The sequence below is a fragment of the Polynucleobacter sp. AP-Melu-500A-A1 genome, assembly GCF_018882125.1.
Classification (GTDB): domain Bacteria; phylum Pseudomonadota; class Gammaproteobacteria; order Burkholderiales; family Burkholderiaceae; genus Polynucleobacter.
This window is the reverse complement of sequence record NZ_JACVOZ010000001.1, coordinates 57378-113158: the sequence shown is the minus strand read 5'-3', so window position 1 is coordinate 113158 and position 55781 is coordinate 57378. Positions and strand designations below refer to the sequence as shown.

General features: G+C 45.3%; 59 protein-coding genes and 1 tRNA gene (2 of these 60 cut by a window edge). 33 read left to right on the top strand and 27 right to left on the bottom strand.

The features are described from left to right. The 6 genes from ICN38_RS00595 to ptsP form a co-directional block, all read left to right on the top strand. Nucleotides 1-1260 carry the 3' portion of an ammonium transporter gene (locus tag ICN38_RS00595; RefSeq protein WP_216253807.1) on the top strand. The gene continues 204 nt to the left of window position 1, outside the view, so only the last 1260 of its 1464 coding nucleotides appear in the window; the start codon falls outside the window, past its left edge; it ends in the stop codon at nt 1258-1260. 104 nt (nt 1261-1364) lie between these two features. Then, on the top strand, nt 1365-2663 hold the full coding sequence (gene gshA, locus ICN38_RS00590; RefSeq protein ID WP_216253805.1) for a glutamate--cysteine ligase: 1299 nt from the start codon (nt 1365-1367) through the stop codon (nt 2661-2663). Nucleotides 2664-2691: 28 nt separating this feature from the next. Then, on the top strand, nt 2692-3633 hold the full coding sequence (gshB, locus tag ICN38_RS00585; RefSeq protein ID WP_216253802.1) for a glutathione synthase: 942 nt from the start codon (nt 2692-2694) through the stop codon (nt 3631-3633). Nucleotide 3634: 1 nt separating this feature from the next. Further along, nucleotides 3635-4057: a PTS sugar transporter subunit IIA gene (locus tag ICN38_RS00580; RefSeq protein WP_216253799.1), complete on the top strand. Its 423-nt coding sequence runs from the start codon at nt 3635-3637 to the stop codon at nt 4055-4057. An 8-nt stretch (nt 4058-4065) separates the two neighbouring features. Then, nucleotides 4066-4335: an HPr family phosphocarrier protein gene (locus tag ICN38_RS00575; protein WP_216253797.1), complete on the top strand. Its 270-nt coding sequence runs from the start codon at nt 4066-4068 to the stop codon at nt 4333-4335. Between the two features lie 2 nt (nt 4336-4337). Beyond that, complete coding sequence (ptsP, locus tag ICN38_RS00570) at nt 4338-6089, top strand: phosphoenolpyruvate--protein phosphotransferase (RefSeq protein WP_216253794.1); 1752 nt, start codon at nt 4338-4340, stop codon at nt 6087-6089. A gap of 4 nt (nt 6090-6093) precedes the next feature. On the opposite strand, the gene ICN38_RS00565 is transcribed toward ptsP, so the two are convergent. Genes ICN38_RS00565 through gpmA form a run of 3 tightly spaced genes read right to left on the bottom strand, consistent with a single transcriptional unit; the run spans nt 6094 to nt 9007 of the window. Then, on the bottom strand, nt 6094-6846 hold the full coding sequence (locus ICN38_RS00565) for a HesA/MoeB/ThiF family protein (RefSeq protein ID WP_216253791.1): 753 nt from the start codon (nt 6844-6846) through the stop codon (nt 6094-6096). Between the two features lie 25 nt (nt 6847-6871). Next, entirely contained in the window at nt 6872-8305 is a 1434-nt protein-coding gene (locus ICN38_RS00560) for a S41 family peptidase (protein WP_216253787.1), read from the bottom strand. A 12-nt stretch (nt 8306-8317) separates the two neighbouring features. Beyond that, on the bottom strand, nt 8318-9007 hold the full coding sequence (gene gpmA / locus ICN38_RS00555; RefSeq protein WP_216253784.1) for a 2,3-diphosphoglycerate-dependent phosphoglycerate mutase: 690 nt from the start codon (nt 9005-9007) through the stop codon (nt 8318-8320). Between the two features lie 22 nt (nt 9008-9029). Between gpmA and ICN38_RS00550 the strand changes: the two genes are divergently transcribed. The 4 genes from ICN38_RS00550 to ICN38_RS00535 are packed head-to-tail and all read left to right on the top strand — an operon-like array spanning nt 9030 to nt 11279. After that, nucleotides 9030-9443, top strand: a complete 414-nt coding sequence (locus ICN38_RS00550; RefSeq protein WP_216253781.1) for a rhodanese-like domain-containing protein — start codon at nt 9030-9032, stop codon at nt 9441-9443. Between the two features lie 8 nt (nt 9444-9451). Continuing rightward, complete coding sequence (gene grxC, locus ICN38_RS00545; protein WP_216253779.1) at nt 9452-9709, top strand: glutaredoxin 3; 258 nt, start codon at nt 9452-9454, stop codon at nt 9707-9709. Nucleotides 9710-9730: 21 nt separating this feature from the next. Further along, a complete protein-coding gene (gene secB, locus ICN38_RS00540; protein WP_216253777.1) occupies nt 9731-10234 on the top strand; it encodes a protein-export chaperone SecB in 504 nt (167 codons plus the stop codon). Nucleotides 10235-10256: 22 nt separating this feature from the next. Continuing rightward, nucleotides 10257-11279: an NAD(P)H-dependent glycerol-3-phosphate dehydrogenase gene (locus ICN38_RS00535; RefSeq protein ID WP_216253774.1), complete on the top strand. Its 1023-nt coding sequence runs from the start codon at nt 10257-10259 to the stop codon at nt 11277-11279. Nucleotides 11280-11282: 3 nt separating this feature from the next. Here ICN38_RS00535 and trmL read toward each other — a convergent pair whose 3' ends face one another. After that, nucleotides 11283-11753, bottom strand: a complete 471-nt coding sequence (gene trmL / locus ICN38_RS00530) for a tRNA (uridine(34)/cytosine(34)/5-carboxymethylaminomethyluridine(34)-2'-O)-methyltransferase TrmL (protein WP_216253772.1) — start codon at nt 11751-11753, stop codon at nt 11283-11285. Then, nucleotides 11746-12516: a ComF family protein gene (locus tag ICN38_RS00525; protein WP_216253768.1), complete on the bottom strand. Its 771-nt coding sequence runs from the start codon at nt 12514-12516 to the stop codon at nt 11746-11748. The genes trmL and ICN38_RS00525 overlap by 8 nt, the downstream gene beginning before the upstream one ends. A 23-nt stretch (nt 12517-12539) precedes the next feature. On the opposite strand from ICN38_RS00525, the gene ICN38_RS00520 reads away from it, so the two are divergent. The 7 genes from ICN38_RS00520 to ICN38_RS00490 all read left to right on the top strand — a co-directional run bounded on the left by ICN38_RS00520 (nt 12540) and on the right by ICN38_RS00490 (nt 18129). Further along, on the top strand, nt 12540-13328 hold the full coding sequence (locus ICN38_RS00520) for a class I SAM-dependent methyltransferase (protein ID WP_255562655.1): 789 nt from the start codon (nt 12540-12542) through the stop codon (nt 13326-13328). 193 nt (nt 13329-13521) lie between these two features. Next, nucleotides 13522-14679 carry a cytochrome c oxidase subunit II gene (gene coxB / locus ICN38_RS00515; RefSeq protein ID WP_216253766.1) on the top strand — a complete coding sequence of 386 codons (1158 nt, stop codon included), beginning with the start codon at nt 13522-13524 and terminating at the stop codon, nt 14677-14679. Between the two features lie 40 nt (nt 14680-14719). Next, nucleotides 14720-16339, top strand: coding sequence for a cytochrome c oxidase subunit I (gene ctaD / locus ICN38_RS00510; protein ID WP_216253761.1), 1620 nt, complete (start codon nt 14720-14722; stop codon nt 16337-16339). After that, nucleotides 16323-16454, top strand: coding sequence for a cytochrome oxidase small assembly protein (locus ICN38_RS11500; protein WP_370624341.1), 132 nt, complete (start codon nt 16323-16325; stop codon nt 16452-16454). The genes ctaD and ICN38_RS11500 overlap by 17 nt, the downstream gene beginning before the upstream one ends. 15 nt (nt 16455-16469) lie before the next feature. Then, a complete protein-coding gene (locus ICN38_RS00500) occupies nt 16470-17054 on the top strand; it encodes a cytochrome c oxidase assembly protein (RefSeq protein ID WP_216255103.1) in 585 nt (194 codons plus the stop codon). Continuing rightward, nucleotides 17051-17245, top strand: a complete 195-nt coding sequence (locus tag ICN38_RS00495) for a DUF2970 domain-containing protein (RefSeq protein WP_216253755.1) — start codon at nt 17051-17053, stop codon at nt 17243-17245. The genes ICN38_RS00500 and ICN38_RS00495 overlap by 4 nt, the downstream gene beginning before the upstream one ends. Before the next feature lie 29 nt (nt 17246-17274). Beyond that, nucleotides 17275-18129, top strand: a complete 855-nt coding sequence (locus ICN38_RS00490) for a cytochrome c oxidase subunit 3 (RefSeq protein WP_216253753.1) — start codon at nt 17275-17277, stop codon at nt 18127-18129. A gap of 67 nt (nt 18130-18196) precedes the next feature. Here the strand turns inward: ICN38_RS00490 and ICN38_RS00485 are convergent, their stop codons facing one another. Further along, nucleotides 18197-18409: a twin transmembrane helix small protein gene (locus ICN38_RS00485; protein ID WP_216253751.1), complete on the bottom strand. Its 213-nt coding sequence runs from the start codon at nt 18407-18409 to the stop codon at nt 18197-18199. 14 nt (nt 18410-18423) lie between these two features. Between ICN38_RS00485 and ICN38_RS00480 the strand changes: the two genes are divergently transcribed. From ICN38_RS00480 to ICN38_RS00460, 5 genes are read left to right on the top strand one after another with little or no spacing between them, the layout of a single operon-like run. Next, entirely contained in the window at nt 18424-19209 is a 786-nt protein-coding gene (locus ICN38_RS00480; RefSeq protein WP_255562654.1) for an SURF1 family protein, read from the top strand. A 2-nt stretch (nt 19210-19211) separates the two neighbouring features. Further along, nucleotides 19212-19868, top strand: a complete 657-nt coding sequence (locus tag ICN38_RS00475; RefSeq protein WP_216253748.1) for a hypothetical protein — start codon at nt 19212-19214, stop codon at nt 19866-19868. After that, nucleotides 19868-20998 carry a heme A synthase gene (locus ICN38_RS00470; RefSeq protein WP_216253745.1) on the top strand — a complete coding sequence of 377 codons (1131 nt, stop codon included), beginning with the start codon at nt 19868-19870 and terminating at the stop codon, nt 20996-20998. The genes ICN38_RS00475 and ICN38_RS00470 overlap by 1 nt, the downstream gene beginning before the upstream one ends. Continuing rightward, complete coding sequence (cyoE, locus tag ICN38_RS00465) at nt 20995-21888, top strand: heme o synthase (RefSeq protein ID WP_216255097.1); 894 nt, start codon at nt 20995-20997, stop codon at nt 21886-21888. The genes ICN38_RS00470 and cyoE overlap by 4 nt, the downstream gene beginning before the upstream one ends. Nucleotide 21889: 1 nt before the next feature. Then, nucleotides 21890-22480 (top strand): SCO family protein, encoded by a 591-nt coding sequence (locus tag ICN38_RS00460; RefSeq protein WP_216253743.1) that lies wholly within the window; start codon nt 21890-21892, stop codon nt 22478-22480. Between the two features lie 19 nt (nt 22481-22499). Here the strand turns inward: ICN38_RS00460 and rpoH are convergent, their stop codons facing one another. Beyond that, a complete protein-coding gene (gene rpoH / locus ICN38_RS00455; protein WP_216253741.1) occupies nt 22500-23426 on the bottom strand; it encodes an RNA polymerase sigma factor RpoH in 927 nt (308 codons plus the stop codon). A gap of 90 nt (nt 23427-23516) precedes the next feature. Continuing rightward, nucleotides 23517-24407 (bottom strand): signal recognition particle-docking protein FtsY, encoded by an 891-nt coding sequence (gene ftsY / locus ICN38_RS00450; protein ID WP_216253738.1) that lies wholly within the window; start codon nt 24405-24407, stop codon nt 23517-23519. A 63-nt stretch (nt 24408-24470) separates the two neighbouring features. Between ftsY and ICN38_RS00445 the strand changes: the two genes are divergently transcribed. Genes ICN38_RS00445 through ICN38_RS00425 form a run of 5 tightly spaced genes read left to right on the top strand, consistent with a single transcriptional unit; the run spans nt 24471 to nt 28631 of the window. Continuing rightward, nucleotides 24471-25838, top strand: a complete 1368-nt coding sequence (locus tag ICN38_RS00445) for a pitrilysin family protein (protein WP_216253735.1) — start codon at nt 24471-24473, stop codon at nt 25836-25838. After that, complete coding sequence (locus tag ICN38_RS00440) at nt 25838-27184, top strand: pitrilysin family protein (RefSeq protein ID WP_216253732.1); 1347 nt, start codon at nt 25838-25840, stop codon at nt 27182-27184. The genes ICN38_RS00445 and ICN38_RS00440 overlap by 1 nt, the downstream gene beginning before the upstream one ends. A gap of 6 nt (nt 27185-27190) precedes the next feature. Next, complete coding sequence (gene rsmD / locus ICN38_RS00435) at nt 27191-27814, top strand: 16S rRNA (guanine(966)-N(2))-methyltransferase RsmD (RefSeq protein ID WP_216253728.1); 624 nt, start codon at nt 27191-27193, stop codon at nt 27812-27814. 36 nt (nt 27815-27850) lie between these two features. After that, nucleotides 27851-28357 carry a pantetheine-phosphate adenylyltransferase gene (gene coaD / locus ICN38_RS00430; RefSeq protein ID WP_216253725.1) on the top strand — a complete coding sequence of 169 codons (507 nt, stop codon included), beginning with the start codon at nt 27851-27853 and terminating at the stop codon, nt 28355-28357. A gap of 7 nt (nt 28358-28364) precedes the next feature. Then, nucleotides 28365-28631 carry a YfhL family 4Fe-4S dicluster ferredoxin gene (locus tag ICN38_RS00425; RefSeq protein ID WP_216253721.1) on the top strand — a complete coding sequence of 89 codons (267 nt, stop codon included), beginning with the start codon at nt 28365-28367 and terminating at the stop codon, nt 28629-28631. Here the strand turns inward: ICN38_RS00425 and pth are convergent. The 6 genes from pth to ICN38_RS00395 all read right to left on the bottom strand — a co-directional run bounded on the left by pth (nt 28628) and on the right by ICN38_RS00395 (nt 33585). Beyond that, the gene (gene pth / locus ICN38_RS00420) at nt 28628-29218 is read right to left on the bottom strand and encodes an aminoacyl-tRNA hydrolase (RefSeq protein WP_216253718.1); all 591 of its coding nucleotides are present in this window, start codon (nt 29216-29218) and stop codon (nt 28628-28630) included. The genes ICN38_RS00425 and pth overlap by 4 nt on opposite strands. A gap of 114 nt (nt 29219-29332) precedes the next feature. Continuing rightward, entirely contained in the window at nt 29333-29986 is a 654-nt protein-coding gene (locus tag ICN38_RS00415) for a 50S ribosomal protein L25/general stress protein Ctc (protein WP_216253715.1), read from the bottom strand. Between the two features lie 136 nt (nt 29987-30122). Then, on the bottom strand, nt 30123-31079 hold the full coding sequence (locus ICN38_RS00410; RefSeq protein ID WP_216253713.1) for a ribose-phosphate pyrophosphokinase: 957 nt from the start codon (nt 31077-31079) through the stop codon (nt 30123-30125). Nucleotides 31080-31144: 65 nt separating this feature from the next. Then, a tRNA-Gln gene (locus ICN38_RS00405) sits at nt 31145-31221 on the bottom strand. 5 nt (nt 31222-31226) lie between these two features. Beyond that, nucleotides 31227-32111, bottom strand: coding sequence for a 4-(cytidine 5'-diphospho)-2-C-methyl-D-erythritol kinase (ispE, locus tag ICN38_RS00400; RefSeq protein ID WP_216253710.1), 885 nt, complete (start codon nt 32109-32111; stop codon nt 31227-31229). After that, nucleotides 32104-33585 (bottom strand): outer membrane lipoprotein LolB, encoded by a 1482-nt coding sequence (locus ICN38_RS00395; protein ID WP_216253707.1) that lies wholly within the window; start codon nt 33583-33585, stop codon nt 32104-32106. Before ICN38_RS00395 ends, ispE begins: the two co-directional genes overlap by 8 nt. A 35-nt stretch (nt 33586-33620) precedes the next feature. Here ICN38_RS00395 and mutM point away from each other — a divergent pair, with 35 nt between their 5' ends. Both mutM and mutY read left to right on the top strand, forming a co-directional pair. Next, nucleotides 33621-34457, top strand: a complete 837-nt coding sequence (gene mutM / locus ICN38_RS00390; protein ID WP_216253704.1) for a bifunctional DNA-formamidopyrimidine glycosylase/DNA-(apurinic or apyrimidinic site) lyase — start codon at nt 33621-33623, stop codon at nt 34455-34457. Further along, on the top strand, nt 34442-35584 hold the full coding sequence (mutY, locus tag ICN38_RS00385) for an A/G-specific adenine glycosylase (protein WP_216253701.1): 1143 nt from the start codon (nt 34442-34444) through the stop codon (nt 35582-35584). Before mutM ends, mutY begins: the two co-directional genes overlap by 16 nt. Here the strand turns inward: mutY and rapZ are convergent. From rapZ to ICN38_RS00340, 9 genes are all read right to left on the bottom strand, one after another. Further along, entirely contained in the window at nt 35529-36419 is an 891-nt protein-coding gene (rapZ, locus tag ICN38_RS00380; protein WP_216253698.1) for an RNase adapter RapZ, read from the bottom strand. The genes mutY and rapZ overlap by 56 nt on opposite strands. A 3-nt stretch (nt 36420-36422) precedes the next feature. Continuing rightward, nucleotides 36423-37409, bottom strand: a complete 987-nt coding sequence (gene hprK, locus ICN38_RS00375; RefSeq protein ID WP_216253695.1) for an HPr(Ser) kinase/phosphatase — start codon at nt 37407-37409, stop codon at nt 36423-36425. Continuing rightward, nucleotides 37406-37867, bottom strand: coding sequence for a PTS sugar transporter subunit IIA (locus ICN38_RS00370; RefSeq protein WP_216253693.1), 462 nt, complete (start codon nt 37865-37867; stop codon nt 37406-37408). Before ICN38_RS00370 ends, hprK begins: the two co-directional genes overlap by 4 nt. 33 nt (nt 37868-37900) lie before the next feature. After that, a complete protein-coding gene (hpf, locus tag ICN38_RS00365) occupies nt 37901-38224 on the bottom strand; it encodes a ribosome hibernation-promoting factor, HPF/YfiA family (protein ID WP_216253690.1) in 324 nt (107 codons plus the stop codon). Between the two features lie 183 nt (nt 38225-38407). Beyond that, the gene (gene lptB / locus ICN38_RS00360; RefSeq protein ID WP_216253686.1) at nt 38408-39175 is read right to left on the bottom strand and encodes an LPS export ABC transporter ATP-binding protein; all 768 of its coding nucleotides are present in this window, start codon (nt 39173-39175) and stop codon (nt 38408-38410) included. Then, a complete protein-coding gene (locus ICN38_RS00355; protein ID WP_216253683.1) occupies nt 39172-39741 on the bottom strand; it encodes an LptA/OstA family protein in 570 nt (189 codons plus the stop codon). Before ICN38_RS00355 ends, lptB begins: the two co-directional genes overlap by 4 nt. Nucleotide 39742: 1 nt before the next feature. Beyond that, nucleotides 39743-40384: an LPS export ABC transporter periplasmic protein LptC gene (gene lptC, locus ICN38_RS00350; RefSeq protein WP_216253680.1), complete on the bottom strand. Its 642-nt coding sequence runs from the start codon at nt 40382-40384 to the stop codon at nt 39743-39745. A 3-nt stretch (nt 40385-40387) separates the two neighbouring features. Further along, nucleotides 40388-40960 (bottom strand): HAD family hydrolase, encoded by a 573-nt coding sequence (locus tag ICN38_RS00345; protein ID WP_216253677.1) that lies wholly within the window; start codon nt 40958-40960, stop codon nt 40388-40390. A gap of 3 nt (nt 40961-40963) precedes the next feature. Then, on the bottom strand, nt 40964-41956 hold the full coding sequence (locus ICN38_RS00340) for an SIS domain-containing protein (RefSeq protein WP_216253674.1): 993 nt from the start codon (nt 41954-41956) through the stop codon (nt 40964-40966). 11 nt (nt 41957-41967) lie between these two features. On the opposite strand from ICN38_RS00340, the gene ICN38_RS00335 reads away from it, so the two are divergent. Further along, a complete protein-coding gene (locus ICN38_RS00335) occupies nt 41968-43950 on the top strand; it encodes a monovalent cation:proton antiporter family protein (RefSeq protein ID WP_216253671.1) in 1983 nt (660 codons plus the stop codon). A gap of 27 nt (nt 43951-43977) precedes the next feature. On the opposite strand, the gene uvrA is transcribed toward ICN38_RS00335, so the two are convergent. Beyond that, a complete protein-coding gene (gene uvrA, locus ICN38_RS00330) occupies nt 43978-46866 on the bottom strand; it encodes an excinuclease ABC subunit UvrA (protein ID WP_216253668.1) in 2889 nt (962 codons plus the stop codon). Between the two features lie 37 nt (nt 46867-46903). Between uvrA and ICN38_RS00325 the strand changes: the two genes are divergently transcribed. After that, the gene (locus ICN38_RS00325) at nt 46904-48088 is read left to right on the top strand and encodes an MFS transporter (protein WP_216253665.1); all 1185 of its coding nucleotides are present in this window, start codon (nt 46904-46906) and stop codon (nt 48086-48088) included. A gap of 80 nt (nt 48089-48168) precedes the next feature. After that, a complete protein-coding gene (ssb, locus tag ICN38_RS00320; RefSeq protein ID WP_216253662.1) occupies nt 48169-48624 on the top strand; it encodes a single-stranded DNA-binding protein in 456 nt (151 codons plus the stop codon). Nucleotides 48625-48711: 87 nt separating this feature from the next. Here ssb and queF read toward each other — a convergent pair whose 3' ends face one another. From queF to ilvA, 3 genes are read right to left on the bottom strand one after another with little or no spacing between them, the layout of a single operon-like run. Beyond that, nucleotides 48712-49539, bottom strand: coding sequence for an NADPH-dependent 7-cyano-7-deazaguanine reductase QueF (queF, locus tag ICN38_RS00315; protein WP_216253659.1), 828 nt, complete (start codon nt 49537-49539; stop codon nt 48712-48714). A 10-nt stretch (nt 49540-49549) separates the two neighbouring features. Further along, nucleotides 49550-50461 (bottom strand): 5'-nucleotidase, encoded by a 912-nt coding sequence (locus ICN38_RS00310; protein WP_216253656.1) that lies wholly within the window; start codon nt 50459-50461, stop codon nt 49550-49552. Between the two features lie 15 nt (nt 50462-50476). Continuing rightward, complete coding sequence (gene ilvA / locus ICN38_RS00305; RefSeq protein WP_216253653.1) at nt 50477-51997, bottom strand: threonine ammonia-lyase, biosynthetic; 1521 nt, start codon at nt 51995-51997, stop codon at nt 50477-50479. 134 nt (nt 51998-52131) lie between these two features. On the opposite strand from ilvA, the gene ICN38_RS00300 reads away from it, so the two are divergent. Further along, on the top strand, nt 52132-55781 hold the 5' portion of the coding sequence (locus ICN38_RS00300; RefSeq protein WP_216253650.1) for an FAD/FMN-binding oxidoreductase. The gene runs 190 nt beyond the window's last position; the window shows 3650 of its 3840 coding nt (coding positions 1-3650); it begins with the start codon at nt 52132-52134; its stop codon lies off the right edge, out of view.

Genomic DNA, 55781 nt, shown 5'->3' with positions numbered 1-55781 from the left:
TTGTTGATGACACTTCCTGGCCTGGCATTGTTCTACGGTGGTCTAACACGTAGCAAAAATATCTTGTCAATCTGCATGCAATGTTTCATGGTCTTCTCCTTGATTACAGTGCTATGGGCTATTTACGGCTATAGCTTTGCCTTTACGGAAGGTGGGCCATTCATTGGTGGACTTGATCGATTGTTCTTGGCGGGCATGACTCCAGATTCAGTTGCGGCAACCTTTAGTAAAGGTGTTGTTATCCCTGAGTACGTATTTATGGCTTTCCAAGCAGTGTTTGCAACAATTACTTGCTGCTTGATCATCGGCTCATTTGCTGAGCGCGCCAAGTTCTCTGCAATTTTAGTGTTCATGATTATCTGGTTCACATTCAGCTACGTGCCAATCGCTCATATGGTTTGGTTCTGGCCTGGTCCTGATGACATCAAAGATGCTGCATCCCTCGAGGCGATTACTGCTCGTGCTGGTTGGTTGTGGCAAAAAGGTGTTCTCGACTTTGCTGGCGGTACTGTTGTGCATATCAATGCTGCGATCGCTGGTTTAGTTGGTTCATACGTCATCGGTAAGCGTGTTGGTTACGGCAAAGAAGCCATGAAGCCACATAACTTGGTTTACGTAATGGCTGGCGCAGCACTCTTGTGGTTTGGCTGGTTTGGTTTCAATGCTGGCTCCGCTCTTGAGGCTAACGGTAGCGCTGCGTTGGCATTCGTGAATACTTATCTGGCTACTGCTGCTGCTGTATTGGGTTGGTCAGTTGCTGAGTGGGTTCTCAAAGGTAAGCCATCTATGTTGGGCGCTGCTTCTGGTTGCGTAGCAGGCTTGGTTGCGATTACTCCTGCAGCTGGTTTTGTTGGTCCAATGGGCGCACTCATCATCGGCGTCTTTGCTGGTGTAGTTTGCCTGTGGGGTGTTACTGGCCTGAAGAAAATTTTAGGTTCAGATGACAGCTTGGACGTATTCGGTGTGCATGGTGTTGGTGGTATCTCTGGTGCCTTGTTGACTGGGGTATTTGCTGATCCAGCCCTAGGTGGAACTGGTATTTGGGACTATGTTGCAAATGCTGCAGCCGCTGATTACTCGATTGCTAGCCAATTATGGATCCAGGCTCAAGGTGTTCTAACTACCTTGATCTGGTCTGGCGTAGTTTCATTCATCGCCTTCAAATTGATCGATATGGTGATTGGTTTGCGCGTTAAGGAAGATGAAGAGCGCGAAGGCTTGGACATCAGCTCTCATGGCGAGGCTGCATACGAGTCTTAATTAGTCGATTTACCCCTCACCCGGCGGCCTTTATGAGTTGCCTGGTTTTAAGCGCGGGATCCTAGGATCCCGCGTCTTTCTTTTAATAATCTTACAATGGTGGAATGGTTCCACATCTGATTACTGCCCTTAGCGGCCCTTTGCTCGAATTAGAGTCAAAGGTACTTGAAGCAACCCCAACAATTGAGCGCTGGTTTAGATTGGAGTGGCAAGAGCACACGCCACCCTTTTATTGTTCAGTTGATCTCCGAAACTCTGGCTTTAAATTAGCCCCAGTAGATACCAATTTATTTCCTGGCGGGTTTAACAATTTATCTCCTCAAATGCTGCCTTTGGCTGTTCAGGCAGCCATGGCTGCGATCGAGAAGATCTGTCCCGAAGCTAAAAACTTATTGCTCATACCCGAGCGCCATACTCGCAATACTTTTTACTTACAAAATATTGCCCGCTTATCTTCGATCTTGCGTCAGGCAGGCTTGAATGTCAGACTAGGCACTTTCTCTGAAGAAATTAAAAAGCCAACTTGGATTGAATTGCCCGATGGTAATCGACTATTGATGGAGCCTTTGTCCCGCCTAGGACTCAAGAAGCAACGCTTGGGCTTAAAAGATTTTGATCCTTGCTCTATTTTGTTAAATAACGATTTATCAGCTGGCATTCCTCCAATTTTGGAAAATATTCATGAGCAATATTTATTGCCAGGATTGCATGCAGGCTGGCATATGCGCCGTAAATCGAATCATTTTGCTGCTTATGATGAAGTTGCTAAGAAGTTTGCAAAGGTGGTAGATATAGATCCATGGATGATTAATCCTTATTTTTCAAGTTGCTCTAATGTGAACTTTCATGAGCGTAAAGGTGAGGAAGAGCTTCAGGTTGCGGTTGAGCAGGTCTTGAAAAAGACAGCAAAGAAATATCGTGAATATGGCATTAAAGAAAAGCCTTATGTAGTTGTGAAAGCTGACGCTGGTACTTATGGTATGGGTGTGATGGTGGTCAACGACCCTTCACAGGTAAAGGACCTGAACCGCAAAGACCGCAATAAGATGAGCGTAGTGAAAGAAGGTCTTGAGGTTAGTAATGTCTTAATTCAGGAGGGTGTTTATACCTTCGAAAAAGTCAATGAGGCGGTAGCAGAGCCCGTGGTTTATATGATTGATCGCTATGTCATCGGAGGTTTCTATCGAGTACACACCGATCGTGGGCCTGATGAGAATCTTAATGCTCCAGGTATGCACTTTGTACCCTTAGCCTTTGAGCAAAATTCAATGCCGGATATGAGTGCTAAGCCGGGTAGTGCTGCTCCAAATCGTTTCTATTTGTATGGTGTCGTTGCACGTTTGGCATTACTGGCCGCATCCTTAGAGCTAGAACGCACCGATCCTGATGCTGAACCCGCCTAATCTAAAGCACATTAATTAATAGGTCTTCATGGATTTTTTATTCATTGCCGATCCACTGGAATCATTCAAGATTCAAAAAGATTCAACTTTAGCAATGATGCGCGTTGCCCAGGAGGCGGGGCATCATTTGTGGTTTTGTCAGAGCCGCAATTTATTGTGGAAAGACGGTGCAGTTGTCGCAGATTGCCAATCTTTAGTAGTCAAGCCCAGCTCACACTCATGGTTTGAGCTGGGGGAGATAGAGAGCCGAGCATTAAATAATTTTGCTGCGGTAATGATGCGTACTGACCCACCGTTTGACATTGAATATCTCAATAGCACTTGGTTGCTCTCTGCTGCTGTTCGCCAAGGCGTTAAAGTATTTAATCATCCAGCTGCAGTGCGTGATCATTCTGAAAAAATCTCCATCACGGAGTTTCCTGAGTTGATACCACCTACTTTGATCACACGTGAATTAGATGTGGTTGCAAAATTTCATGAAACACATCGTGACATCGTCATTAAACCCTTGGATGGTATGGGAGGTATGGGCGTATTTAGAGTGGGTCCCGATGGCTTGAACTTAGCCAGTATTGTTGAAACTTTAGGTGAAAATGGTGCTAGAACACTGATGGTACAACGTTTTCTGCCGGAGATTACCCAGGGTGATAAACGTGCCTTATTAATTGGGGGTGAAGTTGTGCCTTATGCTTTAGCTCGAATTCCACAGGGTAGTGAAATTAGGGGAAATTTGGCTGCTGGTGGTAAAGGGGTTGCGATGCCTTTAAGCGATACAGAAAAGAGAATCGCGCAATATCTTGCTCCAATATTGTATGAGCGAGGTTTATTTTTAGTTGGGCTAGACTTGATTGGTGGGTATCTTACTGAAATCAATGTTACGAGTCCTACTTGTTTTGTTGAAATTACCGAACAAAGCGGATTTGATGTCCCGCAATTTTGGCTAACCAATCTTGAGAAGGCGTTGTCATAAGATGGCTGGAATCGTCATAGTTGCTCATACCCCTGTTGCGACAGCAATGTTGGGTTTTGCAGAGCATGCTTTCGGTGTTGTCCCTGAGCGAGTGAGGGCCGTAGATATTCCTCCGTATGAGGATATTAAAGTGAGTTATGACCGCGTACTTGAGGCTGCTAGAGGCGTTAATCGGGGTAATGGAATATTAATTTTGACTGACGTTATGGGTGCGACACCCGCAAACGTAGCCTCAAAATTGGATATGCCTGACCTCAGCACTGAATTGGGTAATGTGGTTGTACTGGCTGGATTAAATTTACCCATGTTGATGCGTTGTATTACCCATCGTGGCGATTCGCTCGAAGAGCTGGCCCATAAAGCCCTGCAAGGTGGACACCATGGGATCTTGCGCCTTGGCGTCAAAATAAACGAAGAAGACTAAAGCAAAATATGCCGATTGCTGAAATAGAAATTATTAATAAGCTGGGTTTACATGCCCGTGCATCAGCCAAACTCTCCCAATTGGCGGCCCAGTTTCCTTGTGAAATACTGTTGTCACGCAATGGGCGTCAAATTAACGCGAAGAGCATTATGGGTGTAATGATGCTTGCTGCTGGCATTGGTAGCAAGGTCACACTTGAGACAGTTGGCGATCAGGCAGATGAAGCGATGGCCGCCCTAACGGAGTTGATTAATAACCGGTTCGGTGAAGGCGAGTAGGAATGACTTTTTCTTTGCACGGAACTCCGGTATCGAAAGGCATTGCCATTGGCAAGGCGGTACTGATTTCGCGTGCAGCTTTAGAGGTCAGTCATTATTTAGTTGAGCCTGGAAAAGAAGAGGCAGAGGCACAGAAGTTATTGGATGCTTTTGATCAAGTTCGTCGGGAGCTTGAGCAGCTTCGACTTGGTTTGCCAAAAGATGCTCCTCAAGAAATGGCTGCCTTTTTGGATGTACACGGCATGATTTTGGCTGACCCTGCGTTAACTGAAAAGCCGATGAAGTTGATTCGTGCGCAGCGCATGAATGCTGCATGGGCATTAACTACAGAATTAAATGATTTGCTAGAGCAATTTTCTGAAATCGAAGATCTCTATCTTAAAGAGCGAGCCAATGATATTCGACAAGTGGCTGAGAGAGTCATTAAAGCTTTAAATGCACAAAAGAAGGACGTCTTAGAAGACGTAGCACTATTATCTCCAAGCGATATTGGAGTGGAGTCCATTGTTGTTGCCCACGATATAGCTCCGCACGATATGCTGCGCTTCAAAGATCATGCCTTCACGGGATTTGTGACTGATTTAGGTGGCAAGACATCTCATACTGCTATTGTGGCGCGTAGCATGGAAATTCCTGCTCTTGTAGGTGTTCGCCATGCCAGCGAAATGATTCGACATGGCGACTGGTTGGTTTTAGATGGAGAGCGCGGCGTTGTCATCGTGGCCCCAGATGACCAACTACTTGCTGAGTACCGCAAGCTCCAAACCCAAGGTTTAAGAGAGGCTCGCAAACTTCAGCAGTTAAAGCATTCTCGGACAGCTACAGCTGATAATGTCGAGATTGAATTATTTGCCAATATCGAGTTACCAGAAGATGCGGTTCAGGCGCTAGCCCTAGGCGCGGTAGGAGTTGGTTTATTTCGTTCTGAATTCTTATTCATGGATCGCAATCAAGCGATGCCAGATGAAGACCAACAGTATCGGGAATACCGTCGAGTAGTTGATTTAATGCATGGTCTTCCCGTTAATATCAGAACGATTGACGTTGGTGCTGATAAGGCGCTTGGTGCTGGCGGGGATGTTTCTCAGACGGGCACTTCCCCTCTAGGTTTGAGAGCCATTCGTTGGTCGCTGACAGAGCCAGAAATTTTCTTGACTCAGCTAAGAGCGATTTTGCGTGCATCAGCACATGGCCAAGCAAGGATCATGATTCCTATGCTGGCGCATGCCAAAGAAATAGATGAGACCTTTCGCTTAATCGAAAAAGCAAAACAGCAGTTGCATCAGCGTGGTCTAGCCTTTAATCCCAAAATTCAGGTGGGAGCTATGATTGAGATTCCAGCTGCGGCTTTGGTACTACCTTTGTTTATTAATCGCTTTGATTTTCTATCTATTGGCACTAATGATTTAATTCAGTACACCTTGGCGATTGATCGTGCAGATCATGCGGTTGCTCATCTCTATGATCCTTTGCATCCAGCAATTTTATATCTATTAGATAGCATTATTAGTCAGGCCAATCGTGCCAATGTACCTATTGCAGTTTGCGGTGAAATGGCCGGTGATCCTGGATTAACTAAACTTTTGCTTGCTTTAGGTTTAACGGATTTTTCTATGCACTTTAGTCAGCTCTTATTAGTAAAGCGTGAAATCTTAAAAGCAAATGTAGGCTTGTTAAAGGCGCGTATTTCTAGGGTTCTAAAGGCGTATGAACCAGAGGCTCAAGCAAAAGCCTTGGAGCGCTTGCTCTCTTAATTAATTAAGAGGATTTTCCGCACACCTGACAGTCGGGGTTGCGAGCTATAAGAATTTCATCTATCTGGGTATTGCGCCCATTCCAAAGTAGCATGCGGCCTACTAGAGGTTCGCCAAAGCCAATCAGTACTTGCAGCGCTTGAGCGGCTTGCATCGCACCAATAATGCCAACTAGTGGAGAAAAGATACCCATACTGGCGCAATTCACCTCTTCAAAGGATTCATCTGGAGAAAAGATGCAGGCGTAGCATGGTGATGTGGAGTTTTTCGGATCGAAGACACTAATTTGTCCATCAAATCGCAAAGCAGATCCCGATACCAATGGTGTTTGATGTGCTACACAACTTGCGTTAATTAAATGGCGGGTTGAAAAATTATCAGTGCAATCTAAAACGACGTCTACGCTAGGTAAAAGTTCATCAAGGAGTGCTGCTGTGGCTTTGGCTTCTATAGTTTCTATTTCAATACCAGAATTTAGGCTTTGCAAGAATTGTTTGCTAGAAACAACTTTGCTTATGCCAACCCTATCTTCGGTGTGCATGATTTGACGCTGCAGATTGGTAAGTTCTACACAGTCATGATCAATTAGGGTGATATGCCCAACGCCAGCAGCAGCTAAGTAAGGGGCGGCAGCACTCCCTAAGCCACCCACCCCTATAACTAGGATGTGTGACTGCAAAAGCTTTTCTTGTCCTGCCACATCAATCTCTTCAAGAAGTAAGTGCCTTGAGTAGCGGAGTAACTGCTCGTCATTCATGTGCAGGTTCGAGAACTATTAGGTCTTACTCAAGCTTAGATGAAGAGCGTATCACCGGCTGACCATTAATAAAGGCAACTGCTTGAGTAAGCATGAAGTCATCGGCACTGCCCAGCTCAGTAGGCTTCTTATTCTTTTCCTTCTCTTTTTCCTCGGGAGTCTTCTTAGCATTTTTTTCTTCAATGCGTTGTAATTCCTCAAGGCGACGTTGCTCACGATCTTTAATCAGCTTATCTTCTGCTGATTGTTTATTGCGTAAGTGCTTCTCACTATCAATCTCGCGCGTAATGAGCACATCATCTGGATCCCCATCTTTATTTTGATCTACTGGGATATCAGGCTTAACACCATAAGCTTGAATCGACTTACCGCTTGGCGTGTAGTAATAAGCGGTAGTGATTTTCAAAGCAGAATCATTAGTGAGGGGGCGCACGGTTTGAACTGAGCCCTTACCAAAGGTGGTTTTACCAATAATGGTTGCTCGTTTGTAATCTTGTAAAGCGCCCGCAACAATCTCAGAGGCAGATGCTGAGTAGGCATTGACCAATACCACCATGGGTAATTTTTTAAACATTGCTGGCACGCCAGCTAGAGGATCTCCGGGCTCATTCAAGCGATACATTGCTGGTGTGCCATTAAATACTTGCTTGGAATCTGGGGCTTGACCTTTTGTGCTCACAATGACTGAGTCAGGTGGTAGGAAGGCTGCTGCTACTCCCACGGCACCTTGCAAGAGGCCACCACCATTATTCCTGAGATCCAAGATGATGCCTTTTAACTTAGGATCCTGGTTCGCAATCTCAGTAAGTTTTTTAGCAAGATCGGGAACAGTGCGTTCTTGAAAGCTCGTTACACGTACCCAGGCGATATCGTTATCCAGAATTTTGGTTTTAACGGACTGCACTTTAATTTCTGCACGTGTGATGGTCACAGGAAAGCTGCGCTCTTCACTTTTCCGAAATACCGTTAAGGTGATTTTGGTGCCAGGCGCACCACGCATCGTACGCACTGCTTTATCCAGAGACATGCCGCGTACAGGTTTGTCATCTAAGCGAGTGATGAGGTCGCCTGCTTGTAAGCCAGCACGCGCAGCAGGGCTATCTTCAATTGGGTTGAGAACTTTAACAACGCCATCTTCAGAGGTGATTTCAATTCCCAGGCCAGCAAATTTTCCAGAGGTCTGTTCTTGCATCTCAGAGAAATCTTTTTTATCCAAATAGGTGGAGTGGGGATCGAGACTGCTCACCATGCCTTTAACAGCATCTGTAAGGAGTTGTTTATCTTCAATGGGTTCGACATATTCACGTTTAATCTGCGCAAACACATTAGACAGAGTCCGTAGTTCATCAAGTGGTAGCGTAGAACCCTGTTGGGCTGTGGCGGACAGTTGAATGGTGGCTGCAACGCCGGCAATTAAGCCTACGGCGATCAGGGCAAAGCTCTTGAAAAATTGACGCATAGTTTTTATTGCCTAGTCCAAATAGAAATGTTGAATGGGTTTAAGGTTGTCATCTAATTCATAAACAAGTGGTGCGCCGTTTGGAACGTTAACTTCCATAATGGCTTCGTCTGACATTTGATCCAAATACTTAATCAAAGAACGAATGCTATTGCCATGTGCAACTAATAAAACACGTTTATTGGCTTTCAGCGCTGGAGCAATAGATTCATTCCAAAGTGGTAGAACGCGCTGGACATTATCTTTAAGACATTCGCCAAGAGGAACATCAGCAGCAGTCAGCTTTGAATAGCGAGAGTCCTTTTGTGGGTTGCGCTCATCATCTGCTTCTAATAATGGTGGACGCACGTCATAAGAGCGGCGCCAAATATGGACTTGCTCGTCACCATACTGTTTTGCAGTTTCCGCTTTATTTAAACCGGTTAGGGCGCCGTAATGACGCTCATTTAATCTCCAGCTATGAACCACTGGAATCCACATGAGATCCATGGCTTCTTGAACATGCCAAAGCGTGCGAATAGCACGTCTTAAAACAGAGGTATAGGCAATATCGAATTCGTAACCTGCTTTTCGGAGACTCTCTCCTGCAGCAATGGCCTGCTGAGCCCCCTTAGGGGTTAAGTCGACATCCGCCCAGCCAGTAAAGCGGTTTTCAAGGTTCCAGGAGGATTCGCCATGACGAATAAGGACAAGTTGTTTCATAGAGGCATTCTATAATCTGACGATGAACTTTCTTACGCAAATTGATAATTTAGCGCTTATTGCCCTTTTGGCTGTTTCAGGCATAGCACTTTTCTTACCCACATTATCTACGCTTATTGGCGGGAAAGGCTTGTCGCCTACCGAAGCCACTATTTGGATCAATCGACGGAAGGCAGCCGTCCTTGATCTGCGTCCTGCTGATGCGTTCAAAGCGGGGCATTTGCCTGGGGCAAAGCATCTCGATGCTGCCGGCATTACTGCTGGAATTGAAAAGCTAAAGATAGATCGCAAAAATCCAGTGATTTTGGTTTGTGAAACCGGTACTCAGTCCCGTAAGGCGTTGTCAGAAGTCCAAAAATTGGGCTTTGCAGAGGTTGGCGCCCTAGATGGTGGAGTTCAAGCATGGAAGGCCGCCGCACTTCCATTGATTAAATAGGAATAGTGATGCCATTAGTGACCATGTATAGCACTCAGGTTTGCCCATATTGTGTGATGGCTGAAAAGTTGCTCCACAAAAAAGGGGTAGCAAATTTAGAAAAAATTTTGATTGATCGCGATCCTGCACAACGTGAATTAATGATGACTAGAACAGGGCGTCGTACTGTCCCACAAATTTACATTGGTGAGACGCATGTTGGTGGCTATGATGAATTAGTAGCCTTGGATCGCGCTGGAAATTTAGACCCGCTTTTGGCTCAATAGACATATAAAAGAAAGTTAGCAATGACTGAACAATCTTCTGCACCTCAAGCGGGAAACGATAACTCGAATGAGCCTGGATTTAGGATTCAGAGAATTTACCTCAAGGATTTGTCATTAGAGCAGCCCAATGCTCCTCAAATTCTGATGATTGCTTCTGAGCCACAAATACAAGTGGAAATTGATATTGCCGTTGGGCCCTTAAGTGAAGGTATTTTTGAGGTTGCTTTAAGCGCCACCATCACTGCAAAAGTAGAAGCTAAAGTGTTGTTCTTAATCGAGGCTAAGCAAGCCGGTATTTTTGAATTCAGTAACATCCCAGCTGAGCAAATTGATCCAATGTTAGGCATTGCTTGCCCTACGATTTTGTACCCTTATCTCCGTTCTAATGTCGCCGACATTATTAGTCGTGCAGGCTTCCAGCCAATCCATTTGAACGAGATTAATTTCCATGGCATGTATGAGCATCGCATAATGCAAGCTCAGCAGGCGGCCGCCGAGGAAAGCAAGGGCGCTGTTTCTAACTGAGTCTGAGACAGGCCCACAGATCATGAAAGTGACGCTGCTCGGTGCTGGAGCTTGGGGAACGGCGATAGCTGCTCAAGCAGCGCGCTACCTGCCAGACGATAGTGTTTGCCTATGGACTCGGAACGCTACTCAATTAGCGCAAATGCAATCAAGTGGCTTCAATCAAACCTACTTACCCGCTATACAACTACCCAAAGGTTTGCAATTAGAGACTGATTTCTCTCGTGCAATTAAAAGACTCTCAACAAAAGATTTGTTAGTAGTAGCTACGCCGATGTCTGGTCTTTCAGAAACAATAGCTAAGGCTCTACAAGAAGCAGACCATCCACTCAATATTATTTGGTTGTGCAAAGGCTTGGAGCCTCAAACTGCTTTTTTACCCCATCAAGTTGTAGAGCGTGAAAATAAATTACACAGCCATGGCTTAAGCCATTCCTTTGGCGCTTTATCTGGTCCTAGCTTTGCACGTGAAGTTGCCGCAGGAATGCCTTGCGCATTAACTGTTGCCAGTTCCTCTCAAGGTTTATGCGCCATTGTGCAAGCTGCTTTTCATCACGGCAATATGCGGATTTATTCAAGCGATGATTTGATTGGTGTGGAATTGGGTGGCGCCGTAAAGAATGTTTTAGCTATCGCAGCTGGTATTGGCGACGGCTTGGACCTAGGTCTGAATGCGCGTGCTGCAGTGTTAACTCGTGGTCTGGCTGAGATGATGCGTTTAGTCAAAGCTGCCGGCGGACGATCTGAAACCTGTATGGGTTTAACGGGCGTAGGTGACTTAGTTCTAACGGCCACAGGCGATCTTTCTCGTAATCGTCGCGTGGGTCTTGAGCTTGCTGCTGGTAAGCCATTGCCGGAGATATTGAGCGGCCTAGGACATGTGGCTGAAGGGGTGCTTTGTGCCTCAGCAATTGGCGACCTAGCAAGAAGTCTCAAGGTTGAAATGCCGATTACGGAGATGATGGGCGAGGTTTTGGCTGGAAAGCTTGCGGCACAAGAGGCCGTTAAGAAACTCATGGGTCGCGATCCGAAGATAGAAACTTAAGTCCTAGTGGCCGCCTGCTAAGTCATTTTGACGCCAGGCTTCATAAACCACAATCGCTACCGTATTCGATAAATTTAGGCTGCGACTACTATCTTGCATAGTCAAACGCATCCGATTACCAATGGGAATGGAGTCTCGAACTTCGTCGCTAATACCTTTTGTTTCAGATCCAAAAACAAAATAATCATGAGGCGCATATTTGCCCTCATGAAATTTCCCACTGCCTTTAGTGGTTAAAGCAAACAGATGATGAGGGTCAGGTTGCTCTTCGGCCAAGAACTGGGCCCAATTGGGATGTACTTTAACTCTTGCAAATTCATGATAATCAAGACCAGCTCTACGTAACTTCGCATCTTCCATTGGAAAGCCTAGAGGTTCGATTAAATGCAAGTTTGCACCGGTGTTTGCACACAAACGAATGATGTTGCCAGTATTCGGCGGAATTTCAGGTTCAAACAAAACGATATTAAACATGGGGTGTTTGCATTCTACTTTCAGGAATGGGTTTAGTAGTTCTCAGTAAAACCCAATTGATGACACGCGATACGCCATTGTCCTTCAGAATGCGTGCAATTTCATCCAGAGTAGATCCACTCGTCATCACATCATCAAAAACAATCACCGACTTATTTTGTAAGAAGCCAATAGCATTTTGATCAAGATAGAAAGTATTACGTACTTTGGTTTGGCGCATATTCAATGAACTTCCTGCTTGCTGCTCATTATGATGATGCCGCTTTAAGGCAAAGGGAAGTTTTTGTATCCCTGCGCAAGGTATTCGTCTTGCTAGTTCCCAGCTTTGATTGAATCCGCGCATACAGAGTTTTTCAGTGCTGAGTGGCACGGGGATTAAGTAATTTGCCTGGGGATTTTTTAGCTCTTCAAACATGATGCTATTCCATGCATTGGCTAAGCCATGAGCAAAGGCAATGCGTTTTTGATACTTGAGTTGATGTAAGGCATTTTGCAAAACGCCATCATAGCGATCTAGACAAATTGTTTCATCAAAATATGGTGGGTTTTGAATGCAGGCATCACATCGCCTTTCAAGCATTTCAAATTGTTGAAGAGGGAGCCCGCATTGATGGCAGCATTCGTAATTACAAAGTGCATTTTCTTGGAGAGACTGCATGCAGTTTTGGCACACAGGGTCTTTCTGAAACTCATCACAAATAATGCAGGCTGTTGGTAGTAGGCGTGCACAAATGGATTGAAAGATATTCTCTAGAAATTGCATGGGGCGCTGAGTATACTGAGCCAATGACCCAATCAATCAAATGGCTACAGGATGAAATTGCAGAGCGTATGCTGCAAAAGTTAGACATTGTGAAGTTGGAAGTAAAAGATGTCTTACTCATTCCAGAGTTTCCTGGGCGGTATTTTTCTGCATTCAAAAAGCGATTTCCAGGCGCTCGAATTTATGGTGTTTATGAAGGCGATCTCACTGGTCTTGATGTATTGAGTTTTGAAGCACTGCAAGTATGGCGTCGCTTATTTCAAGGTAGTCATAGCAGTCCTTTAAGTGCCTATCTAAAATCTGGAAAGCTGGATCTGCCAGATAATTCAGTGGATTTAATTTTTTGTAATCTTTTATTGCAGGATTTGGCTGATCCAGCTCATTTTCTTCAAGAGTGCTGGCGGACCTTAAAAGAGGGTGGCCTCTTGACCTTTAGCTATCTGGGGCCAGATACCGGCAAAGAATTACGTAGCTTGGATGCCAGCGTATTGAAATTGAAGAATCTCCTTAGTCCCTGGGATATGCACGATATGGGCGACGCTTTAGTGGGTAAACGTTTTTCAGACCCTGTAATGGATATGGAGTTCCTTCACTTGAACTATGTGTCCGATGTACTTTTATTGGCGGATGCGCAGGCGTTAAAACTACTTCAAACTGCCCCAACCAAAATGCCTGAAAAAGGCCTATTGCCACAAAAGATGACCTTAGAAGTGGTCTATGGACATGCTTGGGCAATTGGAAAGCACCTTGCGAAAGCGCAGGACAATGTTGCTTATATTGATATAAATCAAATTGGACACAAGACTAGGTGAGATCCTGCTTAAGTGTAAGTGCTTACTATCATTATAAGCTTTGTCAAGATTGGATGAAGCTGGGTTAGGCCAGTTTGTTCTTGTATCTAATTGACCCTATAATCACGGCTAGAAGTATTGGCTTGATACCGCATTTTTGGGCATTTAGATTGCGTTTTTACTACCTTGCTCGCGACCATAAACAGAGAATAAGATGAATTTATTTGGAAAAGTCACTAGGGCTTCGCTCTATTTAATAGCTGCCTTTGGCTCTGCTTGGGCATATGCAGCTGAAAATATGCCTGGCGGCCCTGCTGTTAACCAGCTCAATTTTGCTACCCCAGCAACCAAAATCATGCAAGAAATTCACTGGCTCCATTGGATGATGCTAGCCATTTGTGCAGTGATTTTTGTCGGTGTTTTCGGGGTGATGTTCTATGCCATTTTGAAGCATCGCAAATCATTGGGTCACAAATCAGCATCCTTTCATGAGAGCACAACAGTTGAAATTATTTGGACCGTGATTCCATTGCTTATCGTGATTGGCATGGCTTTACCAGCAACGAAAACAGTTGTTGCAATGAAAGATACGACTAATTCAGACATCACCATTAAAACAACTGGTTATCAGTGGAAATGGGGATACGACTACATTAAAGGTGAGGGTGAAGGAATTAGCTTTTTGTCTACTTTGTCAACATCACGTGAAGCCATTAATAACTTAGCGCCTAAATCAAATACCTATTTGATGGAAGTTGATAACGAAATGGTTGTTCCAGTCGGCAAGAAAATTCGTTTAATTACTACTGCTAATGACGTTATTCACGCTTGGACCATTCCAGCATTCGGCGTTAAGCAAGATGCGATTCCTGGGTTTGTGCGTGACACTTGGTTTAGAGCAGATACTATCGGCACTTTCCGTGGCCAATGCTCTGAGTTATGTGGTGCTGAGCATGCTTTCATGCCTATCGTGGTAAAGGTAGTGTCACAAGAGGACTACACCCAGTGGGTTGAAGGTAAGAAAAAAGAAATGTCTTCTGCCACTGATGATCCAACTAAGGTATATACCTTAGATGAACAAAAAGAGCGCGGTGCAAAAGTGTATGCATCGAACTGTGCAGCTTGCCATCAGCCAAATGGCAAAGGTGCCGGCGCATTCCCAGCGCTCGATGGTAGCAAAGTAGTGCTTGGTCCGAAGGAAGGCCAGTACAACATTTTGATCAACGGTAAAAATGCAATGCCGAAATGGGCTGGTGTGATTTCTGATGGCGATATTGCTGCAGTGATGACCTATACCCGTAATTCATGGGGCAATAAAACGGGTGAAATAATTCAGACCCAAGAAATTTTTACCGCACGTGGCGGCAAGTAATTCATTCACAAATACAGATAAAACGAAACCGGAGTAATCCATGAGTACAGTCTCTACTACCATCGATCACGCACACGATCACGCACACGACGATCACACGCCACACGGTTGGCGCCGTTGGTTGTTCGCGACTAACCACAAAGACATCGGTACGATGTATTTGATTTTCTCATTCGTTAGCTTGTTAGCTGGCGGTGTGATGGCTTTGGGAATTCGTTTGGAATTATTCCAGCCTGGCTTGCAATTTTTCCGTCCTGAGTTCTTCAATCAACTCACTACCATGCACGGATTGGTGATGGTGTTCGGCGCGATCATGCCGGCCTTCGTTGGCTTTGCTAACTGGATGGTGCCTTTGCAAATTGGTGCCTCTGATATGGCATTCGCTCGTATGAATAACTTTAGCTTCTGGATTCTTCCAGTCGCTGCAACTTTATTATTTACTTCCTTCCTTGTTCCTGGTGGCGCACCTGCAGGTGGTTGGACAATTTACGCTCCCTTAACTTCACAGATGGGCCCTGGAATGGACATGGCCATTTTTGCCCTCCATTTATTGGGCGCCTCCTCCATCATGGGCTCAATTAACATCATTGTGACTATTTTGAATATGCGCGCTCCTGGCATGACTTTGATGAAGATGCCAATGTTCTGTTGGACTTGGCTAATTACTGCCTACTTGTTGATAGCTGTAATGCCTGTTTTGGCTGGCGCAATCACGATGGTTCTGACTGACCGTCACTTTGGTACTTCATTTTTCTCTGCTGTGGGTGGTGGCGATCCAATCATGTTCCAGCATATTTTCTGGTTCTTTGGTCACCCCGAGGTTTACATCATGATTCTTCCAGCATTCGGAATTGTGAGTGAAATCGTTCCAACGTTCTCGAGAAAAACATTGTTTGGTTACAGCTCCATGGTTTATGCAACATCGTCTATTGCGATCTTGTCATTTATCGTTTGGGCTCACCATATGTTTGCAACTGGTATGCCGGTAACAGGCCAGTTATTCTTTATGTATGCCACGATGTTGATTGCTGTTCCAACAGGCGTGAAGATTTTTAACTGGGTTGCAACAATGTGGAAAGGCTCAATGACCTTTGAGACTCCGATGTTGTGGGCCATTGGTTTTATCTTCGTATTTACGATGGGTGGATTTACTGGCCTCATCTTGGCCTTGGCACCAATTGATATTGGCCTGCAAGATACATACTACGTAGTAGCACATTTCCACTATGTCTTGGTTGCAGGTTCATTGTTTGCAATGTTTGCTGGCTTTTATTACTGGTGTCCAAAGTGGACAGGTTATATGGCTAATGAAACCCGTGGCAAGATCCATTTTTGGACCTCCATGATTTTCTTTAACATTACCTTCTTCCCAATGCACTTCCTTGGCTTAGCAGGTATGCCACGTCGCTATGCTGACTACCCAACCCAGTTCGCCGATTTTAATTCGATCGCTTCGATTGGCGCCTTAGGCTTTGGTCTATCACAGGTTTATTTCTTGCTCTTCGTTGTAATGCCAGCGTATCGTGGTCAAGGTGTCAAAGCTCCTATGAAGCCATGGGATGGTGCAAAAGGTTTGGAATGGACTATTCCATCACCAGCTCCGCACCATACTTTTGAAACGCCGCCTAGTAAAGAGCAGATGCGTGAAGCAGGAATTTAATACGTCCTCTAAACAAGCGCTAGCGGCGAATAATCGTCGTTTAGGGCTAATTCTTTTGAGCATAGCTGCGGTGTTCTTTATCGGGATTGTGATGAAGTGGAGCTTTTTAGGTTAACCCCCGCAGATTATGATGGTTTCTACTCAAACACTGAATCGACAAATTTTATTAAAGCTCTTAATTGCAGCTGTAATGATGTTTGGCTTTGGATATGCCTTGGTGCCAATGTACAAGGCTTTGTGTGAAGTCACTGGAATTAATGTTGTCACCAATAAGAATGATTATGGGGTCAGGGCATTTAGTCCAAATAAGGTTGGCAATACTCAGGTCAACTATGCTCGTACAGTGACTATTGAGTTTGATTCCAATAGTCGTGGACCTTTTACCTTTAAGCCAGTGAAAAACTTCTTGGAAGTTCATCCTGGCGAGATGACTGAAATTGTTTACGAAGTAACTAATAACCTTACTCGTACTGTGCGTGCACAAGCTATTCCGAGTTATGCACCTAAGAGTGCAACAGAATTTTTTACCAAATTAGAGTGTTTTTGTTTTCAGGAGCAAACCCTAGCGGCTAAGGAAACTAAGAAGATGCCGGTAGTCTTTGTGATTGATGCAGGATTGCCTGATGATGTGAAAACCATTACCTTGTCGTATACCTTTTTTGAGTTGGGTTTGGGTGGCACACCTCCTGCCCCTAAATCAAAGATCGTTTCATGAAAAAGAAAAGTAGTTTTATACAGTCTATGAAAGCCGTGATGTGGGGTTTTCTGGGAGTGCGTAAACAATCAGGTTTACAAGAAGATGTAGCTTCACTGAGTTTTGTTCACATCATCATTGCAGGAGTGGTTGGTGCCTTGATCTTCATGGCCATCCTGCTGTTGATAGTAAAAGCAGTTGTTTCCAATTGATTATTTTTTGATTGAATAGAGAGAATAAGATGTCATCCAATTCAACCCCATACTATTACGTCCCAGCGCTATCTAGGCATCCAGCCATGGCGGCAATTGGCTTAATTGCTTTTGGTTTCGGTATGACCGGATGGGTTAACCACACTTCTTGGGGCGGTCCTCTAAGTTTAGTTGGTGTGGCATGGATTTTATTCGTGCTGTACAACTGGTTTGGCGATACGATTGCTGAATCAAATGCTGGCATGAATGGTGTCAATGTAGACGTCTCTTATCGCTGGTCGATGGCATGGTTCATCTTCTCTGAGATTATGTTCTTTGGTGCTTTCTTTGCTGCTCTGTTCTATGCTCGCAATATTGCTATGCCTTGGATGGGTGATGTTGAAAGCAAACTCATTTGGCCTAATTTCACTGCCGTTTGGCCAAATGATGGCCCAGCTGGTTTGGTTGAGAAATTCACAACCATGGGTCCATGGCCAATTCCAACAGTGAATACTTTGTTGTTGCTTAGCTCTGGCGTAACGATTACTTATGCTCACCATGCTTTGGTTGAGAACCACATGAAGAAAGCCATTATTGGCTTAGCGGTTACCGTTGGATTGGGATTCATCTTCTTGTGCTTCCAGGGTTATGAGTACTACCATGCTTACCATGAGCTCAACTTGAAATTGACCTCTGGTATCTACGGCTCCACCTTCTTCATGTTGACTGGTTTCCACGGCTTTCACGTTTTCCTTGGTGGCACGATGTTAGCAATTGTGTTGCGTCGTATGATTCGTGGTGACTTTACTTCTAAGCATCATTTTGCTTTTGAGGGCGCTGCTTGGTACTGGCACTTTGTTGACGTTGTTTGGCTTGGTCTGTACATCGCTGTTTATTGGATGTAAGTTGAAAAAAAATCGGGGCGTAAAGCCCCGATTCGTTTTTAGGTGTACTGTAGCTTATTGAATGCGCTTAGTTCGTCCCAACTTTAATACCAGTTGCTTCTATGAAGCCAAAGTAGTGGGCAATCAGAATTCCAAGAAAAAGAGCAATTGATAAGCCAATTCGCAACATCAGTGAGTGAACCATTTTGGAGCTGTTGCCCTTGTCTTTCATCATGTAATAGAGTGCTGAGCCCAAGCTTGCAAAAATCATTAGCAGCACAATTGATATAACCCACTTCATCTCAGATCCTTATTTTGAATAGCCTTTTTAATGCCCTCGTTGCCAAGCGCATAGTTGCTACTGTATCAGCCCTGCTAGTCATGGCAATTGGTTGTGCGGCAGGGTATTGGCAGTTGAGTAGGGCAAGCACGAAGATTGCTTTGGCTACTAATTTATTGGCCCGCCAGCAAATGCCGATTCTGAATGCGAATGACCGAGCATGGACCTTAACGGAGGCTAGTGAGCGCCGCATGACTGCTCGAGGGCATTACCTGCCAGATGCTGCAGTTTGGCTAGATAACCGTCCTAGGCCTTTTCCAGCAGGCGCATCAGGAAATAGTGCTCAAGCAGGTTTTTATCTCATGATGCCTTTTCGATTAGAGGGTGGAGATGAGGTCCTCTGGGTTAATCGAGGATGGGCGCCACGAAATCAAGATAACCGAGAAACCTTACCGCCAGTTGAGACCCCAGTGGGTGCTTTGAACATTGAGGGAATCGTTTTTGCTCATCCTGGGAAGGTCTATGAGTTGGGGTCTGGCAATGCCTCTCCTGTGCTTAATAGACCGCGTATTGAACAAAACCTGAATTTAGATGGCGAGGCGAAGTTACATGGTTGGACGCAAAGCCCATTTATTTTGCGTTTAGAGGAATCTGGTATTCAAGATGGCCTACTCCGAGAGTGGCCACCTCTGACGACGGGAGTGGATCGCCATTATGCTTATGCATTCCAGTGGTTTGCTTTAGCTTTTGCTGGCTTTGTATTCTGGTTGGTGAGTGGTCTACGGCAATATAAGCGTCAGGGTTTTGTGAATGAGGATTAAGGGTGATTGATAAAGAGTTGTTAATTCCAGCGTCTCAGATGGATTCTTCTGCCATCAATGCACGTACTCGTCGTGGCCGTATTCAGATGCTGTTGTTATTGCTGGCTTGCGCATCCCCAGTGATCGCCTCCTATTTTGCTTACTACGTGATTAAGCCTGCAGGCGGTAAAACAAATCTGGGAACGCTTGTTTATCCTGCTCAAGAATTTAATCCTGCTTGGTCTACAGTTCCCGTGCAGGGTAAATGGACCTTATTGATCGCTCGTCCAGCGGGTGAATGTCAGATTAAAGATGAAAAATGTATTGAGGCCTTATTTTTAATGCGCCAGACTCGAACTGCTATGGGCAGAGAAAGTAAGCGTGTGCAATTGCTATGGGTCAATACCGACAGTAAGCCAGTCGATCCAGAAGTGCAGAAGGCATATGATGAGATAAACGCTGGCTTACAGGTCATCACAATGCCTGTAGATCCTCAGCTGAGAGCAGACTTTGAGGGATGGCTAAATAAAGAAGGTGCCGGGCAGCAGATTCAGTTGATTGATCCCAGTCCTGCAAAGATGATGTACTTTCCTGTCACAAATTCTCCAAAAGAATTTGCTGCGATGAAGAAAGATTTAGAGAAGCTCTTGAAATTAAATCACAAGGGCGAAAGTTTGTAATGCCGAGTTTTATTGTCATCTTGGAGTTGGCAGCCATTGCCATTATTTTTGCGGGCCTTCCTTTAGCTTATCTGTGGACGAGACCGAGCTATAGTTTTTTTCAAAAACTCAATTGGGTTTTGGTCTTTATGACTTTTGATTTAATAGTCTTTGGCGCATTTACTCGCCTGACAGATTCAGGCTTAGGTTGTCCTGATTGGCCGGGATGTTATGGCACCTCAAATCCGATATATGCTTCGAGCGATATCAAGCTTGCAGAGAGCGCCTTACCCACTGGCCCTGTAACTGTCATGAAAGCCTGGATTGAAATGATTCATCGCTATTTAGCAATGACCGTAGGGGCTTTAATTTTGGTACAAGTTGGCATCGCTTTTAATAAAGTGAAGTCTTTAGGAAAAGCCCCTTTGTTTGCTAGCTTAGGATTGCTCTTCTTAGTGTGCTTACAAGGCGCATTTGGTGCGTGGACTGTGACACTCAAATTGCAACCCATCATTGTGAGCTTGCATCTGATGTTGGCTTTAATTCTGTTGGCCTGCCTAACTGCCTATGCACAGCAAACCTGGGAAAGTACATCTTCTGTTGTGCGAACCTTACGTGTTCGACCTTTGCCCGCATCCCTACTTGCAATAGCCTTAGGCATATTGTTTATGCAAGTCTTTTTAGGTGCTTGGGTCAGTACAAACTATGCCGTACTCGCCTGTCCAGATTTTCCAACTTGCCTAGGATCAATATGGCCTGAGACAAATTGGGCAGAAGGTTTTTCTTTGTGGCGTCAGCTTGGCCTTAATGCACAAGGCGAATTTATTTCGCCAATTGCCTTACAAACGATTCACTGGGCGCATCGGGTATCTGCGATTCTTGTCCTGCTGTGCCTTGGTTTTCTGGGCCTTAAAGCCTATAGCCTTGCAACTTCAGCTACTCCATCACTTCAGTATTTTGCTAAATTGCTTTTTGGGCTTTTACTCTTGCAAGTAGTCACTGGAATCTCCAATGTCGTATTTCAGTGGCCCTTATTGGCTGCCTTAATGCACACTGCAGGGTCTGCCGCCTTAGTATTCTGTTTGATCAGAATGGCTTCTTGGGCTTCATGGAAGTCACCCATCCAAATGAAGATGACATCGTCATTATGAGCACCCCTAAAACCTCTGCCCTGAAGGCAATGCCACGCTGGCGCCAATACTGGGTTCTGACTAAACCCAGAGTGACCCAGCTTGCTGTATTTTGTGCGGTGATTGGCATGTTCTTGGCCACGCCCGGTATGGTTCCCTATCCAATTCTTTTTGGTGGAATTATTGGCATTTGGTTGTTAGCTGGGGCTGCATTTGCAGTGAACTGTCTGATTGAACAAGTGGTTGATGCGAAGATGAGACGTACTGCGTGGCGTCCCTCGGCAACTGGTGAAGTAAGCGCTTTTCACATTATTATTTTTTCAGTCATTCTGGGTTCCTTGGGGATGATTGTTCTATGGAATTTCTGTAACCCATTAACGATGTGGTTAACCTTAGCAACTTTTGTTGGCTATGCAGTTATCTATACTTGGTTATTAAAGCCTGCAACACCACAAAATATTGTGATTGGCGGCCTTTCAGGTGCAATGCCACCGGCACTAGGCTGGGCCGCAGTAACTAATACGGTATCGGCTGAGGCTTGGCTTTTAGTTTTGATTATCTTTGTCTGGACACCGCCTCATTTTTGGGCCTTAGCTTTGTATCGTCGTGAAGATTATGTGCAATCTGGTTTACCAATGCTGCCAGTAACTCATGGCGAACGCTTTACTCTACTTAATATTTTGCTCTATACCCTCATCTTGATTGCAGCAACTTTATTGCCCTATATTTATGGCATGAGTGGCATGGTGTATCTGATTTCGGCAATTATTTTAGGTTTCATATTCTTATCCTATGTGATTGCTTTGTTTATTTCTTATAGTGACGCGTTGGCGAAGAAGACTTTCCGCTTCTCTATCACTTATTTATCACTTCTCTTTGTAGCATTACTGATCGATCATTATTTTCTTTAAGATGAAATTCACCCATTTACGTTCTTCCCTGATCACTGTTTTATTTTTGGCTTTAGCTGCCTGTAGCCCAAAGCCAGAGTTTAAGAATATCGATATCACTGGGGGTGCTGCTTTTGGGAAGGACTTTAGCTTGTTGGATCCTGAAGGCAAAGTCAGAACACTTGCAGACTTTAAAGGGAAAGTAGTCGTGATGTTCTTTGGTTATACCCAGTGCCCTGATGTTTGCCCAACTACCCTAACGGAAATGCAGCAAGCAATGACTCTGCTGGGCCCCCAATCCGATAAGGTGCAGGTGCTTTTTGTAACGGTAGATCCTGTGCGTGATACTGCTGCTATTTTGAAACAATATGTCCCCGCATTTGATTCGCGCTTCCTGGGATTAAGGCCAGCGGATGAAGCAGCTTTAGAAAAGGTAACTAAGGACTTTAAGATTTACTACAAAAAGGTGCCGGGTAGTAGCCCAGGTTCCTACACTATGGACCATACGGCCGGAAGTTATGCCTTTGATCCCGAGGGACATTTGCGTCTTTATATCAAACACGCGCAAGGTCCTGAGACCTTGGCGCATGACTTGAAAGAACTATTGAAGTAAGGGTGCGAAGGGCGTAAGCTTAAGCAGCTTGCAACATGCTGCACATCTTTTTGAGTGCTGCAGTTTCAATCTGACGAACGCGCTCTGCAGAAATGCCATATTCACTGGCAAGATCATGCAAGGTTTTTGTACCCTTACCCTCAGCATCCATCGCTAACCAACGAGATTGAACAATATTACGACTGCGTTCATCTAAACCCATTAGTGCTTGATCTAACTTAGGACCTTGCAGGGTATCCGCTTCGGCACTAGCAATCATTTCGGTTGGCTCTTGGCTATTATCAGCAAGCCATGCAATTGGTGCGTAAGCAGACTCATCATCACTGTCATCCCCCTCAAGCGCAACGTCCCCACCTGCAAGTCGCATTTCCATTTCTTTAACATCGGAGCCCTTTACATCAAGGGCTTTAGCTAAAGCTTCTACTTCGCTTGGAGTCAGTGCACTCAGGGTTGGCTTATTGCTGCGCAGGTTAAAAAATAATTTGCGCTGTGCTTTGGTTGTCGCCACTTTTACGAGACGCCAATTTTTGAGGATGTACTCATGAATCTCGGCTTTGATCCAATGGATTGCATAAGACACTAAACGAGCACCGTTATTTGGGTCGTAGCGTTTTACGGCTTTCATCAAACCAATGTTGCCTTCTTGAATGAGATCGGCGTGTGGAATGCCGTATCCAAGATATTGACGAGCAACAGAAACCACTAAGCGCAAATGGGAGAGCACTAAAGTTTTAGCGGCATCTACATTTTCAGTACGACGAAATTCCTGCGCAAGATGTAATTCTTCCGCAGCACTAAGCATCGGCACGCGATTGACGTACGCAATATAGGAATCGAGCGTACCAACCCCAAGAGTTGGCAACATTGGATAAGCAAGAGATGCCGCCGCTGTCTGCGTGACGGGCAGTCGTTGCATACTCGGTTTATTAGCTTTCTTTTGTACCATTTTTTATAAATATAAAGTGTTAGTAGAATATTATTTTAGCACTCTTGTCAAGAGAGTGCTAATCGATATAAATATCTATAAGTCATTGATTTAATTGAATAATTCAGAGGCATATTGCCCTGCTGTGAAGGGGGCTAAATCATCAATTCCCTCACCTTTACCTAGGGCTAGAACCATGGGTTTTGGGCTTTCTTGGAGGGTCTGGGCTAAAGCACAAATCACGCCACCTTTTGCGGTGCCATCTAACTTGGTCACGATGATTCCTGTCAGGCCCAAGGCAGCATGGAAGGCCTTCACTTGGCTTAAACCGTTCTGACCTGTATTGCCATCCAGAACCAATAGCGTGTGGTGTGGGGCTCCAGGAAGTGCTTTACCAATGACGCGCTTTACCTTCTTGAGTTCTTCCATCAGGTGATCCTGCGTAGCAAGACGACCAGCCGTATCGATGATCAATATATCGCTTTTGCGAGAGACTGCCGAGTGAATCGCATCATGCGCCACTGCTGCAGCATCGCCGCCTTCCTGGGTGATAACGTCAACTTGGTTGCGACCACCCCACTCTTGCAATTGATTACGTGCTGCAGCCCTAAAGGTGTCACCCGCCGCCAGGAGTACCGATTTATTTTGAGCCTGAAAGAGGCGGCAAAGCTTGCCGATAGTGGTTGTCTTGCCTGCCCCGTTAACCCCAACTACCAGCCAAACCTCTGGAATATTGGCTTTATCGGTGATAAATAGGGGATTTACAACAGGCTCCAAAGGTTTAAGCAGTGCGCTAACCTCTGTAATGAGGAGTGTTTGAAGTTCTTCTGGGCTAGAGACTTTTTCTGACTTTGCGGCTTTACGCAATTTGCTGATCAATTGTTCAGTCGTGGGTAGACCCACATCACTTTGAATCAATGATTCTTCTAGGGTCTCAAACCAAGCTTCATCAGTCTTGCCTGATTTGAAAAGAGATCCGAGGGTTTTACGTAAGGCGAACATAATCGATACAATTTAAACCTTGCATCTTATCAATTTAATTCTAGGGATATGGTGATTTAGCAGATGCGTTCAAATTTACTCCGAATTTCTTTCATGCTCCTCTTATTTGCACCCTTGTCTTGGGCTGCAAGTGCTCAGCCGGTAGATACCCATGAGTTCAAATTGAGCAATGGCCTCAAATTGATCGTTAGGGAAGATCATCGCGCTCCAACGGTGGCACATATGGTTTGGTACCGCGCTGGCTCCATGGATGAAACTAATGGTCGAACAGGTGTTGCTCACGTACTTGAGCACATGATGTTTAAGGGTACTCATCAAGTAAAAACAGGTGAGTTTTCTCGATTGGTAGCTGCAGTAGGCGGCCGTGAAAATGCTTTTACCTCACGTGATTACACGGCCTATTTTCAGCAAATAGAAAAATCAAAACTCGAAGATGTAATCAAGCTTGAGGCTGATCGCATGTCTAATCTTCATTTTGATGATGCAGAGTTTGCTAAAGAAATTCAGGTGATTATGGAAGAGCGCCGCCTGCGCACCGAAGATAATCCTAGCAGCCTTCTGAACGAATCATTGATGGCAACTGCTTTTATGAGCTCACCTTATCGTCATCCTGTAATTGGTTGGATGAATGATTTAGTCAATATGAAAGCTGCCGATGCGCGTGATTGGTATCGCAGTTGGTATGCGCCAAATAATGCGACAGTGGTAATCAGTGGCGATGTAGATCCACAGCAGATTTATAAATTGGTCCAGAAATATTACGGTCCCGCTCTTGCCCTTGAGTTACCGGTTCGTAAGCCTCAAGTGGAACCACCGCAAAAAGGGCTTAAGCAAGTTCAGGTCAAGGCCGCTGCGGATAACGCTCAATTGTCAATGGCATGGAAAGTCCCACGTCTTGAGCCAGGAAAGTTGGATGATCCCGAGCCTTATGCCCTTGAACTTTTGACGGCTGTACTCGATGGCTATGACAATGCCCGTCTAAATCGGGTTCTGGTAAAGCAAGAGAAGGTTGTTAATGATGTTGGTGTTGGTTATGACATGGTGTCCCGCGGACCAGAATTATTTTTAATTGGGGCTACGTTGGCAAAAGGTAAGACGGTTGATCAAGCGCAGGCCAGTATTCGTAAGGCCTTAGAGGAACTTAAACAAAAAGGCGTTTTGGAGTCTGAGTTAAAGCGTATTAAGGTGCGGATATTATCGGAGCAAATTTATAAGCGCGATTCCATCTTTGGTCAGGCCATGGAAATTGGGAGTAATGAGATGGCCGGTTTTTCATGGAAAGACATTGACTATATGTTGGAGAAAATGCAATCTATTACTCCTTCCCAAGTGCAAGCAGTGGCCAAAAAATATTTAGTCGACGAGGGTTTGACAGTTGCCGTTTTAGATCCTCAGCCTCGTAAAGTTGAAGTAGCGAAGGAGGGCAAATAATGCGCGCTCTTCAAAAAGCATTCACTATTGGCTTCTTGTCATTCGGTTTGATTCATAGTGCCCATGCTATTTTGCCGATTGAAAAACTGGATGCCTACAAGGGTGCCAAGGTTTATCTGGTCCAAACAAAAACCCTGCCGATGGTGGATATTGAAATCAGCATTGATGCCGGAGATCGCTACGATCCGAGCGGCAAAAGTGGTTTAGCAGACATGACTGCAGCCCAGATGAGTTATGGGGTACGGGGTGATAAGGGCATTTTGACTGAAGCGCAAATTGCTGATGAAATTGCAGACTTAGGCGCGAATATTGGCATATCTGCCGGTGGAGAGCGCGCAGTGATGCGCATTCGGAGTTTGAGTCGTAAAGACTTGCGCGATAGAGCAGTGCAATTAGCCGCCACCATGTTAAGTTCACCACTATACGATGCCAAAATTCTTGAACGAGAAAAGCAGCGCTCCATTACGAATTTACTTGAAGCACAAACAAAGCCAGAATTTACTCTAGAGCGTCGTTTCAAAAAAATGGTTTATGGCAATAACCCTTTAGGCGATTCTCCAACTGTTAAATCAGTGGGTGCAGTCAATGTTGCTGATTTACAGCAATTTCATAAGACTTTTTATCGTGGCGATAGGATGATTGTTAGCATTGTTGGCGACGTCAGTCGTTCTCAGGCCGAAGAGATTGTGCAAGGATTGCTGCAGAAGATTCCTGCTAGTGGACCAGCTATTGCACCATTACCACCCTTGCCGCGATCCCCAGTAGAGCCTTTAGCTGAGCGTGAGATTCAGATTCCATTTGACTCTCAGCAGGCCCATATTACGATGGGTATGACGGCTATTCCTCGTAATAATCCAGATTTCTTTCCTCTGTTGGTTGGTAACTATATCTTGGGCGGCGGTGGCTTTGTATCGCGCTTAATGTCTGAGGTACGAGAAAACCGAGGCCTCGCCTACAGCGTATTTAGTTACTTTGCTCCAGGCAAAGATACAGGCATATTTCAGGCTGGTTTGCAGACCAAAAATGAACAGGCAGCTATAGCGCTTGAAGTTATGAGCTCAACCATTGCCAACTTTATTGCGCAAGGTCCTAGCCCATCTGAATTAATAGCAGCGAAGTCTAATTTGGTAAATGGCTTTCCTTTGCGTATTGATAACAATCGGAAGTTATTGGACAACGTCTCCTCTATCGCTTGGAATGAATTACCGATCGATACGCTAGACGTTTGGACCAAACAAGTTGAGGCTGTGACATTGGACCAGGTTAAGACGGCATTTCAGAAGTATCTAGCAATGGATCGCATGAAGATCGTTGTTGTGGGCGCTCAGAATAAGGCAGCACCTTAGTAAGACATGACTAAAGTCGTTCTTAAAAAAGGGCATAAAGGAGAGCCTCCCAAAAAAGTGAGGATCATCGGTGGAGTATGGCGCAGTAGATTGCTCACAGTAATTGATTTGCCTGGCTTGCGCCCAACGACGGATCGTATTCGCGAGACATTATTTAATTGGCTTGGACAAGATTTAAGCGGTCTGAATTGTTTGGATTTATTCGCAGGTACAGGAGCGCTAGGATTTGAGGCCGCCTCCCGCAATGCAGAGGTGATTGTGCTTTTGGAGAAAGATAAAAAAGCCCATACCAATTTGCAAGCTAACTTTAAGCTGTTGCAATCATCCCCAGTAGCAGGCAAGGTTGAAATTTTGCATAGGGATGGTTTGGAGTTCTTGAAACAACAAGCTGATCATTCGAGTCATTTGATTTTTATCGACCCGCCCTTTCAAGATGCTCAATTATTGAACAATGCCCTGATTGAGGCAGCCAGGGTCTGTGATGATGCTCATGGTGGGGGGATTTATGTTGAGTTTCCTGCCAGTCGTACGCGCGAGGAAGTGGAGTCCCTGCTCCCTGAGTGGCATTGCGGAAAATACTTAGAAGCGGGGGCAGTAAAAGCCTGTCTATTTCGGAGTAGAAGAGGCTAAACTCTTGCCTGTAGCTGATAAAGCACTAGGAGATTTATGACTGTCGCTGTATATCCAGGAACATTTGACCCCTTTACTCGTGGTCATGAAGATTTGGTGCGTCGTGCATCGAGTATTTTTGACGAACTCATTGTGGGTGTTGCTTCGAGTCGCAGCAAGAATCCCGTCTTCTCATTAGAGGAGCGTATCGATATTGCCAGGGAAGTTTTAGGACACTACTCTAATGTTAAGGTAGTTGGTTTTAACGGCCTCTTAAAGGACTTTGCGCGTGAACATCAGGCACGAGTCATTGTGCGTGGTTTACGTGCAGTATCTGATTTTGAATATGAGTTTCAGATGGCGGGTATGAATCGCTACCTATTGCCTGATGTAGAAACTTTGTTTCTTACACCTTCAGATCAATACCAATTTATTTCAGGTACCTTTGTTCGTGAAATTGCTTCCATGGGCGGCGATGTCAGTAAATTTGTTTTTCCATCTGTTGAAAAATGGCTAGTCAAAAAGACTGCCGCGAATGACTTGAATAAAAAGTCAGGCGAATAGGTAAGTCATGGCTTTACTGATCACGGACGAATGTATTAACTGCGATGTGTGTGAACCCGAGTGTCCTAATGATGCCATTTACATGGGCCTCGAGATTTATGAGATTCATTCAGACAAGTGCACTGAGTGCGTCGGACATTATGATGTGCCGCAATGCCGTCAGGTTTGCCCAGTAGATTGCATTCCTTTTGATCCAGCCCATACTGAAACGCCAGATCAACTAATGGCCAAATACAATTTATTGATGGCCAAGAAAAAAGCAGCAGCTGCTTAAGTCTTAGAGTGCAGCTCTAGCATAGCGCCTGCTGTGTCTCCCTTTAAAAAGAGCGGCACAATCAGCAAACCATTTTTAATGCTGGCATCAATCTGTTGTTGTTCAGCCAATTGAGGTCTGCGTAAAACATAATCTGCCACATCCATAGGGCGCCCATCACCAGCCAAGTCTCTTGGGTGACCGATGCCTAGGCGTAAGCGCCAGTATTCTGGGGTTCCTAGATGGGCATGGATGTCTTTAAGGCCATTGTGACCACCCGTGCCACCCCCTAATTTAATACGAGCAGTACCCGGCTTTAGATCTAATTCATCTTGAACTACTAACAGGTCTGCAGGCAAAATTTTATGAAAGCGGCAGAGTGCTCCCACTGCTTGTCCACTCAAATTCATATAGGTATTTGGCTTTAAAAGAAAGAGGTCCTCATCTTCCCATTTGGCTTTCGCTACTTTTCCATGAAAGCGTTTTTCTGCTTCAAAGCGAACGCCCAATTGTTTTGCCAAGGCATCAACAAACCAGAAACCAGTATTGTGCCGATCTTCTGCGTGTTCATCGCCTGGATTGCCAAGGCCAACAATTAATTTAGTCATGATGGGAGTTTAAAGATATAAACCTATTTCTACAAAAAGAAAAAGAAAAAAGAGTAGAAAAAAGAAAGCCCGCTTACGCGGGCCTTCTTTTGCAAAAAGTGCAGCTTAACTAAATTAAGCCTTATCTTTGTCTTTAGCAACGGGAGTAGCATCAGCGGCTGGGGCTGCAGCAGCTGGAGCAGCATCTTCCACTTCAGCAGCTTTAACGCTCGGAATACGTGCGTTTGCAAGCACTGGATTTTCTTGCTCAAGATGCAATACCAAGGCAACACCTTTTGGCAATGTAATGTCTTTAGCATGAATAGAGTGACCGACTTCAATTTTGCTCAAGTCGACTTCGATGAACTCTGGTAAGTCTGCTGGTAAGCAAGAAATTTCGAGTTCAGTAATGATGTGGCTAATAGCAGCACCTTGCAATTTCACAGCTGATGAAATTTCAGCGTTAGTGAAGTGCAGTGGAACGCGCATATGAACTTTCTCAGTCGCAGATACGCGCTGGAAGTCAATGTGCAAAACCAATGGCTTAAATGGATGCATCTGGTAATCACGCAACAACACTTGTTGTGTTTTGCCGCCGATTTCCAAATCTAGAATGGAGGAGTGAAATGCTTCCTTGCGGAGAGCATGAAACAGCGCATTGTGATCCAACTCAATAACAGCTGCTTGTTCTTTACTACCGTAAACGATTCCCGGAGTCTTACCGGAATTGCGCAGACGGCGGCTCGCACCCGTTCCCTGTACGCTTCTTTCAAAGGCTACAACTTTCATATTAAATTCCCTAGTTAAGGTTAATTTCCGTTCGCGACCAAACAGAAAAGCCTTCGATTATATCGTGGGAATGGAAATTTTTGCCTACAAAAGCCTCAAAACAAGTCAAAAACAGGGTAAAACAGCGTTTTTTGACTTATTCAGCAAACATGGACATGACTGAATCGCCCTTGCTAATGCGGGAAAGGGTTTCAGCCAAGATGGGGGCTACGCTTAATTGGCGGATTTTGCTCACTTTTAGCGCTTCTGGCGTCAAAGGAATGGTGTCGGTAACAACCAGTTCATCCAACTCAGAGGCTGAAATACGGGCTACAGCGCCGCCTGATAGGACGGCATGCGTACAGTAGGCAGTAACGCCCTTAGCGCCACGCTCTTTAAGGGCTTCAGCGGCCTTACAGAGGGTTCCGCCGGTATCAATGATGTCATCCATGATGACGCAATGACGGCCTTCCACCTCTCCAATGAGGTGCATTACTTCCGATACATTGGCTTTAGGACGACGTTTATCAATAATGGCTAAATCAGTACCCAATTGCTTGGCCATGGCTCGAGCGCGAACAACACCTCCAATATCTGGAGAAACAATAATTAAATCTTTCTTAGTCTTCTGTGCCTCAAGGTCAGCCAGCAAAACAGGCGACGCATAGATGTTATCTACGGGGATATCAAAGAAGCCTTGAATTTGGTCAGCGTGCAAATCCATTGTCAGTACGCGTTCAATACCAGCTACTGACTGGAGCATGTTTGCCACGATACGAGCAGAGATGGCAACCCGTGCAGAACGGGGGCGGCGATCTTGGCGAGCGTAACCAAAGTAAGGGATCACTGCGGTTATACGGCTTGCTGATGCTCGTTTAAGAGCATCAATCATGATCATGAGCTCCATCAAACTATCGTTTGTAGGGGCACAGGTTGATTGGATCACAACGACATTTTTACCACGGACATTTTCTTGAATTTCTACCTGAATCTCACCATCTGAGAATCGACCCACAAACGCTTTTCCCATCGGGAGATTGAGCTCTTTGGCAACAGCGTGTGCCAAAACCGGATTTGCGTTGCCTGTAAATAGAGTCAATAAATCAGCGTTCATGGGGGCGGGTATGGTTTTGGGTGAAGGTTGGGGTCGTGTGGTTTCTTAAACGTTTCTACAGTATTTGGCAGGGGAAGAAGGATTCGAACCTTCGCATGCTGGAATCAAAATCCAGTGCCTTAACCAGCTTGGCGATTCCCCTACAGGTTATTCTGAAGAAATCAAATTGTAAGCGGGATTTTTATTTAAGCCCCCAACAATCCTACCCACCCACCCTTTGGGAAGATTTTGCAAAAGATTTTGAAGTTTTGCGCGATCGGTCTTAGGATCCAAGACAGTAAAAACGCTACTTCCAGAGCCAGACATCCTAGGCGCTGAGCCAGGTGCTGCCAGGCTAATCCAATCCAAAGCTTGCTTCACTTCAGGGCATATCCGCACCGCAACCGCCTGACAATCGTTTGATTGATTTAACTGTGGTGATGCAAGAAAGCCATCTATTGTAATCGGAGCATGATCTCGGGTCAATTCAGGGTCTTGAAAAATGCTGATGGTAGGGATGCCTTGATTGGGAAAAATTACCAAAAATTCTTGGGTTTCTAGTGGGATTTCTTGAATTTGTTCGCCGATGCCCTCAACGAAGGCATTTTTTCCAAAAATAAAGAAGGGCACATCAGCCCCGAGCTTTAATCCCAGCATGCTTAAGGTCTGTGTATCTAATTTGAGGTCCCATAATGCATTCAGGCCAATCAGAGTAGTGGCCGCATCAGATGAGCCTCCGCCCAAACCAGCGCCCATAGGAATTTCTTTTTTGAGGCCAATTTCGACCCCAGTTTGAATCTTGGAAAATTCTTTGAGTAGCTTTGCTGCCCGGACTACTAAATCTTGTTCGGGCAGAATCCCGGGAATTGGATTGATACGACGCACTTCATCTTCTGGGATTAATTTCAAGCTAACAGTGTCACACCAATCGATCATCTGAAAAACCGATTGCAATAAATGATAGCCATCTGTTCTGCGTCCCACGATGTGCAGAAAAAGATTGAGTTTTGCAGGTGAACGCAGCTCTAAATTTGTTTCCAGTAGCTTACTCATTTGGACGATCAAATACCAAGCGAATATCGATCGAACCCACATTAGAACTACGAGTCATGGTTAACTTTTCGAGACGATTAGCATCATCCCAGCCATACACTAAATTCCAACCATCTTGATCAATTTTACTGACCTGACCTTTAGCATTTCTTTCAACGCTTGCGTTACTGCCTGGTCTAATTTTGCCACGCAACCAATCGGATAAACCTCGTGCAGGTAGCGGTAATCCTAAAGTGTTTTCAACTAGAGAGTCAGCATCGAATGCAGTCACGATTTGACCATCACGCTCAAGACTAGCCTCTCCTGGAGTGATCGTAATTTTGGCAATCGAGCCTCCAACTGGATTGCGGATCTCTAAGATATCTTTGAGCTCATCTTGCGTCAATGTAAATCCACCTGAGCCACCCTGATTCTGAGTGTTTGTGAGACCGGTAACTTTTACTGCAAAGCGACCATCCCATGAGCCTTTTGACACTTGCTCTGCTACCGACCAATTCGGCTTTAAGCGTTTTAAGGTTTCTTTGAGGGTAGGATTATTGGCATCTAATTTTTGACCTTGACGCCATATTTCTTCAGCTTGATTTTGGCTATTCATGACCCACAATACTTCACCTAGGTGTGCTGCAATATCTGCCTCGGGTTTTGTATTGAAGGCTTGCTGAAGTTGTTCTAAGGCAAGCGCATTTTTCCCCTGGCGAAAGTTTACCCAAGCTAAGCTATCTAAGATGAAACTATCTTTAGGGGAAAGTTGATGGGCTTTGCTAATCAAGGCGAAAGCTTCGGGCAATTTGAGATTGCGATCTGCTAGGGAATATCCCAAGGCATTGAGTGCATTGACATCATTTGGATTTTTACGCAAAGCTTCGCGCAAAGTTTTTTCCATGACATCTAAGCGACCGACCTTTTCAGCAGACAGCGCATAGGTGTACAGCAGATTATTATCTTTTGCTGGAATTTTTACCGTAGAGGCAATTTCATAAAAAGCAGTTAGTGCACTTATTTCATCTTTTGATTTAGCAAGTAAGGCCTGCAATTGCATGAGCGTATTCTCTTGTTGAGCAGGCGTTTGCACTTTTAATAAGTTAATTGCTGGTTTGATCGCTTCAGACCAACGGTCGCTCAAGATCAACAAGGTGACCAGTACTTCTTTAGGTTTTGTATCTGCAGCAGGCACCAAGCTATCCCAGGTTTGGGCTGCTTGAAGGGCCAAATTGGGTGAGCCAGCGGCAATGGCGATTTCCATTGCTCTTTGGGCAAGACGAGGATCTTGATACTGGCGAGCCATTTCTAGATAGGTATTGAAGGCTAAACCGGCTTCACCCCTTTGCAGGGCAATTTCTGAGGCAAGAACCTCAAAAATAGCTTGTCCAGATTGCATTCCGTCTGGCTGGGCATTTGCAGGAAGACCTACTCCACCAGCCAGTGCGGCAAGTGCTAATGCTCGGAAAAGTGCTTTAAATCTTAATTTACTCATAAGCACATTCTAATCTGCGAATCTACAATCCATCTATGCCAGAACTCCCAGAAGTAGAAGTTACCAGATTAGGAATTGCGCCCCACTTGCTAGGATGCAAGATTACGGCTGTCAAAGTCATAGATGGGCGCTTACGCTGGCCTGTACCACGCAATTTGCCCAAGATCTTGCAAGATCAAAAAGTGCACTCGATTGAGCGCCGGGGTAAATATCTTTTAGTGGAGCTGGACTTAGGGCATCTACTCTTACATTTGGGGATGACAGGAACCCTTCGAGTGCTGTCTAGCTCGGAGCCGCTCAAGCTGCATGATAGGGTCACATTCGAGTTTGGCAAGGTGAGCCTACGCTTACATGATCCTCGAAAATTTGGCGCTGTTTTGTGGCATCCCAAAACAAAAGGCCCCATTGAGAACAATGCACTTTTACAGAAACTCGGTACTGAACCATTTTCCCCTGAGTTTGTTGGAGAGCTCGGCGCTAATATTTTGTATCAATGTTCGCGCGGTAGAAGTATTGCAGTCAAACAATTTTTACTTGCTGGTCAAGCTGTAGTGGGCGTAGGAAATATTTATTGCTCTGAAAGTTTGTTTGAGGCTGGTATTCATCCCGTTAAGGCAGCTGGTAAGTTGACTCGTCCTCAGTGCTCTCGCTTAGCAAATGCAGTGCGCTTGATTCTGAAAAAAGCGATTGAAGCTGGCGGCAGTAGTTTGAAAGATTTTGTCAATAGCGATGGGGATCCAGGCTACTTCATGGTGCAAACTAAAGTCTATGATCGTAAGGGCCAGCCTTGCAAGGTTTGTAAAACACCTATTAAGCAAATTGTGCAGGGTCAGCGTTCCACTTATTTCTGCCCGCAATGTCAAAAACGTTAATCAAACACTTTTCTAAGACCTTAATTACTTGGCATCAGCAAAGCGGACGCTCAGGATTGCCATGGCAAGATAACCGGGATCCTTATGCTGTATGGGTTTCAGAAATTATGTTGCAGCAAACTCAGGTAGCCACCGTCCTGGAGCGTTACCCCCGGTTCATGAAACGATTTCCGACAGTTAAAAAATTAGCAGCTGCAGATATTGATGAAGTATTAGCTGAATGGGCTGGCTTAGGTTATTACTCCCGTGCCAGAAATTTACATGCGTGTGCACAGCAAGTAGTGAATGAATTTTCTGGAAAATTTCCGAGCGATCCTCTGTTGCTCGAGCAGCTTAAAGGAATAGGACGCTCAACAGCAGGTGCAATTGCCGCATTTGCTTTTCATGGGCGGGCGCCCATACTCGATGCCAACGTGAAACGCATTTTTGCACGCATTTTTGCAGTAGAGGGAGCCTTACAAGACAAAGCAGTAAATGATCGTCTTTGGCAATTGGCCAAGGATTTGCTACCAACCGAGCCAAAGCATATGCCGGTATACACTCAGGCCTTGATGGACTTTGGTGCAACCTGGTGCGCTTCCCGCAAGCCTGTTTGCCTGACGGGGGAAAAGAAATGCCCTTATCTGAAAGATTGCCAAGCCAACTTAAGCGATCTAGTACTCTCCTTTCCACAAAAAGTAGTGAAAGCCAAATCCCCTGAGTTCAATTGCGACATGATCTTAATAAGAAGTGGAAATTCCATTCTTTTGCAAAAGCGTCCGAGCAAAGCTATTTGGGGTGGACTTTGGTCACTACCAGAAGCGCCTTGGGAGCCAAGGCTATCGGCCAAGCAGGCTGATGTCACTGTAAAAGACTTGCTGGCTTTGGCATTGCCCAACGAAAAGAGTGCCGCCTTATCTAAGGCATCCCAAAAAATGATTCGGGGCGAGCAAATTAAACATGTATTTACGCATCGTCGGCTATGGATGCAAATTTGGGAATTGAATCTATCTAAACCAAATGAATTTTCAAGTACAGACCTAAAGTGGGTTCCACTTCGTCAATTGGGTAAATATGGTCTACCGCAGCCGATCAGAGTCTTGTTGCAGAAATTGAGTCTAGCTCGCGGTGGCGATCCAAAAAATTGAGCTGGAGTTTTGCAAGATCTTTTTGGGCCCGAAAATGCTCACTAATACGATTAACCAAATACACCGAGCGATGCTGCCCACCAGTACAACCAATAGCAACAGTTAAGTAGCTACGACCATCGGCGATATAGTGTGGCAGCCATTTTTCAACAAATTGGGTAATATCACTTTCCATGCTGACAACTTCAGGAATTTTTTCTAGAAATTCTTTTACAGGTTTGTCATTGCCGGTTTGGGGACGCAACACTTTGTCATAGTGTGGGTTGGGTAAACACCGTACATCAAATACTAAATCGGCTTCACTCGGAACCCCTTTTTTGAAGCCAAAAGATTCGAAAATGACCGTCAGTCCAACGGGCTTATCCTTTAGCAAGTCTTGAATCCATGAGCGTAATGCGTGGGCTGGAAGATTGCTGGTATCAATACTATGGGCCTGTGCACGCAGTGTCTCAAGTAACTGGCGTTCTTTCTCAATTGCCTCAATTAAGGTGGCCGACTGGGATTGCTTGGCATTGCTTGATAAGGGATGACGACGCCTCGTCTCAGAGAAGCGTTGTACTAAGGTGTTGGTATCAGCATTTAAAAAAACGATGCGGACTTGATGATTGCGCCGCAGGTTTTCTAGAATCAAAGGCAGATTCTCAATCGACTGACCACGGCGCGCATCAATAGCGACGGCGACCCGTTCACATTTTTCACTCTCGAGAGTAGTGATAAGGCTTTCTAGTAAAGAAACCGGCAGGTTATCTACGCAATCGTAGCCAGCATCCTCGAAAGCCCTCAAGGCCACTGATTTACCTGAGCCTGAGATTCCGGTAATCAGATTAATTTGCATGATTTAGAGCAGACGCCCTTGGGCTTTGGCTGAGTCAGCTTCTATATTCATTTGGACACGCTGACGCTCCATGAATTCTTTTAAGGTATCAATACCGCGCAATTGCAAAATCGTATTGCGTACTGCTGCCTCAACCAGTACGGCTAAGTTACGACCAGCAGCCACTTGAATTTTAACAGTGCGAATAGCTACACCTAATACATCAATGTGTTGGGCTTCCAGCGGCAATCTCTCAAACTCACCATCCGTTCTACGGACTAGTTGCACGATGAGGCGTAATTTGAGTTTCCGACGGACAGCGGTTTCACCGAAGATGGTGCGAATATCTAGTAGACCAAGACCGCGCACCTCCAGAAGATTACGCAAGATTACAGGGCAACGTCCTTCAATATAGTCTGAACCTAAGCGGGCAAAGTCAACCGCATCATCAGCCACTAACCCATGGCCTCGGGAAATTAATTCCAAACCTAATTCGCTTTTACCTAAGCCAGATTCACCAGTGAGCAAGACGCCCAATCCTAAAATATCCATGAAGACCCCATGCATCGTAATTTGGGGTGCACCAATTTTGGTTAAGTAGATGCGCAGATGATCAATGACTTCTGCCGCAGAAATATTGGTAGTGAATAAGGCAGTAGAGGATCGTTGGCAAAAAAGTTGTAAATCAGGATCAGCCGATTTTCCATCGGCCACGATGACGCATGGTGGCGTCTTTGAAATGAGACTTGAGATTTGCGCTTGTTTTTGTTCTGGTTCAAGTGCTGCATGGTAGTCAACCTCTTGCTCACCAAAAATTTGTATACGGCTTGGATGAATTAGGTTTAAGTGCCCAACTAGGTCCGAGCTAGCCGCCGCCGCCTTAACAGCTTCTGGCGGAAAGGTACGCTCAGCGCCTTCCAGACCACCAATCCAAGAAAGTTTGAGATCGGAAACATTATCATCAAAAATCTGCTGGGCAGTTACTCCATTTAAGAGTAAAGGCTGTGTCATTTTGGTAAGCCCCATTTTTGGAGTAATTCACAAACTGTATTCGGGTCACTAGCGGAGGAAAGTAGTTTGCGAGTATCTGCATCAGATAGTAGTTGCGCTATTGAGGAGAGAATTTCAAGATGTTGTTGAGTTGCCTTTTCGGGGACCAATAAAAAAATCAGAATAGAAACAGGTTCACCATCGGGCGCCGCAAATTCAATTGAGTTCTGTAATCGCATGAAAGCTGCAGTGGGCTGCTTAAGGCCTTTTACGCGTCCATGAGGAATAGCAACGCCAGCCCCAAGGGCTGTTGATCCTAAATCTTCACGTGCATTGAGAAATTGCACAACCGCATTTGAGTCGATTCCAATTTGTTTGGAAAACAATTCCCCAGCGGCTGCAAATGCATCAGCCCGGTTATTGGCGGGGCTATTTAATGCAATGCAGTCGGGGGTAAAAAGATTCATCAGGGCATTCATATCAAATGATTATAGGTGTCCTGACGTAAGACCTTACTCAAAATGCTTTTCGTGATGGTGATCTTGGATCTTTTCTTTGTGCTTTACCACTTGACGCTCGAGTTTGTCGACCACTGAGTCCATCGCATGGTACAGATCAGCGTGATGTGCCTCAGCAAAAAGTTCCTTACCTTTTAGGTGAAGCGTGATCTCAGCGCTTTGACGTAAGTCCTTTTCCTTAGCGTTATCTACAACAAGAAAGGCTGAAGCATCAATCACATGGTCAAAGTGCTTACGAATTTTGGCTAAGCCCGCCTCAAGGTGGGTGCGCATGGCTGGCGTAACTTCTACATGACGACTATTAATTTTCAAATTCATCAGCAACTCCTTTTGTATAAGCTTGCGCATGCTCATGCCTGGGGTGCGCAGCAAGCCCCTGAAATCTGCAGGTTGTATCTTTGGAAAGGAAATTCATGAACCTCCAGCGTATCAGCGAATTTGCTGAAAACCAAGAGGGGAAAGCAATTTTTATTACATATAGGGCTGGGACGCTTGCCCAGCTTACATTCGGAAGTTTTCGCCTAGGTAAACTCGACGTACCGCGTCATTTTTAATAATTTCGTCAGGCTTTCCTTCAGCCAGCACGCTACCTTCGCTGATGATGTAGGCATGGTCACAGATGCCTAGGGTTTCACGTACGTTATGGTCTGTAATGAGGACTCCAATTTGACGATCCCTGAGGAAGCGCACAATCCGCTGAATTTCCCCAACCGCAATAGGGTCAACACCGGCGAATGGTTCATCTAGCAAAATAAATTTAGGTGAAGATGCCAGGGCTCTGGCAATCTCTACGCGGCGGCGCTCGCCACCAGAAAGGGATAGGGCAGGGTTGTCGCGTAGGTGGCTGATTTGGAGTTCACCCAAGAGCTCATCAAGACGCTTAGCAATGTCTGCCTTACTTAAGGGCCTCCCCCCTTGCACTTGAAGTTCGAGTACGGCCTGAATATTTTCTGCAACATTGAGCTTGCGAAACACAGAGGCTTCCTGAGGTAGATAGGAGAGGCCCATCCGCGCACGCTCATGGATTGGGAGGTGAGTGATATCAGCGCCATCTAAAACAATATTGCCGCCATCCAAAGGCACCAAGCCGACAATCATGTAAAACGATGTGGTTTTACCAGCACCGTTCGGGCCGAGCAAGCCCACCACTTCACCGCATCGAACTTGTACAGATACATCGCGAACCACAGTTCTTGAACCATAACGTTTTTGCAGCTTGTGCGCAGAAAGGGTAGGTTGATTATTGGTTTGAGTTAAATCCGCTGTCATTTATTTACTTGGGCTTTCCGTCTTGGTGCAATAACCGCTCTTGCCATGGGCAGGTCATCCGGTTTGGCATCTACTGGAGGAATAACTCGATAGTACTGCTTTACATCATCGTACTCAATTTTCCAACCATGTAATTGATCCAGTATTTGCATATTGAGTAAACGTTTTAGGCTTGCATCACCAGTGAGTACCAGTATTTCTGTTTTCGCATCGTAAGTAGCATGGGCTCCACGCCCCTGCATAAATTCATTAGCCAGTCCTTCACGCCGTTGTCTGAAAGTAGCAACCGCTTCTGGCGTGCCTTTAACATCGATGAATTCATAACCCTCAGGGTCAATGCGGATGTTGCCATCTTCGCCAGTCACAATAATGCTGCCTTTGACTAGCAAGACATCACCGTTCAGATCATAGACTTGCGTAGTGTCGTTGCCAGATACTTTTTCTGCTTCAAGAATGATGGGTTTATCTTGGTCAGCTTTTTCGGCATAAGCTAGCTGAGTCAGTTGCATACCAAGTAATAAGAAGATCGCAATAAGCAAACGCGTAAGAATTTGATTGCCATTCATCTTATTGAGCTCCTTTGGGCGCACGCTCAATACGACCTTTCACTTGGCCAGAAAGCTTCATGCTTTGATCTACGTTATAGAAGGTGCCGCCCGCCGTAGAATTCATGATCGACATACCCTGCTCTAGAGTCACCGGCTTATCTGTTTCAATAATGTCATCGTTAATAAAGACTTTGAAATAGCTCGAAGAGGCAAGCATTCGAAGGCTTGCAGGCTGGGTCTCGGTTGCCGCTTGGGCAGGGCGAAAAATTTCAGCATTGTCGTAAAGATCCATGATGGTGAGGTCACCATCTAAATGGCCTGTGTCTGCCTTGACAGTCACTGGCGCTTTGTCTGTTTGAAACAGACGCATGCGTGGCGTGAGAATATCGATCGAAGCATCATCATCGTAATGAATCAGTTTTTTGCCGATCACACGATATTTAGTATTACCCACCTCATTTAGGGCTGACAGCGTTCCTTGTTTGATGGTGTAGTCGGGCTCATGAAGACGCACACGCTCAAGGGTAGATTTTTCTTGTGGCGTATTTTTTTCAACTAGATAAAAAGTAATGAGCGTCAATGTTCCCATCAATAGCAAAGGCATTAAGCCTAGCAATGCGCGTAAAAGACCTACTTTGATTTGTTGGGAATTTAAAGCCATTACTTACTGACGAGCCTTATTCAGGAGTTCCTCATAGCGGTTTTGTGCCTTGAGAATCAGATCGCATGTCTCGCGCACTGCACTGTTTCCACCTATTTGTGTGGTCACATAATGCGCAAACTCTTTAACGGCTTGATGGGCTTGTGCAGGACAAACTCGCAAGCCTGCATTCTTCATCATTGCTAGGTCTGGCCAATCATCACCCATAACAGCGCAATCTTTTGAGCTCAGTCCTAGTGTTTTTAGGACCTCATCGAGCGCAATCGCTTTATTTTCAACACCCATATGAAGGTGTTTAATTCCTAGCTCTTCACAGCGCGCTAAAACCATTTTGGAATTACGGCCTGTAATGATCGCAGTTGGAATTCCGCATTGCTCTAATAATTTAATCCCTAAACCATCCTGAATATCAAAGGCCTTAAGGGATTCTTTGCCATCAGCACCAATAAATACTTGGCCACTAGTCAATACACCGTCGACATCTAAAACGAGTAGCTTGACTGAACCTGCCCGCTCCCAAGCTTGTGGGTACTGGGTAGCAGGGTTAGTGACGTGAGTAGTAAAAGCGTTGGACATGTATTAAATAACTTTGGCTGCAAATAAATCATGGAGATTGAGTGCGCCTAGAAGAGTACCGGAAGCATCAGTAACCACCAATTGATTAATGCGATATTTCTCCATCATTTCAATTGCCTCTTCAGCAATTAATTCCGGCGGGATGGTGCGTGGTTTAGATGTCGTTGCATCTTGAATACTGACACCCTCGAGATTGCTGGTTTTTTCTAGCAGTCGACGCAAGTCACCATCAGTAAAGATGCCGGTAACTTTATTAGCGTCGTCTAGTGTAATCACCATACCCATGCGTTTGGCAGTCATTTCTAACAAGGCTTCTTGTAGTGACGCTTTGATGGAAATCTTTGGCGTGTCTTCCAGAGTGCGCATCACTTCGCTGACGTGCATTAATTGTTTTCGTCCTAAGCGACCGCCAGGGTGTGAGCGAATAAAATCTTCCGCATCAAAACCTCTTGCATCGAGTAGAGCTACTGCTAAAGCATCGCCCATGGCTAAGGAAGCAGTAGTGCTAGTAGTGGGTGCCAAATTTAATGGGCAAGCCTCTTTTTCAACGCTAGTATCCAGATGAGCATCGGCTAATTTGGCAAGTGAAGATTGTGGGGCACCAGTGAGCGCAATTAATTTAGCGCCAGTCCTTTTGACGATAGGAACAATGGTGAGTAGTTCTTCTGTTTCGCCGGAGTTCGATAAAGCGACAAATACGTCATCACGAGTTACCATTCCCAAATCGCCATGACTGGCTTCAGCGGGGTGCACAAAAAAAGCGGGAGATCCGGTGGAAGCAAAAGTGGCAGCAATCTTACGGGCAATATGGCCAGACTTGCCAATACCAGAGACCACTATACGGCCTTTACAGCCGTGCAAAAGGTCTACCGCAAGAACAAGGGCGTCAGCATTGGGGCCTTCTAGGCGATCACGCATGGTTTGTAACGCAGCAGCCTCAATAGTGAGGGTATCGCGCGCAAGCTTTAGGGTTCGTTCACGAGTCTTAGCTATCATCAAGTAAGTATATGCCGTCAGTCCTTCAGTTAACCCTCATTCTCTTGGCCTCAGGTGTGGCCGGAGTGGTTATTTTCCGCTATTTTGGCTTACCCCCTATTTTGGGCTATTTGGCTATTGGGGTCCTGATTGGCCCCCATGCCCTTGGCCTCGCGAGTGACACCGCTACTGTCAAGTATTTAGCTGAATTCGGGGTGGTTTTCCTGATGTTCTCAATTGGCTTGGAATTTAATCTGAATAAGCTTCGGGCAATGCGGAAGACCGTATTTGGTCTTGGGGGTAGTCAGGTTCTCTTGACCATGCTTTTGGCAGTACCGGCTAGCCTACTGATGAACTGGATTTATCCCATTTCTTGGCATGCGGCTATTGCTTTGGGTGGCGCCTTGGCCATGTCCTCGACAGCGATTGTGACAAAGCTGATCTCTGATCGTTCGGAATTAGAGGCTGAGCATGGTCGTAATGTTGTCGGTATTTTGCTGTTCCAAGATTTGGCTGTGGTCTTTTTATTGATCTTGTTGCCATCACTCGGAAAAAATTCGGCAGACTTATTTGTAGCTTTAACTGCAGCATCCATCAAGATCGCGATTGCATTGGTATTGATTTTCATCATCGGGCAATCTTTGATGAGCCACTGGTTTAGATTGGTCGCTAAGCTTCGCTCTCAAGAGTTATTCATGCTCAACCTGTTATTAATTGTGTTGGGTATGGCAGGTCTGACCGAGTACTTTGGTTTGTCTTTAGCACTCGGTGCTTTCTTGGCGGGTATGTTGATTTCTGAAACGCCATATCGCCATCAGGTGGAGGAAGAAGTCAAACCCTTCCGCGATGTTTTATTAGGACTGTTCTTCATCACAATCGGGATGCTGCTTGACTTCAATGTGATTCGGGAGCAGTGGGTTTTAGTCTTGCTTTTACTGATTGGACCCCTGATCTTTAAGTTCGGTTTAATCACCATTCTTTCCCGCGCTTTTGGTTCAAGTCTTGGCGTATCTATCCGCACAGGCTTATGTTTAGCTCAAGCGGGCGAATTCGGTTTTGTTCTACTTAACCAAATTGATGGCTTAGATTTAATTGATCCCATACTTAGCCAAGCCGTGCTTGCGGCGATGCTGCTCTCTATGTTCTGCGCTCCATTCTTAATTGAGTATAGCGATCGAATAGCGATGCGTTTCTCAAGCAACGAATGGCTATTGCAATCCCTAGCACTAACACGCGTCGCTGCAAAAAGTGTGCGTAATGAAAACCATGTAGTGATCTGCGGCTTTGGCCGCTCAGGCCAAAGTCTTGCACGTATGCTTGACCAAGAAAAGATTCCTTATATTGCTTTGGACTTAGATCCAGATCGCGTCAAGGAGGCTGCAGCTGCAGGTGACAATGTCGTCTATGGAGATGCAAGTCGCGAAAATTATTTAAATGCCGCTGGGTTAAATAGGGCTAAAGCAGTGGTGATTACTTACGCAGATACTGCAGCAAGTATGCGTGTACTCAGGCAAGTAGAACAATTACGTCCTGGAATGACAGTCTTAGTTCGTACTCGCGATGATGCAGATATTGGCAAGCTCCAAGCAGCTGGCGCTACCGAAGTGATTCCAGAGTTAATTGAAGGTAGTTTGATGATTGCCTCCCATGTACTACTCATCATGGGTGTGCCAATGCGAAAAGTAGTCAGAAGGATCACCAATGCTAGAGAAGAGCGTTATAGCCTATTGAGAGGTTACTTCCGCGGTTCGGCAGATGATGACTTTGGTTCGAATGAATCGTGGCGATTGCATTCAATCACCTTGTTACCAAACTCACAGGCAGTTGGCAAAACCTTAGGCGAACTTCATTTAGCGAATGAAGGTGTTAGCGTTCAAGCAGTCAGGCGCAAGAGCCATAACGCTGACTATGTGAAGTTAGCTTTGTCACCAGAGTTGCAATTGCAGGCTAATGACATTTTGGTAATCTCAGGTAATTCAGAGGCAACCGATTTAGCTGAAGCTAAATTAATCTGAGATCGAAATACTCAAGAATTTTTGTATTTATTTTTTCTTCTTAGTAGGTGGAGCCTTACGGGTAAGAAGTGGCGCTAAGTAATGGCCAGTAAAGCTAGCCTTATTTTTGGCAACTTCCTCTGGGGTACCGGTAGCGATGATCTCTCCGCCTCCAGCACCACCTTTGGGCCCAAGGTCAATAATCCAGTCAGCCGTTTTAATTACATCGAGGTTATGCTCAATGATGACGATGGTATTGCCTTGTTTCTTTAAGGTCTGAATTACCGTCAGTAGTAGCTGAATGTCGTGAAAGTGCAAACCCGTTGTGGGTTCATCAAGAATATACAGAGTTCTGCCGGTATCGCGTTTAGAAAGTTCAAGTGAGAGCTTGACCCGCTGGGCTTCGCCACCCGATAGGGTAGTCGCACTTTGTCCTAGCTTCACATAACCCAAGCCAACATCTAGCAAGGTTTTTAACTTTCTTTTAACAACGGGTACCGCTTCAAAAAACTCATGTGCTTGCTCGATCGTCATCGATAGCACTTCATGAATGTTTTTACCTTTGTAGCGAATATCCAAAGTCTCACGGTTGTAGCGTTTGCCATGACAAACATCACAAGGAACATAAACGTCTGGTAGAAAGTGCATTTCTACCTTCAGAACACCATCGCCTTCGCAAGAATCGCAGCGTCCACCTTTGACGTTAAAGGAGAAGCGGCCTGCTTCGTAACCACGCTCACGTGAGGCGGGTACGCCTGCAAAGAGCTCTCGTATTGGTGTGAATAGACCGGTATAGGTTGCTGGGTTTGAGCGAGGCGTTCTGCCAATCGGTGATTGGTCAACGCTAATGACCTTATCGAAATACTCCAGACCCTTCATGGCATCGTGGGCAGCAGGTTCGGCATTGGAGCCGTAGAGATGTTGCGCTACCGCATGATGCAAGGTGTCATTGATTAAGGTGGATTTGCCAGAGCCAGAGACACCTGTCACGCAAGTTAATAGACCTACTGGAATCTTGGCATGAACGGACTGCAAGTTATTACCGCGTGCACCAATGATTTCTAGGAAACGATCATTTACTGGAATTCGCTTCTCGGGCACTGCAATCGCTTCGCGGCCTGAAAGATAAGCACCGGTTAAGGAGTTTGGATTTGCCTCTACTTCTGCGGGAGTGCCTTGAGCAACAATCGCGCCACCATGCACGCCTGCGCCAGGCCCAATATCGATCACCCAGTCAGAGGCGCGAATCATGTCTTCATCATGCTCAACTACCAGAACACTATTACCCAAGTCGCGCAGATGTTTGAGGGTTCCAATCAAGCGATCGTTATCACGTTGATGCAATCCAATAGAGGGTTCATCAAGTACATACATCACGCCTGTTAATCCAGAGCCTATCTGGGATGCCAGCCGAATGCGCTGCGCTTCACCACCAGAGAGGGTGTCTGCACTGCGTTCTAAGGAAAGGTAATCTAAGCCAACATCGTTTAAGAAACGCAAACGTGCACTAATTTCTTTGACGATCTTATCTGCTATTTCTCGTTTAGCACCTTTGAGTTCAAGCGCCTCAAAATACTCTTTTGCTTCTTTTAGTGGAAGTGCACTGATTTCATAAATGGCGCGTGACTGCTTCTTTTCGCCTACTTTGACAAAGCGGGCTTCTTTGCGTAAACGGCTGCCATTACATTCTGGACAGGTTTGTACATTTTGATAGCGTGATAACTCTTCACGCACTGTCATCGAATCGGTTTCGCGATACCGTCTCTCAAAGTTCGCAACAATTCCTTCGAAAGCATGCTCACGAATGCTGTTTTTACCACGTTCATTGATGTATTCAAACGGAATAGTGACATCACCAGAGCCCAATAAGAGCAGGTCTTGTTGTTTCTTGGAAAGCGTTTCAAAGGGCTTTTCTACATCAAAGCCTCCGTGTTTCGCTAGCGTTTGCAAGAGCTTGAAATAAAACTGGTTACGGCGATCCCAACCTTTAATAGCTCCAGATGCGAGCGATAAGTCGGGGTGTGCCACGATACGCTTTGGGTCAAAGAAGGATTGATGTCCTAGACCGTCGCATGAAGGGCAGGCACCCATCGGATTATTAAATGAGAATAAACGAGGTTCTAGTTCTTGCAATGAATATGAGCAAACAGGGCAGGCAAATTTGCTGGAGAAAATCATCTCTTTGCCAGTATCCATATCTACGATCATGGCTTTACCATCAGCAAGGCGAAGGGCTGTTTCAAATGATTCAGCAAGACGTTGTTGAATGTCAGGTTTTACTTTGATGCGGTCAACCACGACTTCAATCGAGTGCTTGTCATTTTTCTTCAGACTCGGTAATTGATCTACTTCAAAGATTTCTGCCTTGGCGGTATTGGTTGTGCCACCGCCCGAGCGGACCCTGAAGCGGACAAAGCCTTGAGCTTGCAGGTCTTGAAATAGATCTACAAATTCACCTTTCCGCTCGCTCACTACTGGAGCCAGAATCATCAGCTTGGTATCTTCTGGCATCGCTAGAACGGTATCAACCATTTGAGAAACGCTTTGTGCCTCTAGAGCTAAGTCATGATCTGGGCAATGCGGGGTACCAGCGCGAGCAAATAACAATCGCAAGTAGTCATGAATTTCGGTAACCGTACCAACGGTCGAGCGGGGATTGTGACTTGTCGCTTTTTGTTCAATTGATATCGCTGGGGACAGACCTTCAATGGTGTCGACATCTGGCTTTTCCATCAGTTGTAAAAACTGACGAGCATAGGCAGAAAGTGATTCGACATAGCGACGTTGACCTTCCGCATACAAGGTATCAAAAGCTAAAGAGCTTTTGCCTGAGCCTGATAAGCCAGTGAGGACGACCAACTTCTCCCTAGGGATGTCTAGATTGATGTTTTTGAGGTTGTGGGTGCGGGCACCGCGGATCTTAATTTCGTTATTCATGATTTTTTAGCGTAACTTGTTAATATAGCGCTTTCCCATGAATCCTTCTGAACTTCGCTCGAGTCTTGCCCTAGCAGGCATATTTGGCCTTCGTATGTTGGGCCTTTTTTTGCTTTTGCCCGTCTTTAGTATTCATGCCAAAGACCTGCCTGGAGGTGATCAAGCCTTTCTAATAGGCCTAGCATTGGGAATTTTCAATATTGTTCAGGCTTGCTTCCATATTCCCTTAGGCAGACTTTCCGATCAAATCGGGCGTAAAAAGGTCGTTTTATGGGGGCTATCCTTATTTGTTGTGGGAGCTTTAATTTGTGCCACTAAGGATGACTTGCTTTGGATCTCCATTGGTAGAGGCGTTATGGGCGCTGGCGCTATTTCTGCAGCTGTTTCTGCTTGGGTTGCCGATCTGACTCGGGAGCAAGTGCGCAGTCAGGCAATGGCCTTAGTCGGCGTCAGCATTTCTCTATCGTTTGCTGTTTCGCTCGTGGTTGCTGCCCCGCTTTATCGCATGATTAGCTTAAGTGGAATGTTTTTGGTACTGGCAATCTTGGGTGCTGTAGCAATGGTGGTGGCCTACTTTGTATTGCCAAACAATCAGCCTGAAGTTAAAGCGCAACAAGATTCACTCAAAGTCGTATTTTTGCGTCCAGAGCTCATGCGCCTAAACATAGGAGTATTTGTATTAAATGCCACCCAAGTCGCTATCTTCTTAGTGGTTCCGCGCTTACTAGAGCAAGCAGGATTTCCACTGTCTTCGCACTGGCAAATTTATCTCCCAGTAGTTTTACTTTCCTTTGTATTTATGGTTCCGCTTTTAATTTATGGCGAGAAAAAACAACGTATACGACTTGTCTTATTAATCGCTATCATTCTTTTGGTTATTGCTGAAATCATTTTTACTCAAGCTTCATCTGTAACCCTCATTACGGTGGCATTACTGATTTATTTTGTAGGCTTTAATCTCCTCGAGGCTTTACAACCATCATTAGTCACGCGCTGGGCAAAAGAATCTAAGGGAACTGCTTTGGGGGTTTACAACACCACCCAATCCATCGGCCTCTTTTCTGGTGCATTGTTAGGGGGCTATTTAATGGATAGCCATGGTAATTTATCGGTCTTTGCAACGGGAGCGGCCATGCTAGTTGGCTGGCTTATAATTGCTTGGTCGATGGGTGAAGCGCCAACGAGAGCAATAGAATCAAAGGGCCTAGCCACAAAGACTTAGCCCTAGCTTCATTGATTTAATTAAAGAGAGCAGTTTATTTTCAGCAGTAATAACAGTTGTAATTTTCTTCGGGAGACAACATGGCTTCGGTAAATAAGGTCATCATCGTAGGTAACGTAGGACGCGATCCAGAAACGCGTTATATGCCAAGCGGCGACGCAGTTACGAATATTTCGGTAGCAACATCAGATCGCTACAAAGATAAGCAAACTGCTGAAATGAAAGAAACCACAGAATGGCACCGTGTTGCATTCTTTGGCAAGCTTGCAGAAATCGCTGGCCAGTATCTCAAAAAAGGATCACAGGTTTATGTTGAAGGTCGTTTACGTACACGTAAATGGACTGATGCTAGTGGTCAAGAAAAGTATTCCACTGAGATCGTTGCAGAAACAATGCAAATGCTTGGTGGCAAGCCGGTAGGCGGCGGTGCTGAAGGTGGCGAAAGCTATAGTCGTTCCAAGTCTTCTGAGCAATCCGCACCAGCAGCATCAAACGCTGCTTCACTCGGTGCAATGGATGACGACATTCCGTTTTAAGTAAGACTGCAATAGCAAAAACCCCTTCTAGGATTTCCTACAAGGGGTTTTTTATTACCTATGTTCTTCATACAAGAACTCAAATCATTATTGACGAGCGTGGCGCGTATTCTCTGGCCAGGGTGCATTGTGATCAGTTCGAAATGGGTTGATATCTAATCCGCCACGTCTGGTGTAACGCGCATATACAGATAGCTTATCGGGTTTGCATTCTCGTTTGATGTCACTAAAAATAGTTTCGACGCAGTGTTCATGAAATTCACCTAATTGCCTAAAGCCAATCAGGTAGCGGAGCAAACCTTCTTCAAGGATAGGGCGTCCCTGATAACGAATTTGCACACTTGCCCAATCAGGCTGACCCGTAACTGGGCAATTGGATTTGAGTAGGTGCGATACCAGGCATTGCTCAATGGGGCCAAAGTCTTCATTGATGCCAAGTAAAGAAGGATCCGCTGGAATATGGGGATCTATCTCAATATCTAAGCGATCCAATACAACGCCACCCATTTCTTGCATACCCTTCTTAGCAATTGCCTCATTCGCATGAAGGCGCGCCGTAATTTTGCTACCTGCAGCCCCTGATAAATCCTTGATCAATTGGTCACGTACTTCTTGTTCATCTGCAAAGCGTGCATTGTTGAGGCTATTGAGATAAAGCTTAAAAGATTTGGACTCAATCATGTTGGGTGAGTCTGCTGGAATCTGAAACTCGGCTAAGGCAATTTGGGGCTTTCCTTTTTGGTTTAGCCAACTTAATTCAAAGGCATTCCAAATATCTATTCCAACAAACGGTAAAGCTTGACCTTGTTTGATATTCAATTTTAAGCGGTTATCAGAACGCGGTATTTGAAATAGCAAGCTAGGATCATATTGATCCGGATATTGCGTAGCTTGCCCAAGCGGTAGTGTTGCCATGGAATAAATATTATTTTGTTTTGGGTTGATTCGAGACGCCTGACACAACATGACCGGTAGGTGCTACTGATGCAGCAGATTGGCAGTGTCCGGTTTGATCGTCAAAGAAAAAGTCAGGCTCGAATTCACGGAGGAATTCGCTCTTCGATAATCCACCTAAAAACATTGCTTCATCTACATCAACACCCCAAGCCATCAGGGTACGAATTGCACGTTCATGTGCTGGTGCAGACCGGGCAGTTACCAAGGCTGTTCGGATGCGCATACCATTCTCGCTAGTAGAGCGCTGTAGGCGATGAAGCGCTTCCAGTAAGGGTTTAAATGGGCCTGGCGGCAAAGGAATATCAACCTTTTTACTTTCGTGATCAACAAAAGCCTCAAGTCCTTTTTTCTGAAACACTTGTTCGGCTTCATCAGAGAACAATACCGCGTCTCCGTCAAAGGCGATCCGGATTTCATTCGGGTGTGATTCAGCAGTCTTGCTAGATTCCGGATACACGCGCGCAGCAGGAAAGCCTGCATCAATCGTAGCTCTGACATCATCTTCATTTGCCGACAAAAAGAGGTTGGCATGTAAAGAGCGGAGATAGTGATAAGGAGGACGACCACGGGTAAAGACACCACGCTCAAGATGCAGACCATGATGTTCTGCGGAGCGGAATACCCGCAAGCCACTAACAGGATCGTTACGCGAGAGAATGACTACCTCTACACGCTGGTCACCTTCCTCATTAAATGCGAGGAGCTTCTTGACAAGCGGAAAGGCGACACCGGTTTGCGCTGCTTCACCAAGACGCTCAAGCTGCAACTTCATATAAGCACTGTCATCGGTAGACTCAAAGATGCGATTCTCTTCCTCAAAATCAAAGAGTGCACGCGATGAAATCGCAACAACAAGTTTTCCGGTCAGTGTGTACGACATCTTACGAATGACATCTCATTTAAGAAATAAGCGGTAGGCGGGATTATCGGTTTCATTCCAGTGTGGATAACCGAGAGCAGATAAGAATTTCTGAAATTTTTGTTGCTCATTTTTGGGTACCTGAATACCTATCAAAATACGACCGTAGTCTGCACCATGGTTGCGGTAGTGGAAGAGACTGATATTCCAGTTAGGCGCCATGCTCGATAAGAATTTCATTAAAGCACCTGGGCGCTCAGGAAATTCAAAGCGATAGATCAATTCATCTTTAGCAAGTGCTGAATGCCCACCGACCATATGGCGTAAGTGGGACTTGGCTAATTCATCATGCGTCAGATCAATCGTCGCAAACTTCGCTTTACGGAAATGCTTTGCAATCGCCTCGCTATCGCCCGCTTTTTGAGTACTAATGCCAACAAAGATATGCGCTTCACTTTGATCGCCGATCCGATAGTTGAACTCAGTAACATTGCGCTTACCAAGTAACTCACAGAAGCGTTTGAAAGAGCCGCGCTCCTCAGGAATGGTTACAGCAAAAACTGCTTCGCGGAATTCGCCTACATCAGCACGTTCTGCTACAAAGCGCAGACGACTAAAGTTCATATTAGCGCCGCATGCAATAGCTACTAAAGTCTTTTTCTTGATACGCTTTTTTTCGACGTACTTCTTCACACCTGCAATAGCTAAGGCTCCGGCAGGCTCAAGTATGCTGCGGGTATCTGTAAAGACATCGTTAATCGCTGCACATATCTCGTCGGTATCTACAGTGATGATTTCATCAACCACTTTTTTACAGATCCGGAATGTTTCTTTGCCAACTAATTTCACAGCAGTGCCATCGGAGAACAAGCCCACATCTTTTAGTTCAATACGCTTGTTGGCTTTGAGTGAGCGATTCATGGCATCAGAGTCAGATGCTTGTACGCCGATGACTTTGGTTTTGGGGCTGACCGCTTTAACGTATTCGCCAATTCCAGAAATCAGTCCACCACCACCAATAGCCACAAACACAGCATCAATGGGTTCTTGGTATTGCTGAAAAATTTCTTGAGCAATGGTACCTTGACCGGCAATGACATCCGGATCATCAAAGGGGTGAACAAAGGTCAAACCCCTTTTCTTTTCTAAAAGCTCTGAGTGTTTAAAGGCATCACTATAAGAGTCGCCGTGCAGAATGACCTCAACCCATTGACCTCCGCGAGCTTTGACGGCATCGATCTTGAGACTCGGAGTAGTGACTGGCATCACGATCACAGCCTTACACTTCATTTTGGCGGCAGATAATGCAACACCTTGAGCATGATTGCCGGCTGAGGCAGATATCACTCCTCGTTTAAGGGCTTCCGGGCTTAAATGCGCCATTTTGTTGTAGGCGCCGCGTAATTTGAAGGAGAAAACTGGCTGGTTATCCTCCCTTTTCAGTAATACCTGGTTGCCTAAGCGCTTGCTGAGTTCCGGGGCTAGTTGGAGCTCAGTTTCTCTGGCCACGTCATAGACGCGAGCCGATAAAATTTTCTTTAAATAGTTCGTTGCCATCCGATGAGCGTACCACGGATGGCTCCTAAGCCCTTAGATTTGCAAGGGTTTATGTCTTTTGTCAACATCTTTACTGTATTCCTGCCACTATCAGCTTTGCTCTATTAAAATGCTTATTTATCAAATATGTCGCTATGAATGCACCATTAGCTTTGAACCAGTTGTTGGACGCTGAAGCGGGTTTGCCCCGTTTGCGTGAAATTCCCTACAACTACACCTCCTTTTCTGACCGGGAAATCGTCATTCGCTTATTGGGCGAGGAGTCATGGCGCGTTCTGAATGAGTTGCGTGGCGTTCGTCGTACAGGCCGTTCTGCACGCATGTTGTTTGAAATCTTGGGGGATATTTGGGTCGTTCAACGTAACCCCTTCTTGCAAGATGACTTATTAGATAGCGCAACTCGTCGCCAGCAATTAATAGATGCTCTCTGGCATCGTTTAGGTGAGGTAAAAAAACGCAATAGTGGTGAATCTGCTGAGCAAGTAGAAATTTTATTGAGCGCTGCTTATCGCGCAATTGAAAATTTTGAGAACGGCTTTAAAGAAGTTGAACAGATTCGTAAGCGTGCCCGTAAAGAATTGGGCCGCCATACTGCAGCGGACAATATTTGTTTTGATGGCGTATCACGCGCAGCACATGTGACCGATGCTACTGACTGGCGTGTAGAGTTTCCATTAGTTGTTTTGAAGCCCGATTACGAATCTGAAATTCCGGGTTTAGTAAAAGCTTGCATTGAATTAGGCCTTACGATCATTCCACGTGGAGGCGGTACAGGCTATACAGGTGGCGCCATTCCCCTGTATGCAATGTCAGCAGTGATCAATACTGAAAAGTTAGAAAATATTGGTGGCGTGAAGAGTACTCACCTACCGGGTGTCGATCATGAAGTCCCTACCATTTTCACAGGCGCAGGCGTAGTGACAAGACGTGTTGCAGATGCTGCCGAGCATGCTGGACTTGTATTTGCTGTCGATCCAACTTCTGCAGATGCTAGTTGCATAGGTGGCAATATTGCCATGAATGCTGGTGGTAAGAAAGCGGTTCTTTGGGGTACGGCTTTAGACAATTTGGCTAGTTGGCGCATGGTGGATCCCCAGGGAAATTGGTTAGACGTAGTTCGTCTTGATCACAATTTGGGAAAAATTCACGAAGTTGAAAAGGTTCGCTTTCAGTTAACTTGGTCCGATGGCTTGAGTGAGCCTGGTGAACGGATTCTGAAAACAGAATTATTAGAAGTAGAAGGTAAGCGTTTTCGTAAAGAAGGTTTAGGTAAGGACGTAACTGATAAGTTTTTATCGGGTTTGCCGGGCGTCCAAAAAGAAGGTTGTGATGGCTTAATTACAAGCGCAACCTGGATATTGCATCGCATGCCTAAATATATGCGTACTGTTTGCTTAGAATTCTTTGGTCAAGCGCGCGAAGCCATTCCAAGTATTGTTGAAATTAAGGCTTACCTTGATGGTTTGAGTAAACAGGGCGGCCCTATCCTGGCTGGCCTTGAGCATTTGGATGATCGCTACTTAAAAGCGGTAGGTTATTCCACCAAGTCAAAGCGCAATGGTTTGCCTAAGATGGTCTTGATTGGTGATATTGCAGGCGATGATGAAGAAGCTGTTGCATCTGCCACTAGTGAAGTCGTGCGTATGGCTAACCTGCGTGTTGGTGAAGGCTTTGTCGCTGTTAGTCCAGATGCCCGTAAGAAATTCTGGTTAGATCGTGCGCGGACAGCAGCAATTGCTCGCCATACCAACGCTTTTAAGATTAATGAAGACGTTGTTATCCCCTTGCCGCGTATGGGTGAGTACACCGATGGTATTGATCGCATCAATATTGAGTTGTCGCTCAAAAATAAATTACAAGTTCTAGACGGCCTAGAGTCCTTTTTGCAAAAAAGTGCCTTACCTCTAGGAAAGGGTGATGAAGATTATGAGGTTCCAACCGCAGAAATTTTGGGCGATCGTGTTCAGCAAGCTCTCGAACTAATTGCCACAGTGCGGGCGCGCTGGTCTGAGTGGATGGCCCAAATGGATACTTATTTCCCGCAGTTGCAGAAATATAGTTTGCGCGCTTCGTGGAAAGAAGATATTCGTGCCGAGTTGCGAATTATCTTTGGGGGCTTAGCTTTTGAGCCTATCCTCAATGAGCTCGAAGCCATTCATAAAAAGATTTTGCGTAAGCGTGTCTTCATAGCCCTTCACATGCACGCAGGTGATGGCAATGTTCACACGAACATTCCCGTCAACTCTGATGACTATGAGATGTTGCAGGATGCGCACCATTCAGTTGATCGCATCATGAAGCTTGCGCGTTCATTGGATGGTGTGATTTCAGGTGAGCATGGCATTGGGATTACCAAGTTGGAATATCTCACTGAAGATGAGTTAAAAGATTTCCGTAGTTATAAGAACCGCGTTGATCCTGAAGGTCGCTTTAACAAGGGCAAACTCATGCCGCATGCTGACCTGAGCTTGGCCTATACCCCTAGCTTCGGTTTGATGGGTCATGAATCCATCATCATGCAACAAAGTGATATTGGCGCGATTGCTGATAGCATAAAAGATTGCTTGCGTTGCGGTAAATGTAAGCCAGTCTGCGCCACACATGTGCCACGTGCGAATTTACTGTACAGTCCACGCGACAAAATTTTGGCTACTTCATTATTGATAGAAGCCTTCTTATATGAAGAGCAAACAAGGCGTGGCGTTTCTATTCGACATTGGGAAATGTTTGATGATGTGGCAGCACACTGCACCGTATGCCATAAGTGCCTATCGCCTTGCCCAGTGAAGATTGATTTTGGCGATGTGACTATGAATATGCGCAATTTATTGCGTAAGATGGGTCAACAACGTTTCAATCCTGGTACAGCTGCATCCATGTTTTTCTTGAATGCTACCAGCCCAGAAACGATTAATTTGACTCGTAAGGCCATGATTGGATGGGGTTATAAGTTACAGCGCTTAGGTAATGATGTGCTACGTAAATTTGCTAAAAAGCAAACTGCACATCCCCCAGCTACCGTTGGTAAGCCTAGTGTTAAAGAGCAAGTCATTTTCTTTGTAAATAAAAAAATGCCAGGTAATTTACCTAAGAAAACAGCGCGCGCTTTATTAGATATTGAAGATGCGAACTATGTGCCGATTATTCGTGATCCTAAAACGACCTCTGCCGATACTGAAGCTGTCTTCTATTTCCCCGGTTGTGGATCAGAGCGTCTCTTTTCTCAGGTAGGCTTAGCAACACAGGCAATGCTGTGGAATGTCGGTGTGCAAACAGTATTGCCGCCTGGATATTTATGCTGCGGCTACCCACAGCGAGGTAACGGGGATTTTGATAAAGCAGAAAAGATGATTACGGATAACCGTGTCTTATTCCATCGGGTTGCCAATACCCTGAATTACTTAGACATTAAGACTGTAGTCGTCTCATGCGGTACTTGTTATGACCAATTGGCTGGTTATCAGTTTGAGCAGATCTTCCCGGGTTGTCGGATCATTGATATTCATGAATATCTACTTGAGAAGGGTGTGAAGCTTACTGGAGTGAATGGCGTGAAATACATGTATCACGATCCTTGCCATTCACCAATGAAGTTGCAAGATCCGATGAAGACGGTGAATGAGCTCATTGAGATGGAAGACGGCACAGCCATTAAAAAGAATGATCGTTGCTGTGGAGAGTCTGGCACCTTGGCTGTTACTCGCCCCGATATCTCTACTCAAATACGTTTCCGTAAACAAATTGAAATGGAAAAAGCTGCTAGCGAGTTACGTAAGGGTGACTT

What these genes read in the sequence shown, in the direction of transcription:
- gshA (WP_216253805.1), top strand. Translation starts at nt 1,365, where the DNA reads ATGGTTCCACATCTGATTACTGCCCTTAGCGGCCCTTTGCTCGAATTA.
- gshB (WP_216253802.1), top strand. Translation starts at nt 2,692, where the DNA reads ATGGATTTTTTATTCATTGCCGATCCACTGGAATCATTCAAGATTCAA.
- ICN38_RS00580 (WP_216253799.1), top strand. Translation starts at nt 3,635, where the DNA reads ATGGCTGGAATCGTCATAGTTGCTCATACCCCTGTTGCGACAGCAATG.
- ICN38_RS00575 (WP_216253797.1), top strand. Translation starts at nt 4,066, where the DNA reads ATGCCGATTGCTGAAATAGAAATTATTAATAAGCTGGGTTTACATGCC.
- ptsP (WP_216253794.1), top strand. Translation starts at nt 4,338, where the DNA reads ATGACTTTTTCTTTGCACGGAACTCCGGTATCGAAAGGCATTGCCATT.
- ICN38_RS00565 (WP_216253791.1), bottom strand. Translation starts at nt 6,846, where the DNA reads ATGAATGACGAGCAGTTACTCCGCTACTCAAGGCACTTACTTCTTGAA.
- ICN38_RS00560 (WP_216253787.1), bottom strand. Translation starts at nt 8,305, where the DNA reads ATGCGTCAATTTTTCAAGAGCTTTGCCCTGATCGCCGTAGGCTTAATT.
- gpmA (WP_216253784.1), bottom strand. Translation starts at nt 9,007, where the DNA reads ATGAAACAACTTGTCCTTATTCGTCATGGCGAATCCTCCTGGAACCTT.
- ICN38_RS00550 (WP_216253781.1), top strand. Translation starts at nt 9,030, where the DNA reads ATGAACTTTCTTACGCAAATTGATAATTTAGCGCTTATTGCCCTTTTG.
- grxC (WP_216253779.1), top strand. Translation starts at nt 9,452, where the DNA reads ATGCCATTAGTGACCATGTATAGCACTCAGGTTTGCCCATATTGTGTG.
- secB (WP_216253777.1), top strand. Translation starts at nt 9,731, where the DNA reads ATGACTGAACAATCTTCTGCACCTCAAGCGGGAAACGATAACTCGAAT.
- ICN38_RS00535 (WP_216253774.1), top strand. Translation starts at nt 10,257, where the DNA reads ATGAAAGTGACGCTGCTCGGTGCTGGAGCTTGGGGAACGGCGATAGCT.
- trmL (WP_216253772.1), bottom strand. Translation starts at nt 11,753, where the DNA reads ATGTTTAATATCGTTTTGTTTGAACCTGAAATTCCGCCGAATACTGGC.
- ICN38_RS00525 (WP_216253768.1), bottom strand. Translation starts at nt 12,516, where the DNA reads ATGCAATTTCTAGAGAATATCTTTCAATCCATTTGTGCACGCCTACTA.
- ICN38_RS00520 (WP_255562655.1), top strand. Translation starts at nt 12,540, where the DNA reads ATGACCCAATCAATCAAATGGCTACAGGATGAAATTGCAGAGCGTATG.
- coxB (WP_216253766.1), top strand. Translation starts at nt 13,522, where the DNA reads ATGAATTTATTTGGAAAAGTCACTAGGGCTTCGCTCTATTTAATAGCT.
- ctaD (WP_216253761.1), top strand. Translation starts at nt 14,720, where the DNA reads ATGAGTACAGTCTCTACTACCATCGATCACGCACACGATCACGCACAC.
- ICN38_RS00500 (WP_216255103.1), top strand. Translation starts at nt 16,470, where the DNA reads ATGGTTTCTACTCAAACACTGAATCGACAAATTTTATTAAAGCTCTTA.
- ICN38_RS00495 (WP_216253755.1), top strand. Translation starts at nt 17,051, where the DNA reads ATGAAAAAGAAAAGTAGTTTTATACAGTCTATGAAAGCCGTGATGTGG.
- ICN38_RS00490 (WP_216253753.1), top strand. Translation starts at nt 17,275, where the DNA reads ATGTCATCCAATTCAACCCCATACTATTACGTCCCAGCGCTATCTAGG.
- ICN38_RS00485 (WP_216253751.1), bottom strand. Translation starts at nt 18,409, where the DNA reads ATGAAGTGGGTTATATCAATTGTGCTGCTAATGATTTTTGCAAGCTTG.
- ICN38_RS00470 (WP_216253745.1), top strand. Translation starts at nt 19,868, where the DNA reads ATGCCGAGTTTTATTGTCATCTTGGAGTTGGCAGCCATTGCCATTATT.
- cyoE (WP_216255097.1), top strand. Translation starts at nt 20,995, where the DNA reads ATGAGCACCCCTAAAACCTCTGCCCTGAAGGCAATGCCACGCTGGCGC.
- ICN38_RS00460 (WP_216253743.1), top strand. Translation starts at nt 21,890, where the DNA reads ATGAAATTCACCCATTTACGTTCTTCCCTGATCACTGTTTTATTTTTG.
- rpoH (WP_216253741.1), bottom strand. Translation starts at nt 23,426, where the DNA reads ATGGTACAAAAGAAAGCTAATAAACCGAGTATGCAACGACTGCCCGTC.
- ftsY (WP_216253738.1), bottom strand. Translation starts at nt 24,407, where the DNA reads ATGTTCGCCTTACGTAAAACCCTCGGATCTCTTTTCAAATCAGGCAAG.
- ICN38_RS00445 (WP_216253735.1), top strand. Translation starts at nt 24,471, where the DNA reads ATGCGTTCAAATTTACTCCGAATTTCTTTCATGCTCCTCTTATTTGCA.
- ICN38_RS00440 (WP_216253732.1), top strand. Translation starts at nt 25,838, where the DNA reads ATGCGCGCTCTTCAAAAAGCATTCACTATTGGCTTCTTGTCATTCGGT.
- rsmD (WP_216253728.1), top strand. Translation starts at nt 27,191, where the DNA reads ATGACTAAAGTCGTTCTTAAAAAAGGGCATAAAGGAGAGCCTCCCAAA.
- coaD (WP_216253725.1), top strand. Translation starts at nt 27,851, where the DNA reads ATGACTGTCGCTGTATATCCAGGAACATTTGACCCCTTTACTCGTGGT.
- ICN38_RS00425 (WP_216253721.1), top strand. Translation starts at nt 28,365, where the DNA reads ATGGCTTTACTGATCACGGACGAATGTATTAACTGCGATGTGTGTGAA.
- pth (WP_216253718.1), bottom strand. Translation starts at nt 29,218, where the DNA reads ATGACTAAATTAATTGTTGGCCTTGGCAATCCAGGCGATGAACACGCA.
- ICN38_RS00415 (WP_216253715.1), bottom strand. Translation starts at nt 29,986, where the DNA reads ATGAAAGTTGTAGCCTTTGAAAGAAGCGTACAGGGAACGGGTGCGAGC.
- ICN38_RS00410 (WP_216253713.1), bottom strand. Translation starts at nt 31,079, where the DNA reads ATGAACGCTGATTTATTGACTCTATTTACAGGCAACGCAAATCCGGTT.
- ispE (WP_216253710.1), bottom strand. Translation starts at nt 32,111, where the DNA reads ATGAGTAAGCTACTGGAAACAAATTTAGAGCTGCGTTCACCTGCAAAA.
- ICN38_RS00395 (WP_216253707.1), bottom strand. Translation starts at nt 33,585, where the DNA reads ATGAGTAAATTAAGATTTAAAGCACTTTTCCGAGCATTAGCACTTGCC.
- mutM (WP_216253704.1), top strand. Translation starts at nt 33,621, where the DNA reads ATGCCAGAACTCCCAGAAGTAGAAGTTACCAGATTAGGAATTGCGCCC.
- mutY (WP_216253701.1), top strand. Translation starts at nt 34,442, where the DNA reads ATGTCAAAAACGTTAATCAAACACTTTTCTAAGACCTTAATTACTTGG.
- rapZ (WP_216253698.1), bottom strand. Translation starts at nt 36,419, where the DNA reads ATGCAAATTAATCTGATTACCGGAATCTCAGGCTCAGGTAAATCAGTG.
- hprK (WP_216253695.1), bottom strand. Translation starts at nt 37,409, where the DNA reads ATGACACAGCCTTTACTCTTAAATGGAGTAACTGCCCAGCAGATTTTT.
- ICN38_RS00370 (WP_216253693.1), bottom strand. Translation starts at nt 37,867, where the DNA reads ATGAATGCCCTGATGAATCTTTTTACCCCCGACTGCATTGCATTAAAT.
- hpf (WP_216253690.1), bottom strand. Translation starts at nt 38,224, where the DNA reads ATGAATTTGAAAATTAATAGTCGTCATGTAGAAGTTACGCCAGCCATG.
- lptB (WP_216253686.1), bottom strand. Translation starts at nt 39,175, where the DNA reads ATGACAGCGGATTTAACTCAAACCAATAATCAACCTACCCTTTCTGCG.
- ICN38_RS00355 (WP_216253683.1), bottom strand. Translation starts at nt 39,741, where the DNA reads ATGAATGGCAATCAAATTCTTACGCGTTTGCTTATTGCGATCTTCTTA.
- lptC (WP_216253680.1), bottom strand. Translation starts at nt 40,384, where the DNA reads ATGGCTTTAAATTCCCAACAAATCAAAGTAGGTCTTTTACGCGCATTG.
- ICN38_RS00345 (WP_216253677.1), bottom strand. Translation starts at nt 40,960, where the DNA reads ATGTCCAACGCTTTTACTACTCACGTCACTAACCCTGCTACCCAGTAC.
- ICN38_RS00340 (WP_216253674.1), bottom strand. Translation starts at nt 41,956, where the DNA reads ATGATAGCTAAGACTCGTGAACGAACCCTAAAGCTTGCGCGCGATACC.
- ICN38_RS00335 (WP_216253671.1), top strand. Translation starts at nt 41,968, where the DNA reads ATGCCGTCAGTCCTTCAGTTAACCCTCATTCTCTTGGCCTCAGGTGTG.
- uvrA (WP_216253668.1), bottom strand. Translation starts at nt 46,866, where the DNA reads ATGAATAACGAAATTAAGATCCGCGGTGCCCGCACCCACAACCTCAAA.
- ICN38_RS00325 (WP_216253665.1), top strand. Translation starts at nt 46,904, where the DNA reads ATGAATCCTTCTGAACTTCGCTCGAGTCTTGCCCTAGCAGGCATATTT.
- ssb (WP_216253662.1), top strand. Translation starts at nt 48,169, where the DNA reads ATGGCTTCGGTAAATAAGGTCATCATCGTAGGTAACGTAGGACGCGAT.
- queF (WP_216253659.1), bottom strand. Translation starts at nt 49,539, where the DNA reads ATGGCAACACTACCGCTTGGGCAAGCTACGCAATATCCGGATCAATAT.
- ICN38_RS00310 (WP_216253656.1), bottom strand. Translation starts at nt 50,461, where the DNA reads ATGTCGTACACACTGACCGGAAAACTTGTTGTTGCGATTTCATCGCGT.
- ilvA (WP_216253653.1), bottom strand. Translation starts at nt 51,997, where the DNA reads ATGGCAACGAACTATTTAAAGAAAATTTTATCGGCTCGCGTCTATGAC.